The organism is Sphingomonas sp. SORGH_AS_0870, from assembly GCF_031453175.1.
Lineage (GTDB): Bacteria > Pseudomonadota > Alphaproteobacteria > Sphingomonadales > Sphingomonadaceae > Sphingomonas.
On sequence record NZ_JAVIYW010000002.1, the window covers coordinates 3,960,001 to 4,017,671 of the forward strand.

General features: G+C 67.8%; 46 protein-coding genes and 1 tRNA gene (2 of these 47 only partly in view). 26 read left to right on the forward strand and 21 right to left on the reverse strand.

The window, feature by feature from the left end; genetic code table 11:
* Positions 1 to 124, reverse strand: partial view of a spore photoproduct lyase family protein gene (locus QE363_RS18395; protein WP_309697607.1) — the beginning only. It extends 887 nt beyond the left edge of the window; only the first 124 of its 1,011 coding nucleotides appear in the window; its start codon is at positions 122 to 124; its stop codon lies beyond the left edge, outside the window.
* A gap of 196 nt (positions 125 to 320) precedes the next feature.
* Here QE363_RS18395 and QE363_RS18400 point away from each other — a divergent pair, with 196 nt between their 5' ends.
* The gene (locus tag QE363_RS18400) at positions 321 to 1,163 is read left to right on the forward strand and encodes a type 1 glutamine amidotransferase (RefSeq protein WP_309697609.1); all 843 of its coding nucleotides are present in this window, start codon (positions 321 to 323) and stop codon (positions 1,161 to 1,163) included.
* 13 nt (positions 1,164 to 1,176) lie between these two features.
* Here QE363_RS18400 and QE363_RS18405 read toward each other — a convergent pair whose 3' ends face one another.
* Positions 1,177 to 2,121 (reverse strand): DUF1080 domain-containing protein, encoded by a 945-nt coding sequence (locus QE363_RS18405; RefSeq protein ID WP_309697611.1) that lies wholly within the window; start codon positions 2,119 to 2,121, stop codon positions 1,177 to 1,179.
* A gap of 115 nt (positions 2,122 to 2,236) precedes the next feature.
* The gene (locus QE363_RS18410) at positions 2,237 to 3,667 is read right to left on the reverse strand and encodes a L,D-transpeptidase family protein (RefSeq protein WP_309697614.1); all 1,431 of its coding nucleotides are present in this window, start codon (positions 3,665 to 3,667) and stop codon (positions 2,237 to 2,239) included.
* A 200-nt stretch (positions 3,668 to 3,867) separates the two neighbouring features.
* Here QE363_RS18410 and QE363_RS18415 point away from each other — a divergent pair, with 200 nt between their 5' ends.
* The 5 genes from QE363_RS18415 (at position 3,868) to QE363_RS18435 (ending at position 7,989) form a co-directional block, all read left to right on the forward strand.
* On the forward strand, positions 3,868 to 4,383 hold the full coding sequence (locus tag QE363_RS18415) for a DUF882 domain-containing protein (RefSeq protein ID WP_373424649.1): 516 nt from the start codon (positions 3,868 to 3,870) through the stop codon (positions 4,381 to 4,383).
* 159 nt (positions 4,384 to 4,542) lie between these two features.
* A complete protein-coding gene (locus QE363_RS18420) occupies positions 4,543 to 5,256 on the forward strand; it encodes a bacteriorhodopsin (RefSeq protein WP_309697616.1) in 714 nt (237 codons plus the stop codon).
* On the forward strand, positions 5,253 to 6,164 hold the full coding sequence (locus QE363_RS18425) for a Brp/Blh family beta-carotene 15,15'-dioxygenase (protein ID WP_309697619.1): 912 nt from the start codon (positions 5,253 to 5,255) through the stop codon (positions 6,162 to 6,164). Before QE363_RS18420 ends, QE363_RS18425 begins: the two co-directional genes overlap by 4 nt.
* Positions 6,161 to 6,934 carry an SDR family oxidoreductase gene (locus QE363_RS18430; protein WP_309697621.1) on the forward strand — a complete coding sequence of 258 codons (774 nt, stop codon included), beginning with the start codon at positions 6,161 to 6,163 and terminating at the stop codon, positions 6,932 to 6,934. Before QE363_RS18425 ends, QE363_RS18430 begins: the two co-directional genes overlap by 4 nt.
* A gap of 68 nt (positions 6,935 to 7,002) precedes the next feature.
* Entirely contained in the window at positions 7,003 to 7,989 is a 987-nt protein-coding gene (locus tag QE363_RS18435) for an amidohydrolase family protein (RefSeq protein WP_309697623.1), read from the forward strand.
* Between the two features lie 19 nt (positions 7,990 to 8,008).
* Here QE363_RS18435 and QE363_RS18440 read toward each other — a convergent pair whose 3' ends face one another.
* Positions 8,009 to 10,378: a membrane-bound PQQ-dependent dehydrogenase, glucose/quinate/shikimate family gene (locus QE363_RS18440; RefSeq protein ID WP_309697625.1), complete on the reverse strand. Its 2,370-nt coding sequence runs from the start codon at positions 10,376 to 10,378 to the stop codon at positions 8,009 to 8,011.
* Between the two features lie 182 nt (positions 10,379 to 10,560).
* Here QE363_RS18440 and QE363_RS18445 point away from each other — a divergent pair, with 182 nt between their 5' ends.
* Together QE363_RS18445 and QE363_RS18450 are read left to right on the forward strand one after the other, a co-directional pair.
* On the forward strand, positions 10,561 to 10,806 hold the full coding sequence (locus QE363_RS18445; RefSeq protein WP_309697626.1) for a hypothetical protein: 246 nt from the start codon (positions 10,561 to 10,563) through the stop codon (positions 10,804 to 10,806).
* Positions 10,807 to 10,924: 118 nt separating this feature from the next.
* Positions 10,925 to 12,886, forward strand: coding sequence for an EAL domain-containing protein (locus QE363_RS18450; protein WP_309697628.1), 1,962 nt, complete (start codon positions 10,925 to 10,927; stop codon positions 12,884 to 12,886).
* Here the strand turns inward: QE363_RS18450 and QE363_RS18455 are convergent, their stop codons facing one another.
* Positions 12,887 to 13,798, reverse strand: coding sequence for a crotonase/enoyl-CoA hydratase family protein (locus QE363_RS18455; RefSeq protein WP_309697630.1), 912 nt, complete (start codon positions 13,796 to 13,798; stop codon positions 12,887 to 12,889). It abuts the gene before it with no gap.
* 193 nt (positions 13,799 to 13,991) lie between these two features.
* Here QE363_RS18455 and QE363_RS18460 point away from each other — a divergent pair, with 193 nt between their 5' ends.
* On the forward strand, positions 13,992 to 14,363 hold the full coding sequence (locus QE363_RS18460) for a hypothetical protein (protein ID WP_309697632.1): 372 nt from the start codon (positions 13,992 to 13,994) through the stop codon (positions 14,361 to 14,363).
* Between the two features lie 21 nt (positions 14,364 to 14,384).
* Here QE363_RS18460 and QE363_RS18465 read toward each other — a convergent pair whose 3' ends face one another.
* Genes QE363_RS18465 through QE363_RS18485 form a run of 5 tightly spaced genes read right to left on the reverse strand, consistent with a single transcriptional unit; the run spans position 14,385 to position 18,812 of the window.
* Positions 14,385 to 14,705 (reverse strand): hypothetical protein, encoded by a 321-nt coding sequence (locus tag QE363_RS18465; protein ID WP_309697633.1) that lies wholly within the window; start codon positions 14,703 to 14,705, stop codon positions 14,385 to 14,387.
* Positions 14,706 to 14,715: 10 nt separating this feature from the next.
* Complete coding sequence (locus QE363_RS18470; protein WP_309697635.1) at positions 14,716 to 16,221, reverse strand: DUF2779 domain-containing protein; 1,506 nt, start codon at positions 16,219 to 16,221, stop codon at positions 14,716 to 14,718.
* A gap of 4 nt (positions 16,222 to 16,225) precedes the next feature.
* Positions 16,226 to 16,594 carry a hypothetical protein gene (locus tag QE363_RS18475; protein WP_309697638.1) on the reverse strand — a complete coding sequence of 123 codons (369 nt, stop codon included), beginning with the start codon at positions 16,592 to 16,594 and terminating at the stop codon, positions 16,226 to 16,228.
* A 29-nt stretch (positions 16,595 to 16,623) separates the two neighbouring features.
* Positions 16,624 to 17,220: a response regulator gene (locus tag QE363_RS18480; protein WP_309697640.1), complete on the reverse strand. Its 597-nt coding sequence runs from the start codon at positions 17,218 to 17,220 to the stop codon at positions 16,624 to 16,626.
* Positions 17,217 to 18,812: an ATP-binding protein gene (locus QE363_RS18485; protein ID WP_309697642.1), complete on the reverse strand. Its 1,596-nt coding sequence runs from the start codon at positions 18,810 to 18,812 to the stop codon at positions 17,217 to 17,219. Before QE363_RS18485 ends, QE363_RS18480 begins: the two co-directional genes overlap by 4 nt.
* A 110-nt stretch (positions 18,813 to 18,922) precedes the next feature.
* Here QE363_RS18485 and QE363_RS18490 point away from each other — a divergent pair, with 110 nt between their 5' ends.
* From QE363_RS18490 to QE363_RS18510, 5 genes are all read left to right on the forward strand, one after another.
* Positions 18,923 to 20,119 carry a hypothetical protein gene (locus tag QE363_RS18490; protein WP_309697644.1) on the forward strand — a complete coding sequence of 399 codons (1,197 nt, stop codon included), beginning with the start codon at positions 18,923 to 18,925 and terminating at the stop codon, positions 20,117 to 20,119.
* A complete protein-coding gene (locus QE363_RS18495; protein WP_309697645.1) occupies positions 20,116 to 20,589 on the forward strand; it encodes a hypothetical protein in 474 nt (157 codons plus the stop codon). The genes QE363_RS18490 and QE363_RS18495 overlap by 4 nt, the downstream gene beginning before the upstream one ends.
* Positions 20,590 to 21,002: 413 nt before the next feature.
* On the forward strand, positions 21,003 to 23,792 hold the full coding sequence (locus QE363_RS18500; protein WP_309697647.1) for a TonB-dependent receptor: 2,790 nt from the start codon (positions 21,003 to 21,005) through the stop codon (positions 23,790 to 23,792).
* A gap of 81 nt (positions 23,793 to 23,873) precedes the next feature.
* On the forward strand, positions 23,874 to 26,159 hold the full coding sequence (locus tag QE363_RS18505; protein WP_309698242.1) for an alpha-N-acetylglucosaminidase: 2,286 nt from the start codon (positions 23,874 to 23,876) through the stop codon (positions 26,157 to 26,159).
* Positions 26,160 to 26,164: 5 nt separating this feature from the next.
* Entirely contained in the window at positions 26,165 to 27,280 is a 1,116-nt protein-coding gene (locus QE363_RS18510) for a heparan-alpha-glucosaminide N-acetyltransferase domain-containing protein (protein WP_309698243.1), read from the forward strand.
* A gap of 90 nt (positions 27,281 to 27,370) precedes the next feature.
* On the opposite strand, the gene galA is transcribed toward QE363_RS18510, so the two are convergent.
* From galA to QE363_RS18525, 3 genes are all read right to left on the reverse strand, one after another.
* Positions 27,371 to 30,346: a beta-galactosidase GalA gene (gene galA / locus QE363_RS18515; RefSeq protein WP_309697649.1), complete on the reverse strand. Its 2,976-nt coding sequence runs from the start codon at positions 30,344 to 30,346 to the stop codon at positions 27,371 to 27,373.
* Positions 30,347 to 30,641: 295 nt separating this feature from the next.
* Positions 30,642 to 31,235 (reverse strand): hypothetical protein, encoded by a 594-nt coding sequence (locus QE363_RS18520; protein ID WP_307100946.1) that lies wholly within the window; start codon positions 31,233 to 31,235, stop codon positions 30,642 to 30,644.
* Between the two features lie 11 nt (positions 31,236 to 31,246).
* Entirely contained in the window at positions 31,247 to 32,422 is a 1,176-nt protein-coding gene (locus QE363_RS18525) for a zinc-dependent alcohol dehydrogenase (RefSeq protein ID WP_307100948.1), read from the reverse strand.
* A gap of 136 nt (positions 32,423 to 32,558) precedes the next feature.
* On the opposite strand from QE363_RS18525, the gene QE363_RS18530 reads away from it, so the two are divergent.
* A complete protein-coding gene (locus QE363_RS18530; protein WP_309697655.1) occupies positions 32,559 to 34,046 on the forward strand; it encodes a PAS domain-containing protein in 1,488 nt (495 codons plus the stop codon).
* On the opposite strand, the gene QE363_RS18535 is transcribed toward QE363_RS18530, so the two are convergent.
* On the reverse strand, positions 34,043 to 36,469 hold the full coding sequence (locus tag QE363_RS18535; protein WP_309697657.1) for an ABC transporter permease: 2,427 nt from the start codon (positions 36,467 to 36,469) through the stop codon (positions 34,043 to 34,045). The two genes, QE363_RS18530 and QE363_RS18535, sit on opposite strands and share 4 nt — an antisense overlap.
* Before the next feature lie 15 nt (positions 36,470 to 36,484).
* Positions 36,485 to 37,162, reverse strand: a complete 678-nt coding sequence (locus QE363_RS18540; RefSeq protein WP_309697659.1) for an ABC transporter ATP-binding protein — start codon at positions 37,160 to 37,162, stop codon at positions 36,485 to 36,487.
* Positions 37,163 to 37,192: 30 nt separating this feature from the next.
* Here QE363_RS18540 and QE363_RS18545 point away from each other — a divergent pair, with 30 nt between their 5' ends.
* From QE363_RS18545 to QE363_RS18555, 3 genes are all read left to right on the forward strand, one after another.
* The gene (locus QE363_RS18545) at positions 37,193 to 37,333 is read left to right on the forward strand and encodes a hypothetical protein (RefSeq protein ID WP_309697661.1); all 141 of its coding nucleotides are present in this window, start codon (positions 37,193 to 37,195) and stop codon (positions 37,331 to 37,333) included.
* A gap of 250 nt (positions 37,334 to 37,583) precedes the next feature.
* Complete coding sequence (nhaA, locus tag QE363_RS18550; RefSeq protein WP_309697663.1) at positions 37,584 to 38,774, forward strand: Na+/H+ antiporter NhaA; 1,191 nt, start codon at positions 37,584 to 37,586, stop codon at positions 38,772 to 38,774.
* 68 nt (positions 38,775 to 38,842) lie between these two features.
* Positions 38,843 to 39,043 carry a DUF3606 domain-containing protein gene (locus QE363_RS18555; RefSeq protein ID WP_309697665.1) on the forward strand — a complete coding sequence of 67 codons (201 nt, stop codon included), beginning with the start codon at positions 38,843 to 38,845 and terminating at the stop codon, positions 39,041 to 39,043.
* Positions 39,044 to 39,070: 27 nt separating this feature from the next.
* On the opposite strand, the gene QE363_RS18560 is transcribed toward QE363_RS18555, so the two are convergent.
* The 3 genes from QE363_RS18560 to QE363_RS18570 all read right to left on the reverse strand — a co-directional run bounded on the left by QE363_RS18560 (position 39,071) and on the right by QE363_RS18570 (position 44,747).
* On the reverse strand, positions 39,071 to 40,816 hold the full coding sequence (locus QE363_RS18560) for a methyl-accepting chemotaxis protein (protein ID WP_309697667.1): 1,746 nt from the start codon (positions 40,814 to 40,816) through the stop codon (positions 39,071 to 39,073).
* Positions 40,817 to 41,257: 441 nt separating this feature from the next.
* Complete coding sequence (locus QE363_RS18565) at positions 41,258 to 43,957, reverse strand: TonB-dependent receptor (RefSeq protein ID WP_309697669.1); 2,700 nt, start codon at positions 43,955 to 43,957, stop codon at positions 41,258 to 41,260.
* Between the two features lie 699 nt (positions 43,958 to 44,656).
* Positions 44,657 to 44,747 (reverse strand) — tRNA-Ser (locus QE363_RS18570).
* A 96-nt stretch (positions 44,748 to 44,843) separates the two neighbouring features.
* On the opposite strand from QE363_RS18570, the gene QE363_RS18575 reads away from it, so the two are divergent.
* The gene (locus QE363_RS18575; protein ID WP_309697670.1) at positions 44,844 to 45,713 is read left to right on the forward strand and encodes a peptidylprolyl isomerase; all 870 of its coding nucleotides are present in this window, start codon (positions 44,844 to 44,846) and stop codon (positions 45,711 to 45,713) included.
* A gap of 169 nt (positions 45,714 to 45,882) precedes the next feature.
* Here QE363_RS18575 and acs read toward each other — a convergent pair whose 3' ends face one another.
* Positions 45,883 to 47,835 carry an acetate--CoA ligase gene (gene acs, locus QE363_RS18580; RefSeq protein WP_309697672.1) on the reverse strand — a complete coding sequence of 651 codons (1,953 nt, stop codon included), beginning with the start codon at positions 47,833 to 47,835 and terminating at the stop codon, positions 45,883 to 45,885.
* A gap of 295 nt (positions 47,836 to 48,130) precedes the next feature.
* Here acs and QE363_RS18585 point away from each other — a divergent pair, with 295 nt between their 5' ends.
* Positions 48,131 to 50,659 carry a PAS domain-containing protein gene (locus tag QE363_RS18585; protein ID WP_309697674.1) on the forward strand — a complete coding sequence of 843 codons (2,529 nt, stop codon included), beginning with the start codon at positions 48,131 to 48,133 and terminating at the stop codon, positions 50,657 to 50,659.
* 58 nt (positions 50,660 to 50,717) lie between these two features.
* Here QE363_RS18585 and QE363_RS18590 read toward each other — a convergent pair whose 3' ends face one another.
* Both QE363_RS18590 and QE363_RS18595 read right to left on the reverse strand, forming a co-directional pair.
* Positions 50,718 to 50,888 (reverse strand): metallothionein, encoded by a 171-nt coding sequence (locus QE363_RS18590; RefSeq protein ID WP_307100993.1) that lies wholly within the window; start codon positions 50,886 to 50,888, stop codon positions 50,718 to 50,720.
* Positions 50,889 to 50,894: 6 nt separating this feature from the next.
* Positions 50,895 to 51,197: a helix-turn-helix transcriptional regulator gene (locus tag QE363_RS18595; RefSeq protein WP_307100995.1), complete on the reverse strand. Its 303-nt coding sequence runs from the start codon at positions 51,195 to 51,197 to the stop codon at positions 50,895 to 50,897.
* A 226-nt stretch (positions 51,198 to 51,423) separates the two neighbouring features.
* Between QE363_RS18595 and QE363_RS18600 the strand changes: the two genes are divergently transcribed.
* The 6 genes from QE363_RS18600 to QE363_RS18625 form a co-directional block, all read left to right on the forward strand.
* Positions 51,424 to 53,076, forward strand: coding sequence for an MFS transporter (locus QE363_RS18600; protein ID WP_309697678.1), 1,653 nt, complete (start codon positions 51,424 to 51,426; stop codon positions 53,074 to 53,076).
* Positions 53,073 to 54,251 (forward strand): HlyD family secretion protein, encoded by a 1,179-nt coding sequence (locus QE363_RS18605; protein WP_309697680.1) that lies wholly within the window; start codon positions 53,073 to 53,075, stop codon positions 54,249 to 54,251. Before QE363_RS18600 ends, QE363_RS18605 begins: the two co-directional genes overlap by 4 nt.
* Positions 54,248 to 55,633: an efflux transporter outer membrane subunit gene (locus tag QE363_RS18610; RefSeq protein ID WP_309697682.1), complete on the forward strand. Its 1,386-nt coding sequence runs from the start codon at positions 54,248 to 54,250 to the stop codon at positions 55,631 to 55,633. The genes QE363_RS18605 and QE363_RS18610 overlap by 4 nt, the downstream gene beginning before the upstream one ends.
* A 115-nt stretch (positions 55,634 to 55,748) precedes the next feature.
* Positions 55,749 to 56,174: an organic hydroperoxide resistance protein gene (locus tag QE363_RS18615; RefSeq protein ID WP_309697684.1), complete on the forward strand. Its 426-nt coding sequence runs from the start codon at positions 55,749 to 55,751 to the stop codon at positions 56,172 to 56,174.
* Positions 56,175 to 56,273: 99 nt separating this feature from the next.
* Positions 56,274 to 56,786: a lactoylglutathione lyase gene (gene gloA, locus QE363_RS18620; protein WP_307101004.1), complete on the forward strand. Its 513-nt coding sequence runs from the start codon at positions 56,274 to 56,276 to the stop codon at positions 56,784 to 56,786.
* Positions 56,787 to 56,945: 159 nt separating this feature from the next.
* Positions 56,946 to 57,671 carry the beginning of a methyl-accepting chemotaxis protein gene (locus tag QE363_RS18625; RefSeq protein ID WP_309697686.1) on the forward strand. It continues 735 nt past the right edge of the window, so 726 of the gene's 1,461 nt are visible here — the first part of the coding sequence; it begins with the start codon at positions 56,946 to 56,948; the stop codon falls past the right edge of the window.

Below are 57,671 nucleotides of genomic sequence, written 5' to 3' on the forward strand. Positions count from 1 at the left end.
CGGCATAGGCGCGGCGCGGATCGTCGGGCAGATCGAGCGACAGGCGATCGCCCGACAGGGCCTCGACCGTCACCCCCAGCGCGGCGGCGCGCTCGGCTATGGCGCGGCCATGGGGGAAGGTCATTGCGGAACGGGTGACCAGCAACCGGCGCGGTCGCCATGGTGCCGGTCGGGCTGTCTGGGAATCTGCGGCAGGGGCCATCCCCCGCTCAACGATCCGGGCCTTCCGATGGTCCACCGGAATTTTCGCGCCGGATGAGCCATTTGCGCAGCCACCCGGTGGGCCGGGCGTTACCCCTGCTCACCATCGAAAGCCGCATGTGCCCCATTATCTGATTGCCCAGAGCGAATTGCCCGACGAACGCCAGGCACGGCGGAAGCGGGCCGGCAAGAGTTCGGGCGAAACCTATGCCGCGACCTTGAAGCAGATGCAGCCGGGGGTCGAGACCAGCATCCTCTCGCCCGCCGATGACGACGGGGCGATGCCCTCGGTCGAGCGGCTGGCGGCGTTCGATGCCATATTCCTGACCGGATCGCCGATGCACGTCTATGACGACGGGCCCGAGGTGCGCCGCCAGCTCGACTTCATGACGCGGGTCTTTGCTGCGGGCGTGCCCTCCTTCGGGTCGTGCGCGGGGTTGCAGATCGCCGTCGCCGCGGCGGGCGGGCGGGTGCGCAAGATGCCCGAGCGGATGGAGGCGGGGATCGCCCGCCGGATCAGCGCCACCCAGGCCGGGCGGACGCATCCGCTGCTTGTGGGCCGCCCGGCCAGCTGGGACGCCCCGGCGGTCCATGGCGACGAGGTGCTGGAGCTGCCGCCCTGCGCCACGCTGCTGGCGAGCAATGCGGTGACCCGGGTGCAGGCCGCCGAGATACGCTTCGACCGGGGTGTCTTCTGGGGTGTGCAATATCATCCCGAACTCGCCCTGCGCGAGATCGCCATCGCGATCGCGGCGCAGGCGGCCGACTTGGTCGAGGCGGGGCTGGCCGAGCAGGAAGACCAGGTCCGGGCCCGCGCCGCCGAGATCGATGCGCTGCACGACGCCCCCGACAGCCGCGCCCTGCGCTGGCGGCTGGGGGTCGATGGGGAATTTGCCGAGGAAAGGCTGCGCCGCCGGGAAATCGCCAATTTCCTCGGCAATCTGCCTGGCTTGCGGGGTTAGCCCCCGCTGTTGCCTATGGCTTTGCCGCGACGATCCGGGGCAGCGTCCTGATCGGTTCGACCGTGATCGCTCGGAACCAGGTTTCGGCGCCTTCGGACTGAAGCTGGATATGGCCATGGGTCAGCGGCTGGCGGGAGCCGTCCGGGGCGATCGTCGCCAGGTCGCGCACCTCGGCGACCGGCACGCCGTTGACCACATGCACCGCATGATCGCCGACGACATAGAGGTCGAGCGTGTTCCAGGCACCGACCGGGCGCTCGGCATCGGTCGCCGCCTCGACATTCCAGGTCGGCGTCCCGTTGACGATATCAACCTGCCGCCCGCCCAGGCGATAGCGCAGGTGCGGCGCGATCAGCCTGGGGTCGAAGGCGACATCGGTATGCCCGCGCACCTTGCCCCCGACCGCGACGATCATGCCGGTCGATCCGGTCATGATCTCGAATTCGGCCGAGGGTCGCCAGGTGCCGAACACCTCGCCGGGCACGCCATGGCTGTGATAGAGAAGGCCGTTGTTGCGCGGCTGGTCCGCGCGCGGGGCCCAGGTCCTGGCGCCCCATTTGAACTGCAACCGCAGATGATAGTCGCGCAGATCGGCGCGGTGGACCAGGCTGCCCCAGGTCTGCCCCTTCACCCAGATGGCCGGTGCGCCGTCCACCTGCCGGACCGCGAAGTCGCCGCCGGTATCGCGGCCCGTGCCGATCGGGCGCGCACCGGGGTCGGCGCGATAGGTGATCGACGGATCGGCATAGCCCAGCCAGGGGGCCCAGCCCGTCAGGCTGCGTCCGTCGAACAGCGCGACCCGCTTGCCCGTCGCCTTGGGCAGATCGACCAGCCGCAGCCTTTGCGGCGCGGTCACCGGCTCGCCCGCCATAACGCGGGCCTGTTCCTTGGAATCCTGCGCCAGCGCCGGTGTGGCCATGACGGCCAGCGCCATCCATGCTCGATCGAACCGCATCATCGCTCCCCTCTCCCACCCGTTCGGTGATTGTCGAGCAATCATAGCGCGTTATCACTAACAGGCGAGCCCGATTTCGCGGCGCTGGATCAGAGTTGCGGCGACGCGGTCGGCCCGATCAGGGACCGACATCGGCCGCGCCGCTCTGGACCCGCAGGGCCTTGCCCGCCTTGAAGCCCAGCGCGGCACCGACCCGGTCGTCCCAGCCATAGGGATCGTTGCGCACGATCGGTTCGCCATCATCGTCGAACAAGACCGTCTGATAGAGCAGCCGGACGGGAATCTGGTGCGGCAGCTTGACGAAGGTCTCCTTGCCGGTCTCGCGCGCCTTGTGCCATTCGTCGAGCACGCCCTCGTCCCTGGCCAGCATCTCGGCAAAGCCCAGCGCGTCCTCGACCCGGACGCAACCATGGCTGCGCTGTCGCTGGACCATGCCGAACAACGCCTTGGCGGGGGTGTCGTGCAGGTAAATGGCATGGTCGTTCTGCATGTCGAACTTGACCAGCCCCAGTGAATTCTTGGGTCCGGGCTGCTGGACGATCCAGCCGTCCTTCCACACCATGTTGTTCGCGCGGAGATAACCGGGCCCCTTCTTCGCCAGCTCCTTTTTCTCGATCGAGCGGGGCACCGTCCAGGTGGGGTTGGCGACCAGCCGGAAGATCGGCGATCCGAGCTGCGGCGTCTCGGTATCCGGCTCGCCGACCACCACCTTGCGGGCATCGACGATCTTGCCATCGCGCCAATAGGTCAGGCGCGCGGCGGCGATGTTGACGTCGATCCGGGTCGCGGGCGGGCGGCGCTCCAGCCAGCGGAGCCGCTCCATCGCGACCGCCACCGCGCGCGCGCGGTCCGCATCGGACATGTTGAGGATGGCGAGCGCCTCGCTGCCGATGATGCCGTCGGGCTTCATCCCGTAATCGGCCTGCATCCGGCGTACCGCATCGACCATGGCGGGCGCATAGCTGTCGCCCCGCGCGGCGTCGGGCGCCAGATAGTCGAGCACGACCAGCTCGCGCGCGATCGCCGGAAGGCGGGGATCGGTCGCACCGGGCTTGATAGCCTCGCCATTGCCCTCGATCCGGGTGTCGGGATTTTGCGGCTGGCGGACCAGCTTCCCATAGGCGTCGGACAGGCGCTTGTAGTTGGCGTCCTGCGGCGCAAGGCCGTCGAGCCACTGGGTCAGGTTACCGGCACGCAGCGCGGCGGCCAGCCCGGCTTTCAGGTCGGGCGAGGGCCGGGGCACGGTATAGACCTCGTACAGCTTGGTTGGGTCGGTCGCGCCGCGTGCCAGCGCCGCGGCATAGCGCAGCGCCTGTTCGTTGAGCGCGGCGTCATCGCTGGCCGTCGCATCGAACGCCATGTGGTCGAGCCCATGCGCCACGCGTCCCTCGATCGCCTGACGAAGCTGCGACCGGGTCCGGTCGCTCCAGGTCGCGGGGCCCGCCGGTTGGTCCGCCTGCGCGGAGGCATTCTGATCCGATGCGACCTGGCCACCGCATGCCGACAGTATCAGGCCCAATGCCAGTGACGTCCCCATCCGTTTATGCACGTGCAACTCCCTCATTCCGCTCCTGAAACGCACGGGGAGCTAAGCGGCTCCCAAGCCTGCGGATCGGGCGAATGGTGGCGTCGGTGCGACAAGGGGCATGCGGCCGGGCGACGGTGTTAAGCCCTGTTGCGGTAGAAGCGGCCATCCCTCTTCGACGGAATCGAACCTTGTCCAACTCCTTGTTTTCACGCCGAGACCTGATGAGCGGCGGCACCGCCGCGCTGGTGATGGCGGCCCTGTCGGAACGCGTGTCGGCGCGCACGCCGGAGCGTCGGCTGGCGCTGGTCAACGCCAATACCCGCGAACGCTGCGACGTGTGCTTCTTCGCCAATGGCCGCTACCGCGCCGACGGGCTGGCCGAGCTGAACCATGCCATGCGCGACTGGCGGACCGGCGCGACGCGGACGATGGATCCCCGGCTGCTCGACCTGCTGGTCCATCTGCGCGACCGGCTCGACATCGCGCCGAACAAGCCGTTGCGGCTGGTGTCGGGCTATCGCAGCCCCAAGACCAACGGCGCGATGCATGCCCGCTCGCACGGCGTCGCCAGCAAGAGCCAGCACATGCTGGGCAAGGCGACCGACATCGCCATTCCGGGCGTGCCGCTCAACCGGCTGCGCGACGCGGCGCTGTCGCTGCGTGGCGGCGGGGTCGGCTATTATCCGCATGACGGCTTCGTCCATGTCGACACCGGCCCCTTGCGCCACTGGAGCTGACCGGGGCGACCGCCGGTTCGGGCGCGCGACGCGATCCTCGCGCAAGCCAGTGCGGGACTGCCGCCGATTAACATTTTCGTCATGCCGGATCGACACCGCCAAACCCCGGTTAAGTCCACAGGGTCGGCCTGTCGTCGTCCCGTAACGGGAGAGTGGTCGATGGAATGGATCGCATTTCTGGTCGGCTTTACGATCATGTCGCTGGGCTCGCTCGCCATCTATGCCAAGGGCAGCAAGACGCCCCCCGCCCTGCACCACACCATGTTGCACGCGACGGTGCCCTTCATCGCCGCCACCGCCTATCTCGCCATGACGTTCGGGATCGGTACGCTGGTCCATATCGACGGATCGGTGGTCTATCTGGCGCGCTATGCCGACTGGTCGGTGACGACGCCGATCCTGCTGGCGGGGCTGGTGCTGCTGGCCTTTCATGATCGCGGGCGGACGGGGGAAGTCGGCGGCTATCTGACCGCGATCATCGTCCTCGACGTGCTGATGATCGCAACCGGCCTGATCTCGTCGCTGGCGATGGTGCCGGTGCTGAAATGGGTCTGGTATCTCTGGTCCTGCGCCGCCTTTGCCGGTGTCCTCTATCTGCTCTGGGGGCCGCTGCGCGCCATGGCGGTCGAACGCGGCGCGGCGATGGGCGCCGCCTATCGCAAGAATGTCGCGTTCCTGACGGTGATCTGGTTCCTCTATCCGATCGTCTTCCTGATTGGGCCGGAGGGGTTGAAGATCATTTCCGACCCGACCTCGGTCTGGGCGATCCTGATCATGGATGTCGTCGCGAAGGTCGTCTACGCCTTCTACGCGGCCCGCAATCTGGACGACGCGCTGCGGTCCGGGACCGACCACCGCGACGCGCGCGCGTGACGCGGCCTGCCCTGGCGCTCGGCCGGGGTGTGCTGGCGGGGGCGGCCCTGGCCGCCTCCTTCGGTTCGCTGGGCGTGCAACTCGGCTTTGCGATCCTGGCGATCGGCGTCATCGGCATGGCGCATGGAGCGAGCGACCTGGCGGTCGTGCCCCCCTCAAGGCGACGATCCTTCCTCGGGCTGTACGGCGGCGTGTCGCTGGTCTGCCTGGCCTGGTGGAGCGCCTTTCCCGCCATCGCGCTGCCGCTGTTCCTGATCGCCTCCGCGCTGCATTTCGCGGCGGAAGAGGACGCCGCCATTTCGCGGCTCCAGCGCGGGGCGCTCGGGATCGGGCTGATCGCGATACCGGCGGTGCTCCATCCCCAGGGCTATGAAGCGCTGCTGACGCTGGCGGGCGGCATGTCGGTGCCCTCCCCCGTCCTGGCCGCGCTGATCGCCGCAGGGGGCATCGCCGGCGGGTTGCTGTTCCTTCGCGCGGGTCGGCGACGCGATCCGCTGCTGGCGATCACCACCGCCGCGCTGTTTCTCCTACCGCCGTTGGTCGGGTTTTCGGTCGGCTTCCTCCTTCTCCACGCGCTGCCGCAGACCGACGAGCGGCGACGGCGGATGGGCTGTGCCAGCCACCGCGCCTATCTGCGCCGGACGGGCCCGATCCTGGGCGCGGCGGTGCTGCTCGCCGGGCTGGTCGTGACGCTGTTCCTGCATGTCGAGGCGAGCGGTATTCGCGGCCTGTTCGCCGCGATCGCGGCGCTGGCCATGCCGCATCTGCTGGTCACCCCCGCCTTTAGCCGCGATCGGACTCAAGACCGCCCGCCCTGCCCCCGGAACAGGCATGGATCGTATCGAGTTCCCCTGCCGAGGATTCACCCGACCATGATCCCGCCCCGGCGGGAAGGAGCAACCCCATGAAGACCAACGGCAATACGATCCTGATGACCGGCGGCGGCAGCGGCATCGGCGAAGCGCTGGCGCACCGGTTCCACGATCGCGGCGATACCGTCATCATCGCCGGGCGGCGGCAGGACGCGCTGGACCGCGCGGCGGCGGGGCGGGAGCGTATCCATACCGCCGTCCTGGACGTCGAGGACAATGCCGCCGTAGAAGCCTTTGCGCGGCAGGTCGTCGCCGACTTCCCTGCGCTGAACATCCTGTTCAACAATGCCGGGATCATGCGGTTCGAGGACCTGTCCGGCCGACGCGACCTGTCCGATGCCGAGGCGACGGTGACGACCAACCTGCTCGGCCCGATCCGGCTGACCAACGCGCTGATCGACCATCTGGTCGCCCAGCCCGATGCGGCGATCGTCAACGTCACCTCGGGTCTGGCCTTCGTGCCGCTGGTGGCCACGCCGACCTATTCGGCGACCAAGGCGGCGATCCATTCCTACACCGTCTCGCTGCGCACCCAGCTGGCGGGCAAGGTCGAGGTCATCGAGCTGGCCCCGCCGGGCGTCCAGACCGACCTGACGCCGGGTCAGGCCAGGCGTCCGGGCTATATGCCGCTGGAAGCCTTTGCCGATGCCGTCGCCGCGCAGTTCGCCCAAGTCCCGACCCCGTCCGAGATCCTGGTCGACGAGGTGCAGTTCCTGCGTCAGGCGGAACGTGAGGGCCGGTTCGGCGAAACGCTCAAGACGCTGACCGAACGCGCCGCCGCCCAGCGCAAGGCGGGCGATGCCTGACCCGTGCCGCCGCGCTTCCCGCGCGCCGGGCGCAGGGCTATAAATGCCTTCTTCGTAAGGACCTGCCGATGCGTCTGATTGCGATCGAGGAACATATCCTTCCCCAGGAGGTGCGCGACGCGTGGCAGGCGGCACCGCCGCCGCACGACCCCGTCTCGGCCTTTGCCGATGGCGGGGACAATGGGCGGCGGCTGGCCGATCTGGGCGCGGCGCGGATCGCGCTGATGGACGAGCAGGGCGTCGACGTGCAGGTCCTGTCGCTCACCACGCCGGGGCTCCACAATCTGGCGCCCGGCGTCGCGGTCGACATGGCGCGGCGGGTCAACGACCGGATCGCCGAGGCCTGCACGCGGCATCCCGACCGCTTCCAGGGGCTGGCCGCGCTGCCGACGCCCGACGCGGACGCCGCGCCACGCGAGCTGGAGCGCGCGGTGCGCGAGCTGGGGCTGAAGGGCGCGCTGTTGTGCGGGCGGACGCGCGAGCGCCATCTGGATCATCCCGACTTCCGCCCGCTGCTGGCCCGCGCGGCGGCGCTCGGCGTGCCGCTGTTCATCCATCCGCAGACGCCGCTGGCCGAGGTGCGCCAGGCCAATTATTCGGGGATCGGCGAGACGGCGGACCTCGCGCTCGCCGCCTTCGGCCTGGGCTGGCATTACGAGGCCGGGCTGCAATGGATCCGGCTGGCGGCGGCCGGCGTCTTCGATGCGCTGCCCGACCTCCAGATCATCCTGGGCCATTGGGGCGAGGTGGTGCTGTTCTATCTGGAGCGGACCGCCGCCGTCTTCGAACGCGCGCTGACCCTGCAACGCCCGCTGGCGGACTATGCCCGGCGCAATCTCTACGTCACCGGCAGCGGCATGTGGAGCGAGACCTATCTGCAACGCTGCCTCGAGATCGTCGGGCCGGAGCGGCTGCTCTTCTCGACCGACTTTCCCTATCAGTACCGGCCCGGCGGAGCCCCGCGCCGGTTCCTCGATACCGTCCCGCTCGACGAGGCGGCACGGCGGGGGCTGGCGCATGGCAATTGGGAAAGGCTGACCGGCGCGTTCGGATAGAGCGGCCCGCCCGGCCTTCTTAACTCGCCTTGGGCAGCGCATAGGCCAGCGTATAGTCGCCATAGCGCGTGCCCAGCGCGCCATGGCCACCGGCGGTGATGACGACATATTGGCGGCCGTCACGCCCGCGATAGGTCATCGGCGTCGCCTGCGCCCCGGCGGGCAGCCGCGCCCGCCACACCACCTTTCCGGTGTTCAGGTCATAGGCGCGCAGATACTGGTCGGTCGTCGCGCCAATGAACGCCAGCCCGCCCGCGGTGATGATCGAGCCGCCCAGATTGGGCACCCCGGTCTTCAACGGCACGCCCAGATGCGATCCGAACAGCCCGGTATCCTGTGCGGTACCCAGCACCTTCTTCCACAGGATGCGCCGGGTGCCCAGATCGACCGCGGTCAGATGGCCCCAGGGCGGCGCGACACAGGGCGCACCGAAGATTCCCACCCACGCCTTCACCACCGCGACATAGGGGGTGTTGTACTGGGTCTGGAGTTGCGCCTGCCTGGCATTTTCGCCGCCCTGCTTCTGCTTCATCAGCGATGCGACGCGCGAGTCGTCGCGGCGCATCAGCCACAGCTTGAACGGCATCTCCATCGTGTTGACCGTCATGATGCCCCGCACCGGATCGACAGCGGCCCCGCCCCAGTCGGTGACGCCGTCAAAGGCGGGGTGGCCGATGATCGGCCGCAGGCCCATCGGCTGATAGATGCCCGTCCCCTGCGCGCGGCGGATGTCGATGCGGCAGAAGAGCTGGTCGATCGGCGTCGCGCCCCAGGTCGCGACCTCGGTCGGCGCGGGCGGGGTGAAGCTGGGCATCCCGGTCGAGAAGGGCTGGGTCGGCGACACCCGCACGCCCGGCGTCGCGCCGTCGGTGCGCACCGGCTTTTCGGTGATCGCCGCGATCGGGGCGCCGGTCAGCCGGTTGAGGAAATAGACCTGCCCCATCTTGGTCGTCTGGATCAGCGCCGGGATCACCCGGCCGTCGGGCGCGCGATAGTCGAACAGCGAGGGACCGATCGGCAGGTCCATGTCCCACATGTCGCGGTGGACCAGCTGCCGCGTCCAGCGCAGCTTGCCGGTGGCGATGTCGAGCGCGACGATCGAAGAGCCGAACCGGTCGTCGAACGGACGGCGATAGCCGATCCAGTAATCGGGCGAGGCATTGCCCGTCCCCAGATAGACGATGCCATTCGCCGCATCGGCGGTGATCGCTCCCCACACATTGGGGGTGCCGCGCGTATAGGTCTGGCCTTCGGGCAGCGGCGCGATCGCATCCTGCGACCGGCCCACGTCCCAGGCCCAGACCGGTGCGCCCGATACCGGATCATAGGCGCGCACCACGCCCGAGGGGATGTCGCGATTGACGTTGTCGATGATCCGCTCGCCGATGATCAGCCGGCCATTGACCACGACCGGCGGCGTCGTGCCGATCTGGTCGGACGGCCGCGACGTGCCCATATTGGTGCGTAGGTCGATCGCGCCGTTGTTCGCAAAGCCGGTGCAGGGCCGCCCCGTATCCGCATCGAGCGCGACGAGCCGCGCGTTGAAGGTCGGCGCGAAGATGCGATGCGGGCAAGGCGTCCCCGCAGGCGCCTCGAAATAGGTGACGCCACGGCACACCAGATAGTTGTTGCCCTGGATCGGCGCGTCCTCGTGCCAGCTCCATTTCGTCTTGCCGGTCGTCGCGTCGATCGCCTGGACGAAGGAATGCGGCGTACAGGTATAGAGCGTGTCGCCGATATGGATCGGCGTCGCTTCCGAATGATATTCGCGCTTGTGCGCCTGGCTCTCCGCCGCCATCGGCAGGTCGCCGGTCCGCTGGGTCCAGGCGAGTTCGAGCCGCCCGACATTCTGCGGCGTGATGTCCGCCAGCGCCGAGTAACGCCGCCCCGACAGGGTGCCGCCATAATCGCGCCAGTCGCCATCCGCTTCCCCGGTCGGCGCGGCGGGCAGCGCGACGCCGGTCGGCGCCTGCTGCGCCTCGACGCCCTGCCCTCGCAGCCCCCAGGCGCCGATTCCCAGCGCGATCAGCCCCGCCGCCAGGGCGGGCACCGCGCGCGCGCGCGACCGCCAGGATCGACCATGCAGCCCCGTCAGCAGTACGAGGCCGAGCAGCACGGTCGGTGCGACCAGCCGCGGGACGAGCTGGAGCCCGTCCAGCCCCACCTCCCAGAGCGACCAGATCAGCGTGCCGACCCAGATGGCGACGAACAGCCAGCGGCCCAGCGGGCTCCCCCGTCCGAGCAGCGCCCCGCTCGCGACCATCGCGACACCGACAACCATATAATAGGGCGATCCGCCCAGCGATGCGAGCACGCCCCCGGCCACCGCAAAGAAGCCGCCCAGGATCGCCACGCACCATGCGAGGACCAGCCGGTATATTCGCGCCATCGTCTTGCCCCTTGTTTCTGTAAGCGCCTCAACGCGCCAAGGGTCTTGAAGTCCCAAGATAAATTGATTTTCATCAAAGGCGCGGCGCCGCCGATGCGATACGCGTCACGAAATGTCCGATGGCGGATCGGTCATGGTACCGATCCCAATCTGCTGCGTTGGGGCCTTTTTGGAGAGCCATCATGATCGACCCCAGCACAAGCCGGATCGGCATCCGCCGCGCAGGCGAGATGGCGGCGGTCTTCATGATCGGCGACGGAATGCTGGGCCTGTTGCAGCCGACACGGCATGTCGCGCTGTGGCGGTCGCGGGTCGGCGCGGTGGACGGGATGGTCCGCCCCTTCGCCGGGCACCCGATGCGGCGGCGCGCCTATGGCCTGTTCCAGATCGCGGCGGGTCTGGCCCTGGCCGCCCGGCTGACGCGATAGGGACCACGGCGTTCCGGCGAACCGGGCGCCCCGTCGCCCGCATCCGCAGATACAGGGGAGGAGCGAAGCCCTATCGACACCCGGAAAAGATGCGTTAGTCACCGGTCAGGAGATTGATATGAAACGCATAATCCTCCGGATGAAGCGATTGCGGCAGGCCGATCACCAAATCTCGTCGCAGGTTCGCGCCGTGTTGGTGGACTCGCTCTATGCGTCTCCCCGCTCCTTGGTCATCGGGGCGCTGACCAGCAGCGCGATCGCGGCGGTGGTCGCCTGGTATAGCGACGACCATTGGCTGATCGCCTGTGCGATCGGCATCGGCCTGGTCGGGTTGGGCCGGATCATCGACACGCTGTCGACGCGCGGATCGATCACGGTGCGCGAGCAGGAACGCGGCTATCGCCTGGGGGCCCTGAGCTATTCCGCGCTGCTGGGTCTGTTCGGGCTGCTGACGCTGACCCGGACAGAGGACGGCGTCCTGCATCTCCTGTCCGTCACGACCGCGATCGGCTATGCGGCGGGAATTGCGGGGCGCAATGCCGGGCGGCCGCTGATCGCGCTATCGCAACTCTGCTGTGCCTCGCTGCCGCTGGCGCTGGGGCTGCTGATCCCGCTGCATCCGCTCAAGGCGCTGATGGCGGCGGTCATCCTGCTGTTCGTCATCGCGATGCTGGACATCACCCAGCAGACCTATGCCGTGATCCTGCGCGCCACCGTCGCCTCCGAGGAAAAGGCCGCGCTGGCCGAACATCATGCGCGCATGGCGCGGCGCGACGACCTGACCGGCGTGGCCAACCGCACCGCCTTTCGCGAGCATTTCGAAGAACGGCTCGGCGGCCTGTCCGCATCGGGCGGCAAGCTGGCGCTGCTCTGGCTCGACCTCGACCGGTTCAAGGAGGTGAATGATTCCTTCGGCCATCTGGCGGGCAACGAGTTGCTGGTCGCGGTCGCGCGGCGGCTGGATGCGCGGTTCGGCGACAGCGGCATCGTCGCGCGGCTGGGCGGCGACGAATTCGCGGTGCTGTGCCATATCGCCCAGACCGAGACGGCCGAGAGCATCGGCACGACGATCCTCGATCTGGTGCGACAGCCAGTGCCGTTCGGCGGCCACAGGCTGCGCAGCTCCGCCTCGATCGGCGCGGCCGTCGCGCCCGACGATGGCTGCGACGCGGACACCCTGTTGAAGAATGCCGATCTGGCGCTGTACCGCGCCAAGGAGAGCGGGCGCGGGCGCTTCCACCTCTATGAGCCGCTGATGGACGAGAAGATCGAACGCCGTCGCCAGCTCGACGCGGCGATGGAGGGCGCGCTGGAGCGGGGCGAGTTCCACCTGCTCTTCCAGCCGATCTACGGGCTGGCGCAGGGCGGCATCACCTCCTGCGAGGCGCTGTTGCGGTGGAACAGCCCGGAATTCGGCCCGATCTCGCCGGGCGAGTTCATCCCGATCGCCGAGGAGAACGGCCTGATCGTCGCGATCGGCGACCGGGTCCTGCACCAGGCCTGTCGCACCGCCAGCGCTTGGCCGCCCGAGGTCACGGTCGCGGTCAACCTGTCGCCCGTCCAGCTGCGCACGCCCGACCTGACCGCCACGGTCGTGAGCGCGCTCCGCACCAGCGGCCTGCCCCCGAAGCGATTGACGCTGGAGGTGACCGAGACGGTCCTGCTCGACGATGTCGAACGCTCGCTGGCGGCGCTGACCGAACTCAACCGGATCGACGTGTGCACCACGCTGGACGATTTCGGGACGGGCTATTCCTCGCTCAGCTACCTCACCCAGTTTCCGTTCCAGACGCTGAAGATCGACCGGTCCTTCGTCGTCGACCTGGAACATAATCCCGCCTCGATCGCGATCATCCAGACGATCGTCGATCTCGCCGCCAAGCTGGGGATGCGGACCGTGGTCGAGGGGGTGGAGACGCCCGCCCAGCTCGACCAGCTGCGCCGGACGCGGTGCGATGCGGTGCAGGGTTTCCTGCTGGCCCGGCCGATGACCGCCGAGCAGATGGCCGGGCTGTTCACCGACCGCACGGTCGGCGCGCATGACCCCGGGCAGGAGCATCCCCTGCCCGAGGCCGGTTGATCAGCGCGCCGCCTTGTCCCGCAGGCGGGTCTGCGCGGCGACCAGCCGCTCCATCCGTTTCAGATCGCCCTCGGTCAGCCGGAGTGCGGCATCCGCCCACAGGTCGACCACCGCCTCCAGCTCTTCGAGCGGCAATGGATTGACCGCGCGCGACGCCTCATAGATGGCGCAATGCGCGCTGTGCCGCCTCTGGTTCTGGCGGATATAGTCGGCGACCATCCGCCGCCCCTCGCCCGGCGCGGCCAGGCCATGGACCAGCCCCATCTCGTACAGCTCCTCGGCGCTGTAGGTCCGGCCGCTGAGGATCATCTGCTCCGCCCGCGCCGCGCCCAGCCGCCGCGACAGGAAGCAATGCGCCCCCATGCCGGGGAACAGGCCGAACATGGTTTCGGGCAATCCGAAACTCGCGCCGCGCTCGGCGATGACGACGTGGAAGGACAGGAGCGCCTCGAACCCGCCGCCCAGCGCATCGCCTTCGGCCAGCGCGATGGTGACGATCGGCCGGTCCAGCCCGCGCATGTTGCGGTAGAGGATCTGCACGCAGCGATGGCCGTAGCGGACCAGCGCGGCATGGTCGCGGGTGCGGATGGCGTGCGCGAACAGATGCAGGTCGCCGCCCAGCGAGAAGACGCCGGGGAAGCGCGAACCCAGCACCAGATAGCGGATCGGCATCGCCCCCGTATCGACGAGTTGGGTGATGTCGTCCTGCCACCGGACGAAATCCTGCAGCAGATCGGGGTTGAAGCTGGGCCGGGTCCGCGCCCGCATATCGGTCCACAGGGTCTGTGTGTCCGGATCATAATGGGTATCGAGTTGCTCGAAGCGAAGCATGGCGCTGGCCGTCGGCACCGCGGCCGTGGCGGTTGGCCGATCGCGACGGTCGGCGGCCAGTTTGATGTCGTAAGCGGTCATGGATCATACTCTCTGTCGTGCAGCCCATTGCTGCACGACGGAGATAAGCCCGGCGGGCCAGCCTCTACCCTTGGCAAAACGCCGCGCCGACAAAGACTTAACACAGCATATTTTCGCACTGCCCGGATAGCGGCGGGCCGCCCAGGGGCCGATGCCGTGTTGATCCCGCCCATGGCTTGTGTCAGGCAAAGCCATGCAACCCCATATCCGCGCGATCGTCGCCGCCTCGGTCCATGCCTTCGTCACCGGCCGCAAGGTGGCCGGGCTCTACGACCAGTCCACGGCCCGGCATCTTCGGATCGCGGCGGAGGCGCGGGGGCGGCATCTTCAGGGCTATGACGGAGAGCGCAACGCGAAGTTCGGCGGCACCCTGCCCGAACTGCGCGACACCGGCGCCGACGCCGCGATCCATATGGAGGTCGAGGACGACGCGGCGCGGGGCTATGACAGGAGCAGCGCCAGCCACTTCACCGCCAAGGTGGCCGACCAGATGGTGCAGCTATACGATCACGCCAACGGGGCGTGGTTCACCTTCGAGATGCAGAGCGCCCCGCCCAGCCCGTGACGGGCGCGCCCCGCCCCCGGATCAATTGCCGTCGGAGTCGACCACGACTACCACCGGCCGCCCCCGCGACGTCGGTTCCCAGCCCGCGGACAGGGCCGCCCGGACGCAGCGCATGATCGTCGCATCGTCGAGTTGAAGGCGGCCGCGCGGCAACCCCTTCAACAGCCGCTTGGGCGGCGGGAATTCGACCAGGGCTTCGCGCTTGGCATCGTGCTGGAGCAGCCCGATCGTCATGCCCTTCCACCCCTCGTCATCCGACTGATGGGGTTCGCTGTGCAGGTGCCAGTCATATCGGGCGCCATCGACTTCGACCGTACCGGCATTGTTTCGGGATTTCGACATGGCGCGCGCCCTAGCATGCCGACCCGGGTTTCGCCCAGACCGCCGCCCCGCCGGTCGGGGTCGCGGGTTCGATCAGGCGACGATGGATCACCCGCATCGCCTCCACATCCCGCCCGCAATAGAGCCGCAAGGCTTGGTCGAGCGCCAGGCGGCGACCCGGCGCGCAGTCGGGCGCGCTGGCCTCCAGATAGGCTTCGACCGCATCGCCGCCCTGCTTCACCGCCAGCCCGGCATAGTCGAGATGCGGCGCGATCGTCGGCAGCACCGCCTTGATCGACCAGCTGCCGCGCTGGTCGCGGTGATACCAGTGATCGCGCGCGACGGGCAGCAGGTCGACGATCCGGTCCGCCAGGCTGGTCAGCGGCGCCGCCAGATCGGGAAAGCCCAGCGCGAGCCGTTCGATCACCCCGCGCTCGAAACTGGCATGCCAGGCGATCACCGCGCCGGTGGCGGGCAGCGCAGCCAGCGCCTCGGCACAGACACGACGCGGATCAAGGCCGTCGAGCGACAGGAATTCGCGGCGGGCGATGCGGCCATCGGCCTCCTCGATATCGGCGACGAACTGGAACGGCACCTGTTCATAGGGACGGCTGCCCGGCCAGACCGGCAGCGCGCGCGACACGGTTTCGAAATCGAGCCAGATGCGGGGATAGGCCCAGTCGCGGGTTGCCGCCGCCGCGCCCGCCGGATCATGCTCGACGGCGCCCGTCATCGTCGCCCGCTGGATCCGGCGGTCGGTATCGGACCGGAGTTCGTCCACCGGCACGCGCGTCAGATCCTCAAGGCCACGTGCCGCGAACCGCTTGCCCGCACCTCGCGGCAGGATCGACACCGGCCATTCGGGGCCGGGCGGCAGGCCGGCACCGCAATACGCGTGGAAGCCGCACGGATGCGGCGCCCGGCACTGATCGCCCGGCAACGTCTGCGGTTCGTCGCCCGCCAGCACGTCCCGCGCGCCGCCCAGGGTCGCGGATCGCTCGGCAACGATCCCGGCGATCCGATCGGTCACATCGGCTTCCGCAAAGACGCCCGAAAGGTCGCCGCCCGGCGGCAGGTCGAATTCCCGGTCGAGGTGACGGACCGCCGCCGAGGCGATCGTCAGCCCGTTCCCCTCGGCCGCCCAGCACTGGGTCGCGACGGTGCCCAGATGCTCGGGCTTGGCCTTGGTCGCGCTGCGCACGTCGATCAGGCGCCAGCGGTCGTCGCTCGCGGGCATGGCGATGGCGATCGTCGCGCAGAGCCCGTCGCGCTCGAACGCGGCGTTCAGGACGGGGCGCCGCTCGGCCAGGGCGGCGCGTGTCGCGGCGACTGCGGCGGGCCAGCCCCGACCATGGTCGATCGCCGTCGCGCCGGGACATTGCCGCTGCGCCTCGGCCTTGACCGCCTGCGCGGCGGCGCGGCGGGCATCGGCCTCGGCATTCTCCTCGACCGACGCCGCATCGGGGCGAAACCGCATCAGCCACAACAGGCGCGGGCAACGCTCGAAGGCGGCCAGCCGGGCGGGCGTCATCGCCATGCGATCACGAGGCAAAGTCGCAGCCCTCCACGCCCCATCCGGTCCAGCGGCGGAGCATGTCGCGCGCATCATCCGACGCCTCGTCATCCTCCATGGCATCGAGCAGCGCGGCGTGGCGATCGATCCTGGCCAGCCAGTCGGCGCGGACGGCCTCTATGTCGCGGGGTAGCAGATAGCGTTGCCACAACCGGGCCACGCGCCGCTCCGCGAACAGGCGCGCCAGCACCGCGCGGGTCCGCAGCAGCGGAAGGTCGCCATGGTCGCGCCGCAGGACGGCGAACATCTGCGAGGGATAGAGTTCGCGCTCGCGGTCGAGCATCGCCAGGATCACGGCATCCATCCGCGCCTCCTCGGGACTGGGCAGGGTCGGCATCGTTCCTCCTGGATCTTGCGGGAGAGGCATTAGCGGGCGAGCGCGATCAGCTGGGCCAGGCCATTGGCCCCCGTCTTGGCCATGATCGCGGCGCGGTGATCCTCGACCGTCTTGATGCTGAGCCCCAGGAGGTGCGCCACCACCTTGCTGCTATGGCCCAGCACCACCAGGTCGAAGACCTGCCGTTCGCGCGCGGTCAGCGCGGCGGTGCGCGCGCGAACGGCGCGCTGATGTCGCGACCAGGCGACACCCTCGGCCACCGCCGCGATCAGGCGGCGCTCGTCGAATGGCTTTTCGAGATAGTCGAGCCCGCCATAGCGCCGCACCGAGTCGACCGCATTGGCGGTGGTCGGCCATGCCGTCATAAACACGATCGCGACCGCCGGATCGATCTCGCGCACCCGGTCGGCGAAACCGAAACCGTCAAGATCACCCATCATGATGTCGGTCACGACACAGTGCGCGGGCGCGTCGGCATAGGCCGACAACAGGATAGCGGGGTCGAGAAACGGTTCGGCGGCATGGCCATGGCGGACCAGCAGCCGCGCGACCGCCGCCCCCAGGTCGCGGTCGTCATCGACGATATAGACGATCGAGCGCGTGGTGTCCGGCCCCCCCTCGCTCATTGCCCCGCCCCCGCGAGCGGCAGGGTGAGCGTGGCGCAGACATCCCCCGCCGCATTGGCTTGCCGGGTCAGCGTCCCGCCATGCGCCTCGACGATGGCGCGCGCCACCAGCCCGCCGACCCCCATGCCCGGCCGCATCGCCTGGTCCGGTGCGCAGCGATTGCGGATGCCGATCCGGACCATGTCCCCCTCTCGGGCCGCCGCGATCCCCACCGAACCATCGCAAGCCTGCAAGGCATTGCGGACGAGGTTCACCATGGCCTGCGACAATTCGATCTCCTGCCCCAGCACGAACAGGTTCGGATCGATCGGATCGATGGTCAGCACGGTCCGCGCCGCCTTCGCCTCCGGCCCGACCAGCGCGGCGACCATATCGATCAGCGCGGCGACCGGCAGCGCGCTGGGTTCGTCCACCGCGCGCCCGCCAAAGCGGCGCAGGCGGCGCACCAGCTGCGACAGGGTCGCCGCCTTGCGGTCGATCAGCGCGGCGGCCTCGGCGATTTCGGAATCGGCATCGGCCGCGATCACCCGCAAATGGCTCGCCTCGATGGCGATCGTGGACAGGGGCTGGCTGATCTCGTGGATGACCGCGACCGACATGGCGCGCAGCGTCTTCAGCCGCTCGGCCTGGAACAGCATCCGGTCGCGCCGGGCCAGATCGACCTGCGCCTTGGCCTGTGCGTCCGAAAAGCTGCCCGCGAGATAGCCGACCACGACCACCGACGCCAAGCTCATGTGCAGCGCGAGCCGCTCGGCCAGCGGCAGCGGGCCGGTGGTGAACGGCAGGGTGATCGCCGCGACGACGAGCACCGCGCACCAGCCCGCCGTCCGGCCGAAGCGCAGCCCGATCCAGGCCACCGCCAGCAGCCCCGGCGTTACCGGCGTGCCCAGCCCGACCGCCGCCAGCAGCACCGCCAGCGCCATCGCCGTGCCGAGCACCAGCGCCGCCTCGCCCAGCGCCAGCATCCGCCCCCGATCGATCCGCGCCACCCGTCGCCATCCGGGCGCGCCCTGCACCGCCCAGAGCAGCGGCGGTGCCACCAGCATGACCCCCAGCAGGTCGCCGACCATGAAGTTGGTCAGCGACGCGACGAGGCGCGACGCGCCGTCCGCCCCGGTCAGTTCGGGATGCCACAACGCCCAGGGCAGCGACGCCAGCGACGCCGCGACCGGGGCCGCGACCGATCCGATGGCGAGCGGCATCGGCGCGACGCCGAGGGTCGATCGCAGATGCGGCGCCAGTCGCCGGACCGCCCACACCACCGCGCCATAGGTCAGCGGCGGTCGCGCGACGCCGATCATCGCCATGATCCAGCCCGGCGCGCCCGGCACGATCACGCCGTTGGCCGTCTGAACGACCAGTTCGGCCATGGCGATCGCGGGGGTCAGGCGCGGTCCCCGGCTCCACAGCAACGCGATCCGAAGACCCGCGGCCGGATAGAGCAGCGAGTAAAAGCCCTGCCCGCCCCACATCGCGGCGACATGGTGCGACACCAGGAACGCGACCGCATAGCCCGCGATCCATGGCAGGTCGGCGCGGCGGGGGCGCACCGAACGGAGCAGGGACGACAGGAAAGCGCGGACCGGGATCATCACCGACTCCTTAGCCGGATCGGTTCGCCAGCGGCTATCGGGGTATTTCCCGGATAGGCCGTGCCCGTCCCTTGCGCCGATGACCGCGCGGTCACTGGCAAGGAACCGCAATGCCCATCTATCGCGCATCACAGCTCATGCAATTGCGAACCGTCACGCCGCCGGACGGCAAGCCGGACTGGGCGAACCAGATCGCCGACGTCACGGTCGATCGCATCCCGGACGATCTGTGCGGGCCGGGGCTCTATGCCCTGTTCCTCGACGGGGCGCTCTTCTACATCGGGCTGCACGTCGGCGAACAGGCGGGCGCGGACTATTCCGTCCTTCATCGCTGGGTGCTGCACGTCGTCGGGCAGACGATGCGATCGCCGCGCATCAGCTTCAGCCGCGCATCGCTGCGCCGACTGCTCGACACGCAGGCGGGCGATCCGGTCACCGAGGCGCTGGCCGCCTGCCTGCCAGACGGGCGCGCGACCGACCTTGCCGCGCTGCCCGCGCATCCGCTGCTCAGCGGAGCGCATTGCACCGCGCAAAAGGCCGTCTTCGCCGCACGCCACTGGGACGTGTTCGGGCCGGGCCATGAGGATGACATGCTCGACCGCATCACCTGTCTGTTCCAGCCCGTCGCGGCAGGATGGCCGGAGCGGCTGGCTGGCGCGGAGGGACGCGAGCGCGGCGCATGGGCGCGCGAACAATGGCTGCGCCCCGCCGAGACGCTGTTGGTGAACAGGTTCCGGCCGATCTGCAATGCGGCCATCGCGCTCGGCACCCAGCGCGACCTTATCGGCGAGGCCGAGGTCGAAGCGGCGATGGCGGCGGCGTTGCCGCAGGAGCTTGCCGCCTTCCAGCGCGCTGAATTCGAACAGCGCAACGCAGAGCATGCCCCGGCCCCCGCCGGCGTCGTCGAGGCCTATCTCGATACGTCCGATGCCGAAACGCTTGAAATCGCAGAAGAGGAAGGACTGAGTTTGAGCGAGCTTACATTCCGCAACAGGTTGAGCCCGGCGGGAAGCCAATTCATCAATACGTTGATCGATGCCTCCCCGACCGGTCTGAAACTCTATTTCACCGAGATTCCGGATCTGCGCATGTGCATCAAGGGACAACCGACCATCGCGGTCCGCCTGACGACCGCAGGTGAGCGTCTGCGCTGCTATACCCGCGTCGATCCCGAAAAATGCCGGAAGCTGGGCTTCGAAGACGTCGTGGTCCTCGCGAACGACCCCATGTCGACCAGCTTCTATATCGATCCCGCAAAGATCGATCCCGGCATCCTCCTCGTCCTGGTCGGGGCCAGCCTGAAGTGACCTGGGACCCGCCCGGTAATTTCGTCAGCAGCGATCCCGGGCGGGAAGTACGCGGTATCTGCCGCCAGCCCGATGGCAGCGTCATCATCTGGGAGCAGGAGATCGAACCGCGCCGATGGTGGAACCGGGTGACGCGGCCGCTCGGCATCCTGCTGATCCTCGCGGCGATCGCATGGCCGCTGGTCCTGCTGGCGCATGGCTGGCCGCGCCTGGGCCTCGGCTTTGCGGTCGCCGACCTCTGCCTCGTCTCGACGGGGCGCGATCTGATGCGCTGGGGCGCGAAGCGATGGCGCGAGGGGGCGACTGATCCGGTCGCCCTCCCTTCTCCATGGCCGGACAGGCCAATTGGCCAAGCCAGCGATGGCAGTACCAATTTAGACTCGATGGGCCGCCCGGCTCGCTCCGACACCCCGCGCGCTTTTCGGGACAGGCTACGAACAACGCCGACGCCGTCCGCCCAGGGAGCATGACGAAAAATTCATGACACCATCCCTCTGTAATATAACCACAATCCCCGGTCGGCCATGCCCCATGCCGATTTTGGGGCGAAACCGGTTGTCACCATGTTGACAGGCATGACCATTCCATGTCACCGATAAGACCATAAGATTACAAGAACGTGATGCAGGAAGACATTTTCGGTCCAATGCCGCGATTCGCCGTACACGGCCCATAGGCCGGACGACGGACGCGACGATGGACACCGGACAGGCTTCGCGTCCCAGCGCAGCAGATGAGACCGTCGACCCCGGTTCGTGAACGCTTCTCGCGTTCCGGTCGATGACGCCTCCTGCCTCCCGCCGATTGCCGATGCCCTTTCCGGCACAGTCTCGGGGAAGCCCGGCACGACGAGCGCGCGTCGGGATCAGAGGAGGGAAAATGTATGATTACGTCACCGCGTAACGGCGTGTCGCGTCCGGGCCGCAAACGCCTGCTCCAGACGACCGCGTTCACCGCCGCCGGGCTGGCCTCGGCGATGATCGCCGCGCCCGCCCTGGCGCAGACGAGCGGCCCCGCCGCCGCCAATGCCAGCATCTCGACCGCCGCCGCCGCCGGGGCAGGCCAGACCGCCGCCCAGGCCGATACTGCCGGGGATGGCGGGCAGGACGAGATCACCGTCACCGGCTATCGCCAGAGCATCGCCTCCGCGCTGGCCGCCAAGCGCAACGACATCCGCATCACCGACGGCATCTCGTCGGAGGATATCGGCAAGTTCCCCGCCCAGAACATCACCGAAGCGATCCAGCGTATCGCCGGCGTCCAGATGTCCAACATCAACGGACGCGGCTCGACGATCAGCATCCGTGGCCTGGGTCCGCAATATGCGCGCACCACGATCAACGGCCAGACCTTCGCCAGCGCCGACTTCAAGGACGGCTTCCGCTACGATATCATCCAGACCGACCTGGCGAGCGCGATCCAGGTCATCAAGTCGCCGACCGCCGACATGGACACGGGCGGCCTGGCGGGCACGGTCAATATCGATACGGTCAAGCCGCTCGCCTATAAGGGCCCCAGCTTCATCGCAGGCGTGAAGGGCTATTATTCCGACTATCGCGGCGACGTCACGCCCAAGGTCAACGCCGCCTATATCAAGCGGTTCGCCAATGACACGATCGGCGTCATGCTGGACGTCGGCTATCAGAAGCTGAAGGATCGCGGCGACTATCTGTTCATCAAGAACTGGTATCAGCCGGGCGCCGTGGCGGGCGCGTCGGACGTGCAGGTGCCGGGCAATCTGCGCTATCGCCGGATCGAACGCGACACCGAGCAGCTTATGGGCAGCGGCGCGATCCAGTGGAAGCCGCAGGACAATTTCGAGGTGCTGCTCCAGGGCGAATATTCGCGCGACCATACCCGTTACGACACCCGCCAGATGGTCTTCGGCCGCTGGGCCGCCTCGGCGGTGACGGTCAACAGCTCGGCCAACGGCGTCGCGAACAACATCTCGATCGGCAGTTTCAACGTCGACAACAACGACCAGCCCGAACTGCGCAAGCTCCAGACCCAGGCCTATACCGGCACGGTCAGCTGGAGCCCGACCGACACCACCCATATCCGCGCGATCGGCCATTATACCCAGGGCGATGCCAAGCTGTACGAATGGGCGACGATCGACGAGGTGCGCTTCGCGAATGGCGGGACGCTCGACATTTCCGATCCGTTCAACGTCAAGTGGAACACCGCCAGCCTGACCGACGGCTCGATCTACAACATGGGCAACCGCACCTGGTACGCCTTTGTCGACGGCGCGACGCATATCCAGTCGGCGCGCGACCGCGCGGTGCAGACCGACCTGACCCAGGATCTCGACTGGCACGGGATCAAGGCGCTGGTCGTCGGCGCGAAATATCATCACGAGAGCTTCGACACCAAGGCCTATCGCCACGACCGCGACGCCGATGTCAGCGATCCGGTGACCTATCCCGAATATGCCTGGATTCCCGACCTGTCGAAGACGGGCGTGCTGGTGAACGACTTTCTGGGCGGGTCGATGGCGATCCCGCACAGCTTCCTGTCGGTCAATGCGCCGCTGTGGCAGCAGATCCTGCGCGACAAGGGCATCACCGTGCCCGACACGCCCGACTGGCCCAACACCTACAAGGTCGACCGCTATATCCCGGCACTCTATGCCATGGCCAATATCGACGGCACGCTGTTCGACCTGCCGGTGCGCGGCAATGTCGGCGTCCGTTACGAACATACCCACCAGAACGTCACCAGCAGCCTGACCAACGGCACCGGCAGCGACGCCACCCTGCTCGGCCAGCAGCATGTCATGCAGGATTATGGCAATGTCCTGCCCAGCGCCAGCTTCGCGCTGGACGTGACGCCGCATCTGGTCGCGCGCATCGCGGCGGCCAAGGTGCTGGTCCGCCCGCTGCTCAACAGCCAGACGCAGATGGCCGACACCATCACCCGCGTGACCACCAGCCTGCGCCCCAGCGTCTCGGTGGCGCAGGGCGAGAGCCGCCTGAAGCCGCTGACCGCCAACCAGCTGGACCTCAGCCTGGAATATTATCACGGCAAGGGCAATTCGATCACGCTCGCCGGTTTCTATAAGGCGGTGAAGAACGGCACCTTCACCCAATTCTACTGCCCGTCCTCCTATGACGGCGTGGCGCTGAACGGCGTGGTCAGCGACTGCCAGTCGGCCGACCTCAAGACCGACTATAGCTTCAGCCGGGTGCTGAACGACGACCGGGTCATCCATATCAAGGGCCTGGAACTGGGCGCGTCGCAGAATTTCGACGCGATCCTTCCCGTTAAGGGCTTCGGCGCGGTCGGCAACGTGACGGTGGTCGACACGGATGCCAGCGCGATCGGCACCGGGTTCAACCTGCGCGACCTGTCGAAGCTGACCTGGAACCTGACGCCCTATTGGGAAAACGAAATGTTCAGCGTGCGGCTGTCGGTCAACCACCGCAGCTCCTATGTGCAGGATGCGGCGTCGAGCTTCTTCGTCAATAGCGGCCTGACCCATGTCGTGCGCCCGCGCACCCAGATGGACCTGGCGCTGGGCTTCAATCCGACCAGCTATCTCAGCTTCACGGGCGGCATCATCAATCTGAACAACACCCATGAAGACGCCTATCAGACGAATGCGAACACCTTCCAGCTCGCCAGCCGGACGGGGCGCACCTTCTATCTGTCGGCATCGACGAGGTTCTGATCTCCCCCCTGAAGGGCGGACGGCCGCACGGGTCGATCCGCCCTTCCCTTTCCGCCCTTTGCCGGGAACAAGACCTTCGTGATGACTTTCCCCAAGACGCTCGGCCTGATCGGCACCCTGTTGCTCACCGCCTCGATGGCCCATGCGCAGGGCGATGGCGGGCAGGCCGCGCGCGACGCGCTCCGGCGGCTCGGCGTGCCCGAGCGTCAGCTTTCGGTGGCGATCCAGCCTTCGCCCGATCCCCGCTACCGCGTCCGGATCGATCACGACCGGCTGCGGGTCGAGGCATCCTCGCCGGTCGCGGCGGTGCGCGGCGCGGCGGCGGCCCTGACCGCGCAAGGACGGCTGTCGGTCAGCTGGGAGGGCAATCGCGTCGGCCCGATGACCCGCCTGACCCCCGGTGACAGCGGCTGGGTCGCCTCTCCCTTCGGCTTTCGCGCCTATCTGAACACCTGCACCTATGGCTACACCACCCCCTGGTGGGGCTGGCCGCGATGGGAGCGCGAGATCGACGCGATGGCGGTCCACGGCGTCGACATGCCGCTGGCCATGGAGGGGCAGGATTATGTCTGGCGCCAGCTCTGGCGCGAACAAGGCCTGAGCGAGGCGCAACTGGCGCAGCATTTCTCCGGCCCGGCCTTCCTGCCCTGGCAGCGCATGGGCAATATCGAGGGCTATCGCGCGCCGCTGCCGACCGGGTGGATCGACAAGAAGCGCGATCTGCAAAAGCGCATCCTGGCGCGGATGCGCGAACTGGGCATGACGCCGATCCTCCCCGCCTTCGCCGGTTACGTGCCCAAGGCCTTTGCCGAGGCGCATCCCAAGGCGCGCATCTACAAGATGCGGTCCTGGGAGGGGTTCGAGGGCACCTATTGGCTCGACCCGTCCGACCCGCTGTTCGCGCCGCTCGCCAAGCGGTTCCTGGACCTCTACACCGCCGAATATGGGCCAGGGCAATATTACCTCGCCGATGCCTTTAACGAGATGGTGCCGCCGATCGCCGAGGACGGCAGCGACACCGCGAACGCCGCTTATGGCGACGCGACCGCCAACACGCCCGCACTGGATGCCGCGACCAAGGCGGCGGCGCTGCCCCGCGAGGTCCGCGACGCGCGGCTGGCCGCCTATGGCCAGCGGCTCTACGCCGCGATCGCGGCGGCGCGGCCCGATGCAACCTGGGTGATGCAGGGCTGGCTGTTCGGCGCGGACAAGAAATTCTGGACGCCCGATGCCATCGCCGCCTTCCTCCGCGACGTGCCGGACCGGAAGATGCTGATCCTCGACATCGGCAACGACCGCTATCCCGGCATCTGGAAGACGACGGGCGGGTTCGACGGCAAGAGCTGGGTCTATGGCTATGTCCATAATTATGGCGGCAGCAACCCGGTCTATGGCGCGCCCGATTTCTACCGCCGCGACGTGGCCGCGCTGTTCGCCGACGACGCGCGCGGGAATGTCCGCGGGTTCGGCCTGTTCCCGGAGGGGCTGCACAGCAACAGCCTGGTCTATGACTATGCCTATGACGTGGCCTGGCCCGGCGGCGGCGACATGGCGATGGCACCTTGGCTGAGCCGCTATACCGCCGCGCGTTACGGCCGGAGCGACCCGGCGATGGTCGCGGCGTGGCAGGATGTGATCGCGGGCGCCTATGACGTGCGTTACTGGACCCCGCGCTGGTGGAACGAGCGCGCGGGCGCCTATCTGTTCTTCAAGCGACCGGCGGCCGATGCGCCGACCTATCCCGCCGAGCCCGGCGACCGCGCGAAGCTGCGCGCCGGGATCGCGGCGATGCTCAAGCTCGCCCCCGCTTATGGCAAGAGCCCGCTCTATCGCTACGATCTGGTCGATCTGACCCGCCACGCCGCCAGCCTGTCGCTCGACGACACGGTCAAGGCCGCCGTCGCCGCCTATCAGCGGGGCGATGTCGCCGCCGGAGATCGGGAAACGGCGCAGATGAAGGCGCTGGCGCTCGCCATCGATCATCTGATCGGCGGGCAGCAGGAAAGCCTGGCCAACTGGATCGCCGATGCGCGCGGCTATGGCGACACGCCCGCCGAGAAGACCGCCTATGCGCAGAATGCCAAGGCGCAGGTGACGATCTGGGGCGGGCGCGGGCATCTGGGCGACTATGCGTCCAAGGCCTGGGCGGGCATGTATGCCGATTATTACCTGCCGCGCTGGACCGCCTACCTGACCGAAGCGCGTGCCGCGGCGCTCGCCAAGCGGCCGGTCGACGATGCGGCCTTTACCGCGAAGCTGCTCGACTGGGAAAAGGCCTGGGTCGCCGATCCCCGCCCCTATAAGGCCAGCGCCCCCGCCGACCCGGTGGCAGAGGCCCGCGCATTGATGACGGAGACCGGCCGGTGACGACCATGACCGCCCGACCCGAGCGCTTCGCCTCGCTCGACATGTTCCGGGGCGCGACCATCTTCCTGATGATCGTGGTCAACACGGCGGGCGCGGGCGGGGCCTTCACCCAGTTGCAGCATGCGCCGTGGTTCGGCTTCACGCTGGCCGACCTGATTTATCCCAGCTTCCTGTTCGCGGTCGGCAATGCGATGAGCTTCGCGCTGACCCGGCCGATGCCCGAGCACGTCTTCCTGCGCCGCATATTCAAGCGGGCTGCGCTGATCTTCCTGCTCGGCGTGCTGATGTACTGGTTCCCCTTCGTCACGCACCAGGCGGACGGCGACTGGGTCGCCAAGCCCTTCGCCGACACACGGCTGACCGGCGTGTTGCAACGCATCGCGCTCTGCTATCTGCTGGGGGCGCTCCTCGCGCGCTATCTGCGGCCCAGCCATCTGGCGATGGTCGCGGTCGGGCTGGTCGTCGCGCACTGGGCGATCCTGACGGGCCTGAGCCCGGCGGGCGAGGCGTTCGGGCGGTACAAGAATGCGGGCACGTTGTTCGACCTGTGGCTGATCGGGCCGGAGCATCTGTACAAGAAGGACCATGGCTTCGATCCCGAGGGGCTGCTCGGCACGCTGCCCGCGACCGCCAATGTGATCGCGGGTTATCTGACCGGCCTGGCCATCCAGCGCTGGGGCAAGCATGCCGCCACGGTCGGACGGCTGGCGGCGATCGGGGCGGGGCTGGTCGTCGTCGCGCTATTGCTGTCGCCGGTCCTGCCGATCGGCAAGAAGCTGTGGACCGGATCGTTCGTCGCGCTGACCGTCGGGCTCGACCTGATCCTGCTGGGCGCGGTCCTATGGCTGGTCGAGGTTCGGGGGGTGACGCTCGGGCGGTCCTTCCTCCAGATGCTGGGGCGCAATCCGCTGGCCATCTATCTGTTTTCCGAACTGCTGGTCGTCGTGCTGGAGCTGGTCCATGTCGACGGCGTCGGCCTCTATACCTGGATCGGGCTGAACGGGTTCCAGCCGATCGCGCCGGGGCCGGTCGGCTCCCTGCTCTGCGCGCTGGCCTATACGCTGGTCTGCTGCGCGTTCGGGTGGGTGCTGGATCGCAAGGGGATCATCCTGAAGGTCTGACCCATACGCTTCGACTTCGCTCAGCGCGAACGGAGGTCGAGACCAATATCACCCACCCGTTCAGCCTGAGCGAAGTCGAAGGCCAAGGGCTTACCCTTCCCGCACCGACACCGTCCGCCCCAGGCCGGACGCCTTGCCCGGCTCCGCCTCGACGACCAGCACCACCTGCCGTTCCCCCGCCCCGGCCGGGAACGGCACCACCAGCGGGCCGCCCGCGAACGCCGTCTTCTCTGCCCGCTTCACGCCGTCCACCCAGGCCTCGGCCCGCCCCACGACCTCGGCGAAGACCACCGCGCCGCCCTGTTCCGCCACCCGGCGGCGCGGCTTGACGTTCGTGCGATAGGTCGACCAGACCCCCTCGCCCGGTCCCTCCAGCCGTCCGGGTCGCGCATAGACCAGGCTGTTCATGTCGTTGCCCGCATAGCGGCGCAGCGGATCGGGCCGGGTCGCGGCGAAGTCGCTCCGCTTCCAGTCGGTCAGCATCGCGACCGGCCGCGTCGCGGGGAGCGCGGGCAGAGGTCGGGCCGCGATCACCCGCACCGATGCCCGCGCCGGTTTCAGGCCCGGCGCGCTCGCCTCCAGGGTCAGCGTGCCCGCCCCCGCCTCGGCCCGGACCAGCGCCTGGGCGAGGCCATGGAACAAGCGGCGCGCGGGCAGAACCTCGGAGTCATGGTCGTTGGGGTCGCCATTGCCGACCCCGATCACCGCGCCCCTCGTCACGCGGAAGGCGACCTGCGCCGCCGCATCCGGCACGATCCGCCCCTGCGCATCGACCGCCATCACGGTAAAGGGCTGCACGTCGCTGCCCGTCCCCAGCATCCCGCCGCGATCGGCGACCAGCCGCAGCGCGACCGGCGCGCCCGCCGTCTCGACAAAGGTCCGCGACACCGCCCGCCCGGCGCGATAGCCGATCGCCTCCAGCCGTCCGGGGCGATAGGGCACCTGCCATTCGGGCATCGCCAGCCGGTCGACCGTCTTGGTCCCCAGGCTCCGGCCGTTCAGGCGCAGTTCCACCGTCTCGGCATTGGTCAGCGCGATCACCCGGGTCGCCTCCCCCTCGCGCCCCGGCCAGGTCCAGTGCGGCGCGATGGCGAGGGCCGGGGCATCGTCCACCCATTGCGCCCGGCGCAGGTGAAAGGCCATCTTGGCGAAACCGCACAGGTCCATGATGCCGAAGACGCTGCTGGTCGTCGGCCATTCGAACGGCGTCGGCTCGCCATGATAGTCGAAGCCGGTCCAGACGAACGTCCCCGCGACGAACGGCCGCGTGTCGATCATCCGCCAGCTTTCATGATGGGTCAGGCCCCATTCGGCGGCGTCGGTGTCGTAGGAACTGACCTCATGCCGCGCCATGTTGGTCTTCCACACGCCCCGCGTCATGAAGGCGCTGGTATCCTCCGAACTGGTCATCGGCTTGGCCGGATGCGCGGCGTGGAATTTGTCGTAGCGGCGATGCTGGTAGTTGAAGCCCATGACGTCGACCGCGTCGGAGACGTTGAGCGGGGAGAACATCCCGTCGTTCATCGCCGCCGTGACGGGGCGCGCGGTGTCGAGTTCCTTCACCGCCTCGGCCATGCGGCGGACCATCTCGTAACCCTGTTCGGTGCCCTGCATCGGCTCTTCGTTGAAGACCGACCACAGGAAGACGCTCGGCCGGTTGCGGTCGCGGCGCACCAGCCATTGCAACTGGCGCAGATAGTCCGGGCTGGGGTTGAAGTTGCGGTTCTCGTCCATGACCAGCATCCCCAGCCGGTCGCACGCATCGAGCAGTTCGGGTGCGGGCGCATGGTGCGAACAGCGCAGCGCATTGCACCCCATCGCCTTCAGCCGCCGGATACGCCATTCCCACATCGCATCGGGCATGGCGACGCCGACCCCGGCATGATCCTGATGGACGCACACGCCCTTGATCTTGGTCGCCACGCCGTTGAGATAAAAGCCGGTGGCGGCGTCGAAACGGATTTCGCGAAAGCCGATCCGGGTGGCGCGGGCATCGATGGCCTTGCCGTCGCGCAGCAGCCGTGTCTCCACCCGATAGAGCGTCGGATGGTCCACCGACCAACGCTGTGGATCGGCGACCGGGATGGTCATGCTCGCTTCGGCGGTCTTCAGGGGATCGACGCTTACGTCCGTCTCGGCACGGCCGATGGTGCGACCTGCCGGATCGATCAGCACCGCCTCCGCCCGGACGGTTGCCGCCGTCTTCTGGATGTTGGAGACGGTCAGCGCGACCGGCACCGTCCAGCCGCCATTGCCCTTGCGCGGATCGGCATGAAGCCCATCGGTGACGATGCTGACCCCGTCCCGCACCGCCAGCCAGTTGTGGCGATAGAGCCCGGCGCCCTCATACCACCATCCCTCCATCGTCTCGGCATCGACGCGGACGGCCAGCGTGTTCAGCTCCTCGCCGAACCGGGCATAGGGGGTGATGTCGATCAGGATCGCGGTGTAGCCGCTGAAGCTGTGCGCGACGAGGACGCCGTTGAACCAGACCTTGGCGTTGGTCGCCGCCGCGCCGAGTTGCACCTCCAGATAGCGGCCGCGCCATTCGACGGGCAGCTTGAGCGTGCGGCGATACCAGCCGATGCCGCGCCGCCGATAGCCCTGCGCGACATTGGCGTTCGGGTCGACCACCTCCTCCATCGCCCAGTCATGCGGCAGTTCGACCGTGCGCCAGTCGCTATCGTCATAGCCGACCGCCGCCGCGCCCTGCGCGATCCCGGCCTTGGCGTTCTGATAGCTTTCCTCATGCCCCAGGATCGGCGGCACGACGATGTCGCCCTTGTGGAACAGCCAGCCATCGTCGAGCCGGAGGAGGCTCGGATCGGCGATGAAGGGCGGCTCGGGCATCGCATCGAACGGCGCGGGCGCATCGCCGCTGTCGAGTTCGAGCGGACGGCCCGCCGCAAGGCCGGGCGCACCGAGCGCCGGGGCGGTGAGCCCCGTCGTCAGTCCGCTGGCCAGGAGAGTGCGGCGGGTCACGGTCATCGGGCGGTCTCCGGCAGGGAAGGTCTTGGGCGGTAGGGTGACGCGGGCCATGCCGGGCGGGGCATCATCCGGCGACACGGCGTGCGTCCTGTCGGACGGGCGAATCAAAAAAGGCGGCGCCCCGCAGGCACGCCGCCATTTCGTTGATGATCGCCAAAAGCCGAAGGGGCGCGGCGTCGCGCATGGTCGAGACGCGGGTCGATGTGGCCATGCCCCCTGTCGAGGCAAGGCCCGCACCCATGACGCCGATCCCAGCCCGCTTCATCCCCCGCGCCCCTTGGTCGAGGGATCAGTCTACCCCGATGATGCGGGCTGTAAAGACGATTTGTCTGACCAATTCAGCACCGACATGGTGCCGCTTCGGTTTCGGGGGTCAGGCCTGGGACGGCAGCAACGGCACCGCATCGGCCACGCTGCCTTCAGCGCGATAGTCGGGGGGAATGTCGAAGTCCTTGCGGGCCAGCCCGCGCGAGGCTTCACGCCCCTTGGGCAGTCCCGACCGGTCGGAATAGTCCCGACCGGCACCGGGTTCGCGCCGATGGGCGGCCTTCACGCCCTTCAACGCCGCGATGTCGAGCAGCGTGATCCCCGCGACCAAGGCGGTCGCGATCGCGGCGTTGCGCCATTTGGGGTTGTCGCGGTGCAGCCCGGTCGCCAGCGTGCCCAGATCGAGCGCGTCGCCCGCGATCCGCGCGGCCAGCCCGACCGGCTTGTCGATCGACAGCGTCGGGACGGCGCTCGCCAGTTCGCGGGCACCATAAGCGCGGATCAGCCCTTCCTTGTCCTCGAGCCCCAGCGTGCGGGCCAGGCGGCCGGGGGCGACCAATTCGGCGATGCCCAGTCCGACCGAGAACCAGCCGAGCGCGCGCGCCAGCCGGTCGGCACCCGACAGCGAACTCGGCCCTTTATGCTCGACGCGCGGGTCGCCCTCCGAACGAGCGATGCCGGTGATGTTGGTGAGTGGCATGACGCCCTCCTTCAGGGTTGGAGCATGACCTTGACGCACCCGTCCGCCTTGTCGCGGAAGGTGGCGTACATTTCGGGTCCCTTGGACAGATCGACCTTGTGGGTGATGACGAAGGAGGGATCGATCTGCCCGTCCTCGATCCGGCGGAGCAGGTCGCCCGTCCAGCGCGGGACATGCGCCTGCGCCATGCGAAAGGTCAGCCCCTTGTTCATCGCCTGACCCATCGGGATCTTGTCGACCAGCCCCAGATAGACGCCGATGATCGAGATGACGCCGCCGGGGCGACAGACATAGATCATCTCGCGCAGCACATGCGGGCGGTCATTCTCCGCCATCAGCATCTGCTTGGCGCGGTCGAGCACGGTGTCGGGCTGGGCGAAATGGACATGGCTTTCGGTGCCGACCGCGTCGATGCACTTTTCAGGCCCCTTGCCGTCGGTGAGTTCGTTCAGCCGCTCGACGACGCTCTCCTGCTCGAAGTCGATCGTGATCGCGCCCGCCGCCGCCGCCATCGACAGGCGTTCGGGCAGCCGGTCGATCGCGACCACCTGTTCGGCGCCCAGCAGGATCGCCGCGCGGATCGCCATCTGGCCGACCGGGCCACAGCCCCAGATGGCGACCGTATCGCCGGGCTGGATGTCCGCCTGCACCGCCGCCTGCCAGCCGGTCGGCAGGATATCGGACAGGAACAGCAGCTTCTCGTCGTCGATGCCGTCCGGCACCTTGATGTGCGTGGTATCGGCAAAGGGCACGCGCAGATATTCGGCCTGCCCGCCGGGATAGCCGCCGGTCAGGTGGGTATAGCCGAACAGACCCGCCGTCGCATGGCCGAACGCCTTGTCGCCCAATTCCTTCTTGCGGTTCGTCCGTTCGCAGACCGAGAAGTTGCCGCGACGGCACTGGTCGCACTCGCCGCACTGGATGGTGAAGGGGATGACGACGCGGTCGCCCTTCTTCAACGTTCCCCCGGCGGCGCTGCCGACCTCGACGACTTCGCCCATCGTCTCGTGCCCCATGATGTCGCCGGGCAGCATCGCGGGCACCAGATTGTGAAAGAGATGCAGGTCCGACCCGCAGATCGCACAACTCGTAACCTTGATTATGGCGTCGCGCGGATGTTCGATCGCAGGGTCGGACACCGTGTCGTACCGGATGTCCTCCTTGCCGTGCCAGACCAGGGCCTTCATGCCGCTCTCCTCGATTGCGTGGGGCAGAGTTATGGACGGCAAGGCGCCAGGCCCATCCGGGCGATCCCTAGGGAACCTTACCCGGTCGCGGACGCTTGCCGGTGGTGACCGGCAAAGCCTGAGGAGAGCCGGCCCGATGGACGAAGTTTCGCACGACACGTCCATCCGGAACGCGGTGTTCCGCCGGGGGCCCGAGGCGGCGTTGCACAGGGGCGAGGCGCGCCTGCGCGCCGCGACCGAGCTGGTCGGCATCGGCATCTATGCCTGGGACCCGCGCACCGGCGCGCTCGAATGGGACGCACGGCTCTGCGCGATGTGGGGCATCCCGCCCGGCACCCCGATCAATGAGGAACTGTTCGAAGCGGGCATCCATCCCGACGACCGGGAACGGGTCCGCGCGGCGATCGCGGCCTGTGTCGATCCGTCAGGCGATGGGCGCTACAGGATCGAATATCGCGTCATCGGTCGCGACGATGGCATCGTCCGCCACATCGCGACATCGGGCCGGACGACATTCGCCCATGGCCATCCGATCGCCTTCATCGGCGCGGCGATCGACATGACCGAGCAGCGCCATGCCGAAGCCGCGATCCGCGCCAGCGAGGCGCAGTTCAGCAGCTTTGCCGCGCATAGCAGCAACCTCCTCTGGATCGCCGACCCGCGGACCGGGGACATACTCTATCGAAGCGCCGCCTTCGATCGAATCTGGGGCATCCCACGCGACGGCGCCTCGCCTTCGATCGCGTGCTGGCTGGACGATGTGCATCCCGATGACCGGGTACAGGTCGAACATGCCCTGGCCAGCGTCATGGCCGGGGACGTCACCCAATATGCGTATCGCATCGTCCGCCCCGGCGACGGGGCCGTCCGCCGCCTGCGCGACACCAGCTTTCCCATTCCCGATGCGCAGGGCGCGATCACCCGCATCGGCGGCATCGCGGAGGATTTGACGCAGGAGGATAGCGGCCAGGTCTATATCGTCAGCCCCAGGACGACCGAGGCCCGTCGCCTCGCGGCGCTGGTGCGGGCGATGGGGTATCGCGCGCGCCTGTTCGAGAGCGCGGCGGCATTCCTCGACATCGCCGCCGTCCTGGCGCCCGGCTGCGTGCTGGTCGACCTGCGCCATGCCAAGCCCGAAGGGTTGTCGGTCGCCCGTGAGCTCAAGGCCCGGTCGATCGCCTTGCCGAGCATCGTGCTGGACGGGGCGGGCACGAACCTGATGTCCGCCGTCGCCGCGATGAAGGCGGGCGCGACCGACTATATCGTCGCGCAGGACGACACGGCGCTGCACCCCGGCCTGTCGAACGCGATCGCCGACTGCCTGGCGGCGGTCCGCCCCGTCTCCCGCGACGAGACCGCCAGCGCGCGCATCGCCCGCCTGACCCCGCGCGAGCGCGAGGTGCTGCTGGGGCTGGTCAGGGGCAATACCAACAAGCTGCTCGGCAAGAAGCTGGGCATCAGCCCGCGCACCGTCGAGCTGCACCGCGCCCAGGTCATGAACCGGCTGGACGCGGGCAATCTGGCCGAACTCATCCAGATCGCGCTGGCGGCGGGGGTCGCTCCGCCCGGCGAGGGCCATGCGACCCGCAGGCCGGTCCCGACCCCGCCGGGGCCGGACGCCTAGTCATGACGAAGCGCCCAGGCCGGCTCCATTCGGCTGGCGCGGACGGCCTGCCCCGCCACCGTCAGCACCGCGATGCCGAGCGCCAGCGCGGTCGCACCGAGGAAATGAAGCGGTGACAGCGCGATCCGGTCGTCAAATCCCGCCAGCCATGTCCGCATCGCCACGAACGCCAGCGGCCATGCAATCAGATTGGCCAGCAGCACCGGCCGCAGGAACTGCCCGACCAGCAGCCGCATGATGTCGACCGAGGATGCGCCCAGCGTCTTCCTGATGCCGATCTCCTTCACCCGCCGCTGCGTGTTGAACGAAGCGAGCCCCCACAGGCCGACGCAGCCGATCAGGACCGCCAGGCCCGCGCCGATGCCGAACAGACGCGTGGCGCGATCGTCGTCGTCATAGAAATTCTGGAGCAGCCGGTCGCCGGTATCCGCGCGGAAGGGCGCTTCGGGGGCGATCCGGATCCAGGCCGCGCGGACGGCCTCCTTCACCGCGCGCGGGTCGCCTGTGAAACGCATCGTCGCGACGGGATAGGGCACGATACCATGGGCATAGGTGTAATAGACCGGCGTTGCGGGCAGGCGCGGCGAGAAGAAGCGCAGATCCTCGACGACACCGACGATGGTCATCGGCCGAGGCTCCACCACCCTCCTGCCGATCGCCTCGGCGGGCGTGCGGAACCCCAGCGCGGCGGCGGCCGTGCGCGAGATCACGATGTTGCCGGGCACGCCCTTTTCCCTGTTCTGCCGGTCGTCCATCCGGTGCGCGTCGTCCAGCAATCGCCCGGCGATCGGCCGGACCCCGAACAGCCGGAAGAAGTCGGACCCGACATGGATGTGGCGGACCGCCGGTCCCGGAGCGGGGCGACCGGGCAGCAGGAGATTGTCGCCATTATTGTTGCCGACATTGCCGACCCCGGTGTCCGACGTCGTCACCATCGACACCCCCGGCACGGTCCGGAACGCCGCGATCAACGCCGGCTGCTTGGCCTGGTCCACATAGCCGAGCCAGGGCGCGACGAGCAGCCCTTCGCGCCGAAAGCCCAGATCGGCGTTACGGACATGGCGGGTCTGCGCCACGAGGACCGCCGTGCCGATCAGGAAGGCGATCACCACCGCGAACTGCGCCATCACCAGCGCCTCGCGCACCCTCGCCCCCGCGCGCCCGCCGCCCGGCGTACGGGCCGAGGCCAGCACCGCCGCCGCAGGAAAGCGCGACAGCAACATCGCCGGGTAGCAGCCGGCCAGAACCCCGATGCCGATCGCCAGCACCAGCAGCACCGGGACGATCACGGCATAGGGCATGGTCAGCGACAGTCCACCGGCGGCATTGATCATCGGCAGGCCGATTTCCGCCAGCATCAACCCCAACAGCGCCGCCAGCGCGGCGGCGAGCACCGCCTCGCCCATGAACTGGCGGATCAGCATGCCACGGCTCGCGCCCAGCACCTTGCGCATCGCCACTTCGCGGGCGCGCAGGCCCGCCCGTGCGCTTGCCAGATTCACATAGTTGACGATCGCGATGAAGAGGGTCAGCACCCCGACCACCCCCAGCGTGGCGATGGTCATCTTCCGAGTCGCGCTCGCCTGGCCGGCGGGTTGCAGATGCGCCTTGACCAGCGGAAGAAGCGGCAGCGCCATCCGCGTCGCCGCATCCTTCCCCAGATCGCGGGCACCGCGGCGGGCCACGAACCCCGGCATCTTCCGCTCGAAGGCCCTTGCCGCATCCTCGTCGGGGAAACGCAGATAGGTCTTGAGCGAGGTGCTGCCCCAATGGTCCCACCAGTCGCCCAGATCGGTGGTGGGCAGGCGGGCGAGGATGGAGAATTTGAAGTCGCTGGTCCTCGGCAGATCCTCGAACACGCCCGTCACGCGGTAAGGGGCGACTTTGTCGAGGGAGAGCGTCATCGTCTGCCCGATCGGATCGGCATCGCCGAAATATTTCCTGGCCGCCGATCGACTGAGGATGACACTGGTCGGATCGGCCAGCGCCGACGCCTTGTCACCCGCCACCCATGGCAGGTCGAACACGCGCAGGAAGCTCGCATCCACCTGGCCGATATCGTCGAAGGTCGCGACACCGTTGCGCACGACGCTTCCGCCGTCCTTGCCGTCCATATCGGTGCCGCCCATGAACCGCGTGCCGATAATGCCGGGCAAATCCTGGCGCAGCGCGTCGAGCAGGCCGCCCATGGTGTACGGATAGGTGCCGGTGAACGGACCGTCCGCGCGTTTCCACTCGGTCTGGACGAGATAGACCTGGTCATGGTGCGGCAGCCACCGCTCGAAACTGGTCTCGAACCGCACATAGAGCGCCAGGACGAAGAAGACCGCGATCCCGACCGCCAGCCCACCGATATTGAGCGCGGCATAGAGCGGGTGGCGGGTGAGCGAGCGGTAGAGCGAGGTGAGCGCAAGGCCGTTCATCGGGTCTGCTCCTTTTCAGATCGCGCGCATGGCGCTGGCGACGATGCGGCCGTCGAGCATGTCGATGCGGCGCTTGGCGAGGTCGGCATGGCTGGGCGAGTGGGTGACCATCACGATGGTCGCGCCCGCATCGTTCAGGCCGGTCAGGATGTTCATCACCTGCTCGCCATTGGCGGTGTCGAGATTGCCGGTCGGTTCGTCCGCCAGGATCAGCTTGGGGTCGCCGACGATCGCGCGGGCGATGGCGGCGCGCTGCTGCTGGCCGCCCGACAGCTGGTGGGGAAAGTGGCGCGCGCGGTGGGCGATGCCGACCTTGTCCATCGCCGCCGCCACCCGGCCGCGACGATCCCCCGCATCACTGCGGTAGGCTAGGCCGAGCGCGACATTCTCCTCGATGGTCAGTTCGTCGATCAGGTTGAAGCTCTGGAAGACGAAGCCCAGCGTCTCGGCGCGGAACTTCGCCAGTTCCTTTTCGTCCATCGCCGCCAGATCGCGGTCGCCGAACAGGTATCGCCCACCCGTCGGCCGGTCGACCGTGCCCAACGTGTTGAGCAAGGTCGACTTGCCGCAGCCCGAAGGCCCCATGATGGCCAGGAACTCGCCCGCCGCGACATGCAGGTCGATATCGTGCAGCGCGGTCGTCTCCACCTCGTCGGAGACATAGCGGCGCTGAATGTTCTGAAGACGGATCACGGATAGCGTCCCTGTCACCGGATGTTGAGGATGTCGCCCCTCGCGGGCGATGGGGTGCTGGTGACGATGCCCGCGTTGGCGGTGGGTGGTGCGCTGCGTCGCGCGGGTGGGCGGTTCATCGTCATGGACCGAGCGTCACTGTCCAAGGCGGAAAAGGCCAATGCCCTGTGATAAGACGTTTTTCGGGGCGGCGGCCACGCCATGGCGAACCGGCCTTGAACATTATGACCGGAACCGGACAGTCGCATGCCGTGTCAACCGGCCCGAAGCCTCCCGGCGACAAGCCCATACACACATGCGTTGCCCCGCCCGTCCGCCAATGCGATAGGGGCCGTGGGTGTCTGGGGTCGGTGCGCCGTCCCGGACAGGGTGTCGCGTTGGTCGGGCCGCCAGCGAGGCCGACCCGCGTCAGGAACACGACATGACGAACCCCGACCGCCCCCGCCCCAACATCATCCGGCGCTTCCTTGGCGCGCCCTCCTCCGCCGGGCTCGTCCTGATCGCGGCGGCCATCGGGGCGCTTGCCCTCGCCAACTCGCCGATCGGACCGGGCTATGCGACGATGCTGCATGCCCGGCTTGGCCCGCTCTCGCTGGAGCAATGGGTCAACGATGGCCTGATGACCCTGTTCTTCCTGCTCGTCGGGCTGGAGATCAAGGGCGAGATGCTGGAGGGCGAGCTTTCGACATGGCCGCGGCGCATCCTGCCCGGAATCGCGGCGGCGGGCGGGATGATCGTTCCCGCGCTGATCTATCTTGCCTTCAATCGCGGCCCGACCGCGGCCGGATGGGCGATACCCATGGCGACCGACATCGCCTTTGCGCTGGGCGTCACCGCTTTGCTGGGTCGGCGGGTGCCCGCCTCGCTGCGCATCTTCCTGGCGGCGCTGGCGATCATCGACGATCTGGGCGCGGTGCTGATCATCGCCCTGTTCTACACGACCCATCTGTCCCTGCCCGACCTCGCCGGAGCGGGCGTCGCGCTGGTCGCGTTGATCGGCCTCAACCGGCTCGGCGTCCGGCGCCTTTCGCCCTATATGCTGATCGGGCTGGTCCTTTGGGGGCTGATGCTGCGTTCGGGCATCCATGCGACGCTGGCCGGGGTGATGCTGGCCTTCACCATTCCGATGGATCGCACGGCCGGCCGATCCGACGGGCATGGGAATGGGGGCGGCACCAGTCCGCTCCGCACGCTCGAACACCGGCTGGATCGGCCGGTCGCCTTTCTCGTCGTGCCGGTCTTCGCGCTGGCGAATGCGGCGGTCCCGGTGCTGGGGTTGCCGCCCGGCGCGCTGGCCGCGCCGGTCACGCTCGGCGTCGCGGCCGGGCTGTTGATCGGCAAGATCATGGGCGTCTTCGGCTTTGCGACCATCGCGGTCCGCCTCGGGCTGGCGGCCATGCCCGCAGGGGCGGGCAGGCTCCAGATGCTGGGCATGGCCTGTCTGTGCGGGATCGGGTTCACGATGAGCATCTTCATCACGCTGCTCGCCTTCCCGGACAGCCCTTTGCTCCAGGCGGAGGCGAAGATCGGCGTGCTGGCGGGATCGCTGGCGGCCGGGATGTTGGGTTATGCGATCCTGCGCCGGGCCGGTAGCGCGCCCGCTATCGGCTGATCCCCGGAGGCGGGCGAGGGAGCGATCACGGCGCCGATACGTTGCGCTCCTGACCATAGGAGAGCATCATGCCCGACGATAAAACCAAGCAAGGTCAACAGGATCGAAGCCGCGTTGCCGGTGGCGAGACCTATGAAGTCGCCTATTTCGCCTCGAAGCACGGGCTGACGCAGGAACAGGCCCGCGATCTGATCACCCGCATCGGCAATGACCGCGCCAAGCTGGATGCCGCCGCCGAGGCGATGAAGGGCCGGAAGGACGCCCGGTAGAGGACCGCCCCCAGGGGCGATCCGCTCCTATCCGACAGCCGCGCGCCGATAGCGATGATCGTCGAGGCTGGCGACCGGGTTGGAGCTGCGCCCCAGCGTCCGCGCGATCGAAAAGCGCGCCATCTGGCGGGACAGCTCGTCGGCCTCGCCCGCCAGGCTCCGCGCCGCCGCCGTCGCCTCTTCGACCATGGCGGCGTTCTGCTGCGTCACCATGTCCATCTGGCCGACCGCCAGATTGACCTGTTGCAGCCCGGTGCTCTGATTTTCCGCCGAGACGGCGATATCGTTGATCAGCTGATTGATCTCCGCGATGCGCGTCACGATCCGGCCGAGCGCCTTGCCGGTCTCGTTGACCAGCGCCACGCCCGCCTCCACCTGTTCGGCGGAGACCGAGATGCGCGCCTTCACGTCCTTGGCGGCGTCGGCGGACCGCTGGGCGAGCGCGCGGACCTCGGACGCGACGACGGCAAAGCCCTTGCCCGCATCCCCGGCGCGCGCGGCCTCGACCCCGGCGTTCAGCGCCAGCAAATTGGTCTGGAAGGCGATGCCGTCGATCACCGAAATGATGTCGGAGATTTCGGTCGAGGCCCGCTCGATCCCGTTCATGGCGGTCACCGCATCCTCCATGATCCGGCCCGAATGCTGCACCTCGTCCTTGGCCTGGCCCACCATCTGCCGGGCCAGCCCCGCCTGTTCGGCGGTCTTGCGGACGGTCACGGTGATCTCGTCCATCGCGGCGGCGGTTTCCTCCAGGCTGGCGGCCTGTTGTTCGGTGCGCTGCGACAGATCGTCCGAGGCCTGGCGAATGTCCGATGCGCCGTTGATGATGCCGCCGGTCGAGACCGAAACCTGCGCCATCGCACTTTGAAGCGCATCCGCGGCGCGATTGAAGTCGCGCTTGATCGTGGCGAACGGCCCCTGGAGATCGCTGTCTAGGCGGGACAGCAGATCGCCTTCCGCCAGTCGGGACAAAGCGGCGCCCACGCTGTCGACGATCAGGATGGTCTGCGCCGTCTTGGCCTCGTCAGCAGCCAGCAGCTGTCCGCGCAGATTGTTGAGCGCCTCGGCCAGCCGCCCGACTTCGTCGCGGCGATCCTCGGCGATCGTCGTGACCGCCATATTCCCGCTCGCCAGCGCGGTCAGGCCGGTGGTGACCGCGTTCACCGGACGGGCGATCTGCCGGACCAGCAGGACCAGGATGGCGATCGCCAGCATGAGGCTGAGCAGCATCCCGCCAAAGATGGCCTTGGAAATCGTACCGAACGCCGCCTCCTGCGACGCCTGTCGCTGGGCCAGCAACAGGTTTTCCGCGCCTATCACCGCGCCAGCCTGACCCCGCAGCTGGTCCATCAGCGCCTTGCCCTTGCCCCCCGCCGCGCTCGCGCGGGCCTCGGCCTGCGTTGCGGCGGCGTTCATCAGCGCGATATTGGGTTCGGCCACCGAACCGCGCCAACGCTGCGCCAGCGCGCCGATCTTGGTCAGGCGGCCCTGCTGTTCGGGATTGTCGGCGGTCAGTCGCCGCGCCTCGGCCATCGCCCGAGCGAAGTCGGCCGCGCCATGGACATAGGGGGCCAGGAAATGTCGGTCGGCCGTCAGCAGATAGCCGCGAAGCCCCGTCTCCTGATTGACCATCGCCTCGACAAGTTTGTTCGAGGCGATGATGACCTTGTACGTATGCTCATTGATGTTCGTCGTCTCGCGCACCTGGTTTTTCTTGGCGTAGATGACGAGGTTCGTCGTTACCGTCAGCGCCAGAATAATGCCCAGACACAAGGTAAGTTTTCTTACCATCGAAAGGTTATCAAAAAAGCGCATATACTCAGTTCCGGTAATGGGTCGCCTCATGCACAGGCCTGGCAATCGGCGACAAGCTCACTGGGACTTGGCCTGTTCCAGGCACGGGCATTGCGAATATCGCCCGACATCCGCGCCCATAGCCATCCAGCCCTCACACACGAGCGCCAATAAATCCGGCCCCTTAACAAATCATAACCCCTCCCGCAGATGCGGAGGGAAAATTACGCCCATATTTTAAAATTGATTCTCGATTTTCTGGGAACCAATTTCGACTTCAAGCATTACTCGCGATCTTCATTCAATATCCACGCTGTTTCCGACAAATAGCACGGACGCTATGCTTTGCATGATGCGAAGACGTCGCGACCGATATTAAGGCGAGCCGACCCGTAGACGGCCCACCTTCCCTGGATATGCTCAGAACCTCGACGAAACGGACAAGTAGAAGGAACGACCGTAGAAGCTCGTTTCCTGCCAGATCGCCGGATTGTTGTTGTAATAGGCCTGTTCGCGGCTGTTGTTCAGGTTGATGATGCCCGCCGCGAAGCTGAGCGTCTCGTTCGGCGTATAGCCTGCACTCAGGTCGAACTGGGTTCGCCCGCGCACCGTATGCCCCTCGGTCGCGAAGAAGCTGTCGGCGCCGTTCTGGACATAGGAACTGCGATAATTGGCCGACAGGCGCAGGCTGAAATGCCGGTTTTCCCAATAGGGCGTGACGTTGACCGTATCCTTGGACAGGTTGCGCACGGTGAAGCCTGTTCCGATCGCGACACGGGTCGGGATGACGCGGGTATAATTGGCCATGAAGCCGAACCCGTCGACCGGCAGGATGGGATCGAGCGACTGATTCCAGCTGACCTCCACGCCACGAATGCGGATGACGCGCGGGTCGTTCGACGTCTGGGTGACGTTGTAGATATTGCCCGAGCCGTCGACGCAATCGCCGCTGCTCGCCCGGTTGAGCGCCGTGCCGCGGAACGATGCGGGGCAGACCAGCGACGAGAAGGTGCCGTTCTTCACCCATTTGTAGAAGCCGTTGACCGACAGCGCACTGGCCGCGCCATAATACCATTCGGCGCCCAGATCGATCTGATCGGCGGTCAGCGGCTTCAGCCCCGCCTGGCCCAGATCGACGGTGACGGTGTTGGTGCCCGCCGGGAAGGTGTTGGCCACCGATGACGTCGTCTGCGCCATCGAGGTGTTGGCGTCGAGGATCGGACGGACCAGGACCTTGGCGGCGGCGAAGCGGAGTTGCAGCTTGGCGGTCGGCTCCAGCACGAGGTTCAGGCTGGGCAGGACATTCTGATAGTCCTGACGCGCCGCATAGTCGCCGATCTTGGTGGCGACATTGGTGTAGGAGCCGGTGCGCGGTGCGGTGACATTGCCCTTCACCACCTGCAACGTATGCTCGTAGCGCACCCCCAGATTGCCACGCAGCGGCATGGCGAAGACCATGGTGTCGATATTCGCCATCGCATAGGCCGCCGGGATATAGCGGTCGACGGTATAGCTCGACTCCGGCGCGGGCAGGTCGGGGACGCTGATCCCGGCACCGGCCAGGGCCTGTCGATAGGCGCCGATGTCAGGCGCGATCCAGGTGGTGGGAATACCGCTTACGCCGTTCAGGAAGCCGCCCACCGCATAGCTGCTGGTCGACAGGGCGGGAAAGACGCTCGCGGTCGCCGAGGGACGGTTGGCGAGCGAGGCCAGATCGTGGCGACCGACATCGCGCACGAAGCTCTCATGCCGATATTTCGCACCGACCGCGAATTGCGAAATCGGCCCCAGCGAAACATCCCTGGTGATGTCGCCCTGACCCGATATTTCCTTGCCCGTGGTATTGCGCGTCGCCCCGACCGGAAACTCGTTCCGGACCAAGCTCGACCGGGTGTAGAGCGACGGATCGTCCAGATTGGCCGCGACGTTGAACTTGACCTTGTACGGGTCGCTGATGTCGAGCGTCGCCGACGGGATGGTGATGCCCAGGATCGCCGCATCCTCGCGCGAATAGGCATGCCCCCGCGTATAGTTGCCGACGGCACGCGCGGTCCAGCCATCCTCGCCCTTCCACCGGGCGCTGAGCGTATAGCCCTGGCTCGACAGTTTGCGCGTCTCCTCCTGCCGGTTGTTCTCCATGGTGAAATTGGTCGCGGTGGTTACCATGGACGCGGTGTTGGCGACGCTGACCGGGGTCAGCCGCGCGGTGTTGAACAGGAACACCTGCTGGTTGACGTCGTAACGCGTGTCGTCGCGCGCATAGATGGCGGTGGCGTCGACCTCCCACTGGTCGTTCGGCCGCCATTGCACGCCGCCGCTGCCCATGATCTGGTCGATCGAACGGTCGATCCGGCGATAGCGCGGACGACGCGGCACGGCGATCGTCGCGCCGCCCACGTTCTGCGTCGCCCAGCGGTCCTGAAAGAGATAGTCGGCGCGGTCCTTCAGCTTCTGATAGCCGAGGTTCAGATAGACGCCCAGCGTCCCGCCGAGAAACTGGTCGACATAGCTGACCCCGAATTTCGGGGTGACGGCGCGGCCCGCATAGGCCGAGCTCTGCGCCTTGGCCGACACCACGATCTTGTGGGTCGCATAGTCGAGCGGCCTGACCGTATTGATGTTGACGGTGCCCGACAGTCCTCCGCTATCCATGTCGGCGGTCGGCGACTTGATGACCTGCACCGCATTGGCGAGTTCGGTCTGGATGATGTCGTACCGAAAGCCGTCGGTGAAATCGGCGCTTTTGAAGGTCTGGCCGTTGATCGTCGTCAGCGCATATTGCGGGCCCAGCCCCCGGATGCTGATCGTGGCGCCCCGCCCGTTGATATTCTGCATCTGCACGCCCGAGATGCGCTGGATCGACTCGGTGATGTTCTGCGCGGGGAATTTGCCGATATCCTCCGCGGAGATGCCGTCGCTGACCCGGATATCCTTGCGCTTGGCGGCAAGGGCGGATGCGATGCTCTGGCGATAGCCCGTGACGACGACATCGCCTTGCGCCGTATCGGCCGCATCTTCCGACCCCGCCTGGGCCGGACCGGCAGACGCCATGGTCTGCGCCATGACGGGCATGGCTCCGGCCGCCATCACCAGCCAGGTTGCCGTATGAAACAATGCCATCCGTCGCAAACGTCGTTCGTCGATACGCCGAAACCGAGTCATGATCTTCCCCCCTCGCCGCCCGGCTGCGACAAGATGCAGCCGGCTTTGCCAAAAAAACGGCAGGGTCTTCGTCGTCCGCAGACAAGGACCAGCATCGGTCGTGACGGCCATGCCGCGCACGAGCATCTTCACCCGATCCTATGCTGCGCTGAAATGCGAAGCCCCTATATCGACCATCGACACGCCCCCAGCCGGATTTGGCCGGTCTGTTCGGCATGAACGATCGATCGAATATGTCTTCCTGCGGAGGGATATTGTTATCTTATAGTTCCAATGCTGACCTATATTGGTAATGTCTGTCAACGCAAAACATGGACTGCAGGCCGGGATATGCTCTCGCCCAAAAGGTCGAACATTATCTTACGGTGTCAATAACTTGATCCGTCTTGCGACGCCTTTCCACCGCGCCTAGCCAATACTTGCGAGTGATTTTCAGGAAAAAGCTACCGTGCTGCCGGTTCATGGTCAGGACCAATGGATGGATCGGTCGTCCGGTGCGGAAATCAGCGAGGCGATTGGTGGGAAAAGATCGAGCGACTCGCACAAGAGACGGCATGATCGTCTGACTGCGCGCCCCCTGCCGCCAGGCACGGCCATCACTCGTGTGATCCGACGACACAAACTGCCTCGGATTTTCAGAGCTTTGCTGGAAGGTAATGGCGGAGCGGGAGGGATTCGAACCCTCGATACGGTTTTGCCGTATACTCACTTTCCAGGCGAGCGCCTTCGACCACTCGGCCACCGCTCCGCATGAGTTCATGCCTGGAACACGCGCCCCTAATGCGCTTCGCGGCGGCGCGCAAGCGATTGCGTGGGGCGGCGGGCTCGTGCAGTCTTTGCGGCGATGACGATCGCACTCTTTCTGGCCGCGCTGCTGGCGCAGGCTTCGCCCTCTCCCGCTCCCCCCGCGACGCAGGCCAGCGATCCGCTGCCCGGCGACTGGATCGCCGTGCCCGACGACGAGGTGCTGATCTTCACCCTGTCGAACGGGCGGACGGTGACGGTGCGGCTCGCCGCCGGGCAGGCGCCGGTGCATGTCGCCAATATCCGCGCACTGGCGCGGGCGCATTGGTGGGATGCGGGGACCAGCGTCTATCGCGTGCAGGAAAATTATGTCGCCCAATGGGGCGATGCGACCGAGAAGAAGCCGCTGCCCCCCGGCATCGTCGCCAATCCCCCGGCCGAATATGTCCGCGCGGGCAACAGCGCGGTCGCGCGGCTGAGCCGGCCCGATCCCTATGCCGCCTGGGCGGGCTATAGCCGCGATGGCTGGCCGCTGGCGGGGGATGCGGCGTCGGAGTGGATCCCGCATTGCTATGGCATGGTCGGTGTCGCGCGCGATCTGGCGCCCAGCACCGGCACCGGGGCCGAGCTCTACACGATCATCGGCCACTCGCCGCGCGGGCTGGACCGCAATATCGCGGTGGCGGGGCGGGTGATCGACGGGATGGAGGCGCTGTCCACCCTGCCGCGCGGGACGGGCGATCTGGGCTTCTACAAGGACGAGGCCCAGCGCCTGCCGATCGTGTCGGCCCGGCTGGCGAGCGAACTGCCCGCCGCCCAGCGGCCGCATTACCAGTATCGCGAGACGGCTTCGCCTCGCTTTGCCGCCTGGATCAAGGGGCGGGAGAATCGGAAGAACGACTTCTTCACCGTGCCCGCAGGGGGCGTGGATATCTGCGCGGCCTTGCCGCCGGTTCGGAAGGCGCCTTGATCGGTTTGGGTTGAGGGGGTGGGCGTGGCCTTCGACTTCGCTCAGGCTGAACGGAGCGGAGGACAAGGACTTCCACAACCTCCGTTCAGCCTGAGCGAAGTCGAAGGCCACGTTGCAAAGCGCAACGGGCAAAACGGGGCCGCTTACCGGGAAGCGGCCCCATCCGGCATCACGCCGCCTTCTTCCCCGGTTCGATCCGATGGGCGACGAGGTGGTCGACCACCGCCGGATCGGCCAGCGTCGAGGTGTCGCCCAGCGCATCGACCTGATTCTCGGCGATCTTGCGCAGGATGCGGCGCATGATCTTGCCCGAACGGGTCTTGGGCAGAGCGGGCGCGAATTGCAGCGCGTCGGGGGTGGCGATCGGGCCGATCTCGCGGCGGACCCACTGGACCAGCTCGGCACGCAGCGCCTCGTCCTCCTCGACGCCCGCGTTCAGCGTGACGAAGGCGTAGATGCCCTGCCCCTTCACGTCGTGCGGCATGCCGACCACCGCCGCCTCGGCGACCTTGGCGTGCGCGACCAGCGCGGACTCGACCTCGGCGGTGCCCATGCGGTGGCCCGAGACGTTGATGACGTCATCGACCCGGCCGGTGATCCAGTAATAGCCGTCCTCGTCGCGGCGGCATCCGTCGCCGGTGAAATATTTGCCGGGATAGGTGGTGAAATAGGTCTGGAAGAAACGATCGTGATCGCCCCAGACGGTGCGCATCTGGCCGGGCCAGCTGTCGGCGATGACCAGATTGCCCTCGACCGCGCCGTCCAGCACCTTGCCCTCGGCATCGACGATCTGCGGCAGGATACCGGGCAGCGGCAGGGTGGCCGAGCCGGGCTTGAGCGCCACGGCGCCGGGGATCGGCGCGATCATGTGGCCGCCGGTCTCGGTCTGCCACCAAGTGTCGACGATCGGGCAGCGCCCCTCGCCCACGACATGATAATACCATTCCCAGGCTTCCGGGTTGATCGGCTCGCCGACCGAGCCCAGCACGCGCAAGGACGAGCGGTCGGTCTTCTTCACCCAGCCATCGCCCTCGCGCATCAGCGCGCGCAGCGCGGTCGGCGCGGCATAGAAGGTCGCGACCTGATATTTGTCGACGATCTGCCAGAAGCGGCTGAAATCGGGATAATTGGGCACGCCCTCATACATCAGGGTCGTCGCACCGTTGGCGAGCGCGCCATAGACGACATAGCTGTGCCCGGTGACCCAGCCGACATCGGCCGCGCACCAGAAGATCTCACCCTCGCGATAATCGAACACATGCTGATGGGTATAGGACGCCCAGAGCAGATAGCCGCCGCTGCTGTGCAGCACGCCCTTGGGCTTGCCGGTCGAACCGCTGGTGTAGAGGATGAACAACGGGTCCTCGGCCCCCATCGCCTCGGGCGGGCAGTCGGTCGCGGCGGCGTCGACCAGATCGCCGTACCAAAGGTCGCGGCCGTCCTTCATCGTCACATCGGTACCGCTGTGGCGGACGACGACGACATGGTCGACCGCGACGCCGTCATGATCGAGCGCGGCGTCGACATTGGCCTTGAGCGGCACCGACTTGCCCCCGCGACAGCCGCCGTCCGCGGTAATGACGATGCGCGAATCGCAATCGACGATCCGGTTGGCGAGGCTTTCGGGCGAGAAGCCGCCGAACACGATCGAGTGGATCGCCCCGATCCGCGCGCAGGCGAGCATGGCGAACGCCGCCTCGGGGATCATCGGCAGATAGATGGTGACCCGGTCGCCCCTGGCCACGCCCAGATCCTTCAGCGCATTGGCGAGGCGGCAGACCTGTTCATGGAGTTCGCGATAGGTGATGCGGCGATCGGTGCCGGGCGTGTCGCCTTCCCACAGGATCGCGACCTGATCGGCGCGGGTGGCGAGGTGGCGGTCGATGCAATTGGCCGCGACGTTCAGCTGGCCGTCGGCGAACCAGTTGATGCGGAAATCGGCCTCGTCGAAACTGGTGTCCTTCACCGTCGCGAACGGCACGATCCAGTCGAGCCGCCTGGCCTGTTCGCCCCAATAGCCGTCGGGATCGCGCCGCGCCGCGTCATAGGCGGCGCGATAGGCGTCGGCATCCATCGACGCGCTGTCGGCCCATTCCGGCACCGGATGAAGATGTGCGGTCATGCCTGTCTCTCCTATTTTGACCGATCTTTAGCAGTCGAACATGGCAGATGCCTATCGGGTCCATGACAAAGTATGGCACGGCGGCGACGCGGCCCGATACCGGATCGCCCCCGGCTTTCGTGGCCAAGCGTAATCGGCGCCGCGACCGAAAAACAAGGGGGTCGGCAAATGCTTTGCGAAGTCCCCGAATAAATTACATCCACACAGGGCAAGATATCGGCAATCCCTCTGTTCCTCGTGAAAAAGCAACGCTACAGCAGCTATTGCATTGTCTATGGAGGGAGGTGGACAGAGCATGGCCGCGACTGCCTATCACCCCATTGACATTCCCGCTGGATTCGCCGCTGTTCTGGCGCGGAACGGCGAGATGGGGCGGCTGATCGCGACATTCGACTGGGCCTCCACCCCATTGGGGCCGATCGCCGCATGGCCGCAAAGCCGCCGGACCGCGATCGGCATCATGCTGGCCTCCACCATCCCGATGGCGACGATCTGGGGGCCGGAGGCGATCCTGATCTACAATGCCGGCTATGCCGAAATGGCGGGCGACCGGCATCCGGCGATCCTGGGCAGCCCGCTGATCCAGGCCTGGCCCGAGTCGTCGGCCTTCCATGCGGAGGTCGTCGCGGCGGGCCTGAGCGGCCGGGCGCTGGCCTTTCGCGACCAGGCGATGCTGCTGGGCCACCGGGACGCGCCCGAACAGCATTGGCTGGACCTCGACTATATCCCGATCCCCGACGAGGACGGGGCCCCTGCGGGCATCATGGCGACCCTGATCGACAGCAGCACGCGGATGCGCGACCGCCAGGAGCGCGAGGCGGCCAGCGCCGCCGCGCGCGAGAGCGAGGGGCGGTTCCGCAACGTGGCGGATCATGCCCCGATCATCATGTGGCTGACCGATGCCGAGGGTCACTGCACCTATCTCAACCGCGCCTGGACCGCCCAGACGGGGCTGGCGGTCGAGCAGGGCCTGGACTTTCAGTGGCTAAAGGCGCTGCATCCCGACGACCGCGCGGCGGTAGAGGGGGCGTTCCGCAGCGCGACGCAGGATCGGACGGCGTTCAGCCTGGAATTCCGCCTGCTCCGCGCCGATGGCGAACATCGCTGGGCGATGGTCACCGCCATTCCCCGGATCGACGACGACGGCACCTATATGGGCATGGTCGGATCGGTGTTCGACACCGACGAACGCCGCCGCGCGGAGGCGACGCTGCGCGACGTCAATGCCGTGCTGGAACGCCGCGTGGTCGAGGCGCTGGCCGAGCGCAAGCTGTTCGCCGACATCATCGATTCGACCGGCACGATGGTCCAGGTGCTGGGGTTCGACCACCGCTATCTGGCGATCAACCGCGCCGCCGCCGAGGATCTGGAGCGCATCTTCGGCACCCGCCCGCAGATCGGCCAGAACAAGAGCGATGCGATGGCCGCGCGTCCCGAAATCCTGTCGATCATGCGCGACTATTGGACCCGCGCGCTGGCGGGCGAGGATTTCTCGGTCATCCAGGCGCTGGAGGACATGGCCGGCGAGCGGCGGCATTACGAGCTGCGCTTCAGCCCGCTGATCGCGGCCGACGGCACGCCGATCGGCGCCTATCAGTTCGCGACCGACGTGTCCGAGCGACTGGCCGCGCAGGAAAGGCTGGCCGATATGGAGGCGCAGCTGCGCCAGAGCCAGAAGATGGAGGCGGTCGGCCAGCTGACCGGCGGCATCGCGCACGACTTCAACAATCTGCTCCAGGTGGTGGTCGGCAATCTGGAGATGCTCGACCGCTTCCTGCCGATCGACGAGCATCCCCGCGCCAGGCGGGCGGCGACCAATGCGATGACCGGCGCGAAGCGGGCCGCGACGCTGACCCAGCGGCTGCTCGCCTTTTCGCGGCGGCAACCGCTGGCGCCGCAATCAGTCGACGCGGTCCGGCTGGTCGACGGGCTGTCCGACCTGCTGACCCGGACGCTGGGCGAACAGGTGTCGCTGGTGATCGAGGCCGCGCCCGACCTCTGGCCCGCCGAGGCCGACACCAACCAGCTGGAAAGCGCGATCCTGAACCTGGCGGTCAATGCGCGCGACGCGATGCCGCATGGCGGCACCCTGTCGATCACGCTGCGCAACGCCACGCTCGACGGGATGACGTCGATGGTCGCGGGGCCGGTCCCCTATCCCACCGATCCGGGCGATTATGTCGCGATCGATGTCAGCGACACCGGCATCGGCATGGACCGCGCGACGCTGGGTCGCGTGTTCGAGCCGTTCTTCACCACCAAGGAGGTGGGCAAGGGCACCGGGCTGGGCCTGTCGATGGTCTATGGCTTCGCCAAGCAGTCAGGCGGTCAGGTGCAGATCGAATCGCGCCCCGGCCAGGGCACCTGCGTCTCGCTGTTCCTGCCGCGTTTCTGTGGCGATGTGGCGTCGGTCGACGCGCCGCCCGCCCCCGCCATCCGCCCCGACCGGGGGTCCGAGACGATCCTGGTGGTCGAGGACGATCCCGATGTCCGCGCCTATTCGACCGAGGCGTTGCGCGAACTGGGCTATGACGTGCTGGAGGCGGAGGATGGCGGCTCCGCGCTGGCGCTGCTCGACGCGCCGGAGGCGTCGCGGATCGCGCTGTTGTTTTCCGATGTGGTGCTGCCCGGCGGGATGACGGGCGCCGACCTGGCGTCGGCGGCGCGCTCGCTCCACCCCGATCTGAAGGTGCTGTTCACCACCGGCTATGCCCGCGACGTGATCGTCCATGGCGGGCGGCTGGACGCAGGCGTCGCGCTGATCACCAAGCCGTTCGACTTCGCCGATCTGGCGGCGCGCATCCGGGCGATGCTGGACGAATAGGCGAAAGCCGCGAGGGGGGAGATGGAGCCGGATGCACGATCACCCGGCTCCGATCCGGTCAGCCGTGGCAGGCGCAACCGGCGTGGTCGCAGCCGGTACCGCCCGAATGATGCTGCGCGCAGGCATCGCTGCAGAAGGTGCGGCCTTCGGCCTCGACGGCCTTGCCGACGCTGACGATGCAGACGCAGTCGGTGCAGGCGCACTTCACTTGTTCGACGGTAACGGTCATTTCGACTTACTCCTCAAGGGCGTGATCGGGTTCGAGTACATGGTCCATCATGTTGGTCAGCATGGTGCGGATATGGCAGTCGGGCAGCTCGTAGAACACGTTCCGGCCCTGACGGCTCTGCTTGAGCAACCGTCCGGCCCGCAGCAGCCGCAGATGCTGCGAGACCAGGCTCTGGCTGATCCCCACTTCCTCGGTCAGATCGCCGACCGTGCGCGGACCGTCCAGGCATCCCACCACCAGCCGAAGCCGGTTGGGTTCGCCCAGCAGGCGGAACACGTCGGCGAGCAAAACGCCTTCATCCGGTGTCATGCAAACATCAACATATGAACACATCCTAATATATATACATCAATACTGATGTCAAGCGGGCGGCTTGGCAAGCATTTCCCATGGAACACAGGCTGTTGGTGAATCCAGGTGCGGGTCCGCCCCGGCAGGGACGCTTCGCCGGGCGCGGTTTTCGTTCTGCACCCGATTCGATACGTTGCGCGTTGGGTGGCCGGGTCCGAAAGCATGGGGGCACGAAAGGACGGGGATGGCATCACGGTTTCGGCAATTCTGGAGCGAGGAGGAATGGACCTTCGCGCCCCATGAACGGCCGACCATTCCCGGATCGCCCGGCAATTTCAGCCACCCCAACCGGCGCCGTATCGCCTATGGCCTGATCGCGGTGCTGATCGGACTCACCGGCGGGCTGGGCAATGCGCTGGTGTCAGTCAACACCCTGCAATTGCAGGGCGCATTGGGGCTGGACCCGACCGAGATCGCGTGGCTGCCCATCGTCTATGTGATGACCAACGCGTCGATCAACCTGTTGCTCATCAAGTTCCGCCAGCAATTCGGCCTGCGCCCCTTCGCGCTGCTGTTCGCGGGGCTTTATACCATCCTGGCCTTCGGGCATCTGTTCGTCCGCGACTTCTCGACCGCGATCGCGGTGCGCGCGGCCAGCGGCATGGCGGCGGCGGCGCTGTCGTCGCTGGGCCTCTATTACATGATGCAGGCGCTGCCCGCGAAATGGCGGTTGAAGGCGATCGTGCTGGGCATCGGCGTGCCGCAATGCGCGACGCCGCTGGCGCGGCTGTTCTCGCCCGAGCTGCTCGCCATGTCGCAGTGGCGGACGCTCTATCTCTTCGAGTTCGGGCTGGCGGCGGTCAGCTTGGCGGCGATCATCGGCTTGCGCCTGCCGCCCACCCAAAGGGTCAAGGCGTTCGAGCCGCTCGATTTCCTGACCTTCGCCCTCTATGCGCCCGCCATCGGGCTGTTTTGCGCGGTGCTGGGCCAGGGGCGGCTGGTCTGGTGGACGCAGGCGGCCTGGATCGGCTGGGCGCTGGCCTTCGCCATCCCGCTGCTCGCCGCCGCGCTGTGGATCGAGCATCACCGCACCAATCCGCTGCTCAACACGCGCTGGCTGGGATCGATGGACATCATCCGCTTCGCCATCGTCACGCTGATGGCGCGGATCGTGCTGTCCGAACAGAATTACGGCGCGGTCGGGCTGCTGACCACGCTGGGCCAGAATAACGACCAGTTCCGGACGCTGTTCACCATCGTCTTCATCGCCTCGGTCGCGGGCGTGGTGGCGAGCGCGGTGACGCTGGACGTGACGCGGCTGACCCATCCGATCATGTTCGCCATCGGACTGGTCGCCATCGCCGCCTTTGCCGACAGCTTCTCGACCAACCTGACCCGCGCGCCCGAGCTCTACGCGACGCAGGCGCTGATCGCCTTTTCGACGACCTTCTTCCTCGGCCCGTCGCTGCTCTTCGGCATGACCCGTGCGCTGCAACAGGGGGCGGGCCATGTCATCAGCTTCATCGCGCTGTTCGGGATGCTCAATTCGGTCGGCAGCCTGGGCGGCACCGCGCTGCTCGGCACCTATCAGACCATCCGCGAAAAGGCGCACAGCGCCGCCATCGTCCAGAATATCGACCCCACCGACCCGCAGGTGACGCAGCGTATCGCGGCGGGCGGCGCGCGTGTGTCGGGGGTGGTCGGCGACCCGACGCTCGCCCGTGCCGAGGGCGCCGCGCTACTGTCGCAGGCGGCCACGCGCGAGGCCAATATCCGTGCCTATAACGACGTCTTCCGGCTGGTCGCCGCGCTGGCGGCCGCCGTCACCCTCTTCCTCGCGCTGCTGACCTGGCGGCGCGCCCGCCGCGCCCGCGTCGCGGCCAGGGGACAGCCATGACCGACACCCGCTCGCCCGTATCGCCCACCCCCATGACCGAGCAGGCCGCCGCCGAGGCCGGGGTGCCGCCGCCCGCCCCGGCGCCCGTGCCCCCGCCCGCTCCGCCCCCCTCGTCCGCCTGGCGGCCGCCTTCGGGCGGATGGCGTTCGCGCGCGCTGATCGCGCTGCTGGTCATCGGCGGCGTCGCGGCGGTGCTGGCGGCGTGGCGGCTGCCGCCCTTCGCAAGCGACACCCAAGCGACCGACAATGCCTATGTCCGCGGCCGCACCACGGTGATCGCGCCGCAGGTCAGCGGCTATGTCACCGCCGTGCTGGTCAAGGATTTCGAGACGGTGCGCGCGGGCCAGCCGCTGGTGCGGATCGACGACCGTATCTATCGCCAGCGGGTCGACCAGGCGCGGGCGCAGGTCGCGGCACAGGCGGCGACGCTGGCCAATAGCCGCCAGGCCCAGGCGTCGCGGGTCGCCAGCCTGTCGGCACAGGACGCCGCCGTCGCCAATGCCGAGGCGCAGCTGATGCGCGCGCAGGCGGACATGGCGCGGGTCAACGACCTCGTCACCGACGGATCGGTATCCTTGCGCGAACGCGACCAGACGCTGGCGGCGCTGCGCCAGGCCCAGGCCGGGTTACGCCAGGCCCAGGCGGCACGCGCCATCGCGCAACAGGATGTGCGCACCGTCGTCGTCGGGCGCGGCGGGCAGCAGGCGGGCGTCTCGGGCGCCGAGGCCGCGCTCCGGCTGGCGCAGATCGATCTCGCCAACACCGTCATCCGCGCCCCCGAAAATGGCCGCCTGTCCGAAGTCGGCGTCCGGCTGGGCCAATATGTGACGGCGGGGTCGCAGCTGATGTTCCTGGTACCCCCCGAGACCTGGGTCATCGCCAACTTCAAGGAAGGCCAGACCGCGCGCATGGCGGTCGGACAGCCCGCCAGCTTCACCGTGGACGGGCTGAACAATGCGCGGCTGACCGGCCATGTCGAGCGCATCTCGCCCGCCGCCGGTTCCGAATTCGCGGTCCTGAAGTCGGACAATGCCACCGGCAACTTCACCAAGGTGCCGCAGCGTATCGCGGTGCGCATCCGCGTCGATCCGGGCCAGCCGCTCAGCCAGCGCCTCCGCCCCGGCATGTCGGTGCAGGCGCGGGTCAACACGTCGGGCGGGCCGGTGGTGCGATGAGGGCCGCGCCGCCCCTCGCCGCCGCGCTGATGCTGACCGCCTGTATCGGCCCGCGTCCCGAGCCCCCGGCGACCAGCGCAGTGGTGCCGCCGCCCGCCTGGCGCACCGCGCTCGGCCCCGGCAGCCCGATCGCGGCGGACTGGTGGCAGGCGTTCGGCGACCCGCAGCTGACCGCGCTCGTCGCCCGCGCGCTGGCCGACAGCCCCGATCTGGGCAGCGCCGCCGCGCGGGTCGAGGAAGCGCGCGCGCAGGAACGACTGGCGCGCGCGCAGCTGTCGCCCAACGTCACCGCCGGCCTCCCGCTGAGCGAGGGGCGCAGCGTCACCGCCTTCGGCACCGGGCTCGACCAGTTTGGCGCGCAACCGCTGGTCCAGGCCAGCTATGACTTCGACCTGTTCGGCCGGTTGCGCAGCGCCCGCGCCGCCGCACGCGCGCAGTTGCTGGCGACCGAGGCGGCACGCGACACGGTCCGCCTCGCGCTCGCCGCCGGGGTGGCCAGCGGCTATGTCACCTTATGCGCGCTCGACCACCGGCTGCACATCGCCGAGGAGACGCTGGACGCGCGGACCGAGGCGCTGCGCATCGCGCGGCGGCGGGCAACGACCGGCTATACCTCCAACCTCGAGCTGCGGCAGGCCGAGAGCGAGTTTCGCTCGACCCAGCAGTTGGTCGCCGCCGCGCGGCTGGCGGTCACCCGACAGGAAAATGCGCTCAGCGTACTGGTCGGCGGTACGCCGGGGCCGATCCCGCGCGGGCTGGCGATCGACCGGCTGGTCCGTCCCGCTATTCCCGACGGGCTGCCCGCCGACCTTCTCCGCCGCCGCCCCGACCTGTTCCAGGCCGAACAGGCGCTGGTCGCCGCCGACCGCTCGCTCGACAGTGCGCGCGCGGCGATGCTGCCCAGCCTGGGGCTGACGGGCACGGCGGGGGTGGTGCTGTCCAGCGCGCTGGCCGATCCGGTGACGATCTTCTCGATCGGGGGCAGCGTGCTCGCCCCGATCTTCGACGCGGGACGGCTGCGCGCCCAGGCGGATGCCAGCGCCGCGCGGCGCAACCAGGCCGCCTTCGCCTATCGCCGCACCGCGCTGACCGCGTTTCGCGAGGTGGACGACAGCCTCGCCTCGGTCCGCCGATCCGGCGAGCAGGCGGTGGCGCTCGCCGGACAGCGGGCCGCGCTGGCCGACGCGCTTCGCATCGCCTCCAACCGCTACCGCGCGGGCTATTCCTCCTATCTGGAACAGCTGGATGCGCAGCGCGGGCTGCTGAACGCCGAGCTGGCGCTGGCCGAGGCGCAGGCCAGCCAGCTGACCGCCTATATCACGCTGTATCAGGCGATGGGCGGCGGCTGGTCCGACGCGGCGATCCGTGCGACCCGGCAATAGGGGCCGGGCCTTGCGCGGTTGCCGCCATCGGTTTCGCGGGTCATGATCGGTCATGGAACGCAGGTCGGCGTGGCGCGCTAATGCCGCGAACCGATGGACCAATGGGAGATCCGATATGGGCGTGAATGTGATCTACAAGACCAGGGCAACGGCCACTGGCGGCCGCGACGGCGCGGCACGGTCGGAGGACGGCTCGGTCGACGTCAAGCTGGTGGTCCCCAAGGAAATGGGCGGTCCGGGCGGCGACGGCGCCAATCCGGAAAAGCTGTTCGCCGCCGGATACTCGGCCTGTTTCCTGGGCGCGATGAAGGCGGTTTCGGGCAAGGAAGGCGTCAAGGTGCCGCAGGATGCCACCGTCACCGCCGAGGTCGGCTTCGGCCCGCGTGAGGAGGGCGGCTACGGGATCACCGTCGACCTGCTCGTCAACCTGCCCGGCGTCGAGCCCGCTGATGGCGAGCGGCTGATGCACGCCGCGCATCAGGTCTGCCCCTATTCCAACGCGACCCGCGGCAATGTGGATGTCGGCCTGACCCTCGCCTGAGCCCGTTCGCCATCTCTATCCCAAGGCCCTTCGCCCCGGTGGCGGGGGGCCTTGGTCGTTTCGCCTTTTCCTCTCGGCCCCTTTCGACAAGGACCAACCATGCCCCGCCCCGCCGGCACCGAATCCTTCGCGCTCAACCAGACGATGCTGCGCATCCGCGATCCCAAGCCCTCGCTCGCCTTCTACCGGGACGTGCTGGGCATGACCCTGTTGCAGCAGCTCGATTTCGAGGAGATGCGCTTCTCGCTCTATTTCCTGGCCTATCTGGCCGATGGCGAAACCGTGCCCGAGGACCCCGCCGAGCGCGCGCGTTTCATCTTCAACCGCGAGACGACGCTTGAGCTGACGCACAATTGGGGAACCGAGTCGGATGCGGCGTTCCAGGGCTATCATGACGGCAATGCCGAACCGCGCGGCTTCGGCCATATCGGGATCAGCGTCGCCGATGTCGCCCAGGCCTGTGCACGATTCGAGTCGCTGGGCGTAACGTTCAAGAAGCGTCCCCAGGACGGCAAGATGAAGGATATCGCCTTCATCACCGATCCCGATGGCTATTGGATCGAAATCCTTTCTGCATCCGGAATGACGCGAACTCTTGATCCTAATCAATAATAGAGCGGATTGCTCCGGCTTTACTGACCATATCGAAACGGGATTTTTACCGGTCCTGTCCAATATGGCCATATAGGCCGGAGGAGCCGGGACAGGGCCCCTATCCTCCGTACCCCAGGCGCAGCTCCCTGCGCATGAGTTTTTGGAGGGTGTACCCCGATGTTGTCCTGGTTTGAAAAGACGGCGCCGATCCGTCTGAAGTTCGACGTGCTGACCATTGTCTATGGCGGGCTTGGTGCCATCGGGCTGGGCGCGACCATCGCGGCGAATGGCGGCTTTTCGTTCACGCTGCCCGTCATCGCGGCGACTTTGGCGCTGGCCGCGTCGATCCTGGTGATGCGGATCAGCCGCAAGCTGATCTGCGACCCCTATGTCGGCTCGGTCGTCGCCATGGAGGCGCTGGCCGCGGGCGATGTCCATCGCGAGATCCGGTACACCGATTACCGCGACTGCATCGGGCGGATCGCCAAGGCCATGCAGGTCTTCCAGCGCAATGCCGCCAATGTCCAGCAGGCCGCCGAGGCGCAGCAGATCGTCGTCGGCGCGCTGGGCAAGGGGCTGGGCGAACTGGCCGAGGGCAATCTGACCGTGGCGATCCAGGCGCCCTTCCCCGCCGATTACGAACGGCTGCGCAGCGACTTCAACCGCGCGGTCGAGGCGCTGTCGCGCGCGATGAGCGCGGTGACGGTGGCCACCCATGGCATCAACTCGGGCGCCAGCGACATCCGCCAGGCCTCCGACGACCTGTCGCAGCGCACCGAGCAGCAGGCCGCCAGCCTGGAGGAAACCGCCGCCGCGATGGACGAGATCAACTCGACCGTCCGCCAGACCGCGGAAGGCGCCACCCGCGCCAACCGCGCCGTCGCCGATGCCCGGATCGAGGCC

What these genes read in the sequence shown, in the direction of transcription:
- QE363_RS18405 (WP_309697611.1), bottom strand. Translation starts at nt 2,121, where the DNA reads ATGATGCGGTTCGATCGAGCATGGATGGCGCTGGCCGTCATGGCCACA.
- gloA (WP_307101004.1), top strand. Translation starts at nt 56,274, where the DNA reads ATGCCCCGCCCCGCCGGCACCGAATCCTTCGCGCTCAACCAGACGATG.
- QE363_RS18440 (WP_309697625.1), bottom strand. Translation starts at nt 10,378, where the DNA reads ATGGCGCGAATATACCGGCTGGTCCTCGCATGGTGCGTGGCGATCCTG.
- QE363_RS18595 (WP_307100995.1), bottom strand. Translation starts at nt 51,197, where the DNA reads ATGACACCGGATGAAGGCGTTTTGCTCGCCGACGTGTTCCGCCTGCTG.
- QE363_RS18535 (WP_309697657.1), bottom strand. Translation starts at nt 36,469, where the DNA reads ATGAACGGCCTTGCGCTCACCTCGCTCTACCGCTCGCTCACCCGCCAC.
- nhaA (WP_309697663.1), top strand. Translation starts at nt 37,584, where the DNA reads ATGACGAACCCCGACCGCCCCCGCCCCAACATCATCCGGCGCTTCCTT.
- QE363_RS18605 (WP_309697680.1), top strand. Translation starts at nt 53,073, where the DNA reads ATGACCGACACCCGCTCGCCCGTATCGCCCACCCCCATGACCGAGCAG.
- QE363_RS18530 (WP_309697655.1), top strand. Translation starts at nt 32,559, where the DNA reads ATGGACGAAGTTTCGCACGACACGTCCATCCGGAACGCGGTGTTCCGC.
- QE363_RS18420 (WP_309697616.1), top strand. Translation starts at nt 4,543, where the DNA reads ATGGAATGGATCGCATTTCTGGTCGGCTTTACGATCATGTCGCTGGGC.
- QE363_RS18490 (WP_309697644.1), top strand. Translation starts at nt 18,923, where the DNA reads ATGCCCATCTATCGCGCATCACAGCTCATGCAATTGCGAACCGTCACG.
- QE363_RS18590 (WP_307100993.1), bottom strand. Translation starts at nt 50,888, where the DNA reads ATGACCGTTACCGTCGAACAAGTGAAGTGCGCCTGCACCGACTGCGTC.
- QE363_RS18415 (WP_373424649.1), top strand. Translation starts at nt 3,868, where the DNA reads ATGAGCGGCGGCACCGCCGCGCTGGTGATGGCGGCCCTGTCGGAACGC.
- acs (WP_309697672.1), bottom strand. Translation starts at nt 47,835, where the DNA reads ATGACCGCACATCTTCATCCGGTGCCGGAATGGGCCGACAGCGCGTCG.
- QE363_RS18455 (WP_309697630.1), bottom strand. Translation starts at nt 13,798, where the DNA reads ATGACCGCTTACGACATCAAACTGGCCGCCGACCGTCGCGATCGGCCA.
- QE363_RS18505 (WP_309698242.1), top strand. Translation starts at nt 23,874, where the DNA reads ATGACTTTCCCCAAGACGCTCGGCCTGATCGGCACCCTGTTGCTCACC.
- QE363_RS18465 (WP_309697633.1), bottom strand. Translation starts at nt 14,705, where the DNA reads ATGTCGAAATCCCGAAACAATGCCGGTACGGTCGAAGTCGATGGCGCC.
- QE363_RS18480 (WP_309697640.1), bottom strand. Translation starts at nt 17,220, where the DNA reads ATGAGCGAGGGGGGGCCGGACACCACGCGCTCGATCGTCTATATCGTC.
- QE363_RS18585 (WP_309697674.1), top strand. Translation starts at nt 48,131, where the DNA reads ATGGCCGCGACTGCCTATCACCCCATTGACATTCCCGCTGGATTCGCC.
- QE363_RS18545 (WP_309697661.1), top strand. Translation starts at nt 37,193, where the DNA reads ATGTCGCCCCTCGCGGGCGATGGGGTGCTGGTGACGATGCCCGCGTTG.
- QE363_RS18445 (WP_309697626.1), top strand. Translation starts at nt 10,561, where the DNA reads ATGATCGACCCCAGCACAAGCCGGATCGGCATCCGCCGCGCAGGCGAG.
- QE363_RS18475 (WP_309697638.1), bottom strand. Translation starts at nt 16,594, where the DNA reads ATGCCGACCCTGCCCAGTCCCGAGGAGGCGCGGATGGATGCCGTGATC.
- QE363_RS18575 (WP_309697670.1), top strand. Translation starts at nt 44,844, where the DNA reads ATGACGATCGCACTCTTTCTGGCCGCGCTGCTGGCGCAGGCTTCGCCC.
- QE363_RS18520 (WP_307100946.1), bottom strand. Translation starts at nt 31,235, where the DNA reads ATGCCACTCACCAACATCACCGGCATCGCTCGTTCGGAGGGCGACCCG.
- QE363_RS18485 (WP_309697642.1), bottom strand. Translation starts at nt 18,812, where the DNA reads ATGATCCCGGTCCGCGCTTTCCTGTCGTCCCTGCTCCGTTCGGTGCGC.
- QE363_RS18460 (WP_309697632.1), top strand. Translation starts at nt 13,992, where the DNA reads ATGCAACCCCATATCCGCGCGATCGTCGCCGCCTCGGTCCATGCCTTC.
- QE363_RS18450 (WP_309697628.1), top strand. Translation starts at nt 10,925, where the DNA reads ATGAAACGCATAATCCTCCGGATGAAGCGATTGCGGCAGGCCGATCAC.
- QE363_RS18525 (WP_307100948.1), bottom strand. Translation starts at nt 32,422, where the DNA reads ATGAAGGCCCTGGTCTGGCACGGCAAGGAGGACATCCGGTACGACACG.
- QE363_RS18565 (WP_309697669.1), bottom strand. Translation starts at nt 43,957, where the DNA reads ATGGCATTGTTTCATACGGCAACCTGGCTGGTGATGGCGGCCGGAGCC.
- QE363_RS18600 (WP_309697678.1), top strand. Translation starts at nt 51,424, where the DNA reads ATGGCATCACGGTTTCGGCAATTCTGGAGCGAGGAGGAATGGACCTTC.
- QE363_RS18615 (WP_309697684.1), top strand. Translation starts at nt 55,749, where the DNA reads ATGGGCGTGAATGTGATCTACAAGACCAGGGCAACGGCCACTGGCGGC.
- QE363_RS18430 (WP_309697621.1), top strand. Translation starts at nt 6,161, where the DNA reads ATGAAGACCAACGGCAATACGATCCTGATGACCGGCGGCGGCAGCGGC.
- QE363_RS18555 (WP_309697665.1), top strand. Translation starts at nt 38,843, where the DNA reads ATGCCCGACGATAAAACCAAGCAAGGTCAACAGGATCGAAGCCGCGTT.
- QE363_RS18435 (WP_309697623.1), top strand. Translation starts at nt 7,003, where the DNA reads ATGCGTCTGATTGCGATCGAGGAACATATCCTTCCCCAGGAGGTGCGC.
- QE363_RS18470 (WP_309697635.1), bottom strand. Translation starts at nt 16,221, where the DNA reads ATGGCGATGACGCCCGCCCGGCTGGCCGCCTTCGAGCGTTGCCCGCGC.
- QE363_RS18510 (WP_309698243.1), top strand. Translation starts at nt 26,165, where the DNA reads ATGACCGCCCGACCCGAGCGCTTCGCCTCGCTCGACATGTTCCGGGGC.
- QE363_RS18500 (WP_309697647.1), top strand. Translation starts at nt 21,003, where the DNA reads ATGATTACGTCACCGCGTAACGGCGTGTCGCGTCCGGGCCGCAAACGC.
- QE363_RS18610 (WP_309697682.1), top strand. Translation starts at nt 54,248, where the DNA reads ATGAGGGCCGCGCCGCCCCTCGCCGCCGCGCTGATGCTGACCGCCTGT.